Below are 56,620 nucleotides of genomic sequence, written 5' to 3' on the forward strand. Positions count from 1 at the left end.
CCCTGACCCGCCCCCCCCACCACCCCCCCACCCACCCCCCCCATACCCCATGCACCACCCTCCCCGACCCCCCACCCCCCCCCCCCACACCTCACCCCCCCCCCCTCCCCCCCCAGCGCGCTGCCCCCGGAGTTCACCACGATCGCCGAGGGCTTCGCACGCCAGGTGCGGCGCACTCCGGAAGCGCCGGCGCTCGCCCACACGACGACCATCCTCAGTTACGCCGAACTCGACGCGTACGCAGCCTCGTTGGCCGACGAGATCGAGCGTCACCACCCGCTGCCCACCGACCCCGCCGCCCCGGCCGCGGTGGCCCTCTACCTGGACCCGTCACCCGAGCACATCGTCGCCCTGCTCGCCTGCGCCCGCCTCAACCTGACGGTCGTCCCCCTGGACCCCGCCTACCCGCCCGCCCTGTTGAACCACGTTCTGCGGCAGGCCGAGCCGCTCTGCGTCCTGTACGCCCCGGGCGCCGCCGAGGCCCTCGACGCCGTCGCCCCGGAGACCCTGGCACGGCACCCGCTCGTCCTCGCGGACCTGCCTCCGACGGGAGCCGATCGAGGCCCGCACTCGGCACAGCGGCCGCTCTACACCCTGTTCACCTCCGGCTCCACCGGCGTCCCCAAGGGCGTCCAGGTCCCCGACCGCACCCTGTGCAATCTGATCGCCTGGCAGCAGCACGAGGCGGGACCGGCCGGACCCGCCGTCACCCAGCAGTTCTCCATGCTGTCCTTCGACGTCTCCTTCCAGGAGATCCTCACCACCCTGTGCACCGGAGGCCTGCTGCGTCTGGTGGATCCCGCCTGGCGCCACGACCTGGCCACCCTGCTGGAGCGGCTGGAGACCGACGGCGTGGAGCGCCTGTTCCTGCCGTACGTGGCCCTGCAACTGCTCGCCGAACACGGCGTCCGCAGCGGGCAGTACCCCGCGCGGCTGCGCGAAGTGATCACCGCGGGTGAGCAGTTGGTGTGCACGGACGCGATCCGCCACTGGTTCGCCGGACTGGACGGCGCCCGCCTCCACAACCACTACGGGCCGACCGAGACCCACGTGGTCAGCGGCCTGTGCCTGAGCGGCGACCCGGCCGCGTGGCCACTGCGCCCGGCCATCGGCCGCCCGGTCGCCCACGCCGAACTGCGTGTCGTCGACGAGGAGGGCCACCCCGCCCCGCCCGGCGTGACCGGCCGCCTCCTTGTCGGCGGTCCCATGGCCGCCCCGTGCTACCTCGGCGATCCCGGCCTCAACGGCAGCCGCTTCACCCCCGGCCCCCACGGCGGCAACCTGTACCGCACCGGTGACCTGGCCCGCTTCGACGCGCAGGGGCTGCTGCACTACGCCGGACGCGAGGACGCACAGATCAAGTTCAGCGGGCACCGCCTCGAACTCGGCCAGGTCGAGGCCGCGTTGCTTCAGTACCCCGGTGTCATCAACGCGGTCGTGGTCGCCGAGCACGACCGCCTCGTCGCCTGCCTGGAGTGCCGGGGCCCCGACCCCGACCCGGCCGCCCTGGACCGTCACCTCGGCGAACTGCTGCCCGCGTACGTCCGGTTGGCGCGTGTACGCAGACTGGCCGCGCTGCCCCGCACCCCGAGCGGAAAAATCGACCGGACGGCCGCCCTCACCGCCGAAGGCATCGCACTCGGCAGCGCGGGAACCTCCGGCGAGGCCCTGTCTCCGACGGAAGCGCGGCTCACCGCACTGTTCGCCGAGGCCACCGGCAAGAGGCCCGGCCCCGGGCAGCACTACTTCGACGCGGGCGCCAGCAGCCTCGACCTCATGCGATTCCACCTGCGGTGTGCCACGGTACCCGGGCTGTCCTTCCGCATGGCCGACCTGTTCGAGCACGTCACCCTGCGGTCGCTGGCGGCATCGCTCGCGGGACCGGCCTCCACCGTGGTCCCTCCAACGGCCACACCCCAGGCGGCCGGTGCGGGACCACGGCCGGGGACCTCCCCGAGGCCGGACGCGACCCCCCACCCGTCGGCGGCCCCCGGTCCGTCGGCGGAGCCCGTCGCTGTCGTCGGTATGGCCGTACGCCTGCCCGGCGCACCCGACCTCGCCGCCTTCTGGGACCTCGTCACCTCCGGCCGACGCGGTGTGGAGCACTTCCCGGCATCGGGCCGACGGGTGGGCGCGAGCAGCCAGTCGGCGCGACCGCTGGCCTTCGACCCGGCGCGGTTCACCATCAGCCCCCACGAGGCACGCCTGATGGATCCGCAGCAGCGGCTGATGCTGATGGTCTGCGCGGAAGCCCTCGTCCACGCGGGCATCGCCGAGCCGGCCGCGCGGCCGGTCGGGCTGATCGCGGCCTGCGGCGAGAACACGTACTTCCAGCGGCTGATCCGCGAGGCCGGCCCCGATGACCTTCCCGACGGTTTCAGGCTCGCCCTGCACCACGAGAAGGACTTCCTGGCGACCAAGGCCGCCTACCATCTCGGCCTGACCGGGCCCGCGTTCAGTGTCCAGTCCGCCTGTTCCAGTTCCCTGGTCGGCGTACACCTGGCAGCCCAGCTCCTCCGCCAGGGCGACGCCGAGGTCATGCTCGCCGGGGGAGTGCTGGTGGACACGGAACTCACCGACGGCTACACCTACCGCCCCCAGCACATCTTCTCCCCGGACGGTCACTGCCGCCCCTTCAGCTCCGACGCCGACGGCACCATCGGGGGCAGTGGAGCCGCGGTCGTCGTCCTCAAACCGCTGAGTCTGGCCCGCCGCGACCGCGACACGGTCTACGCCGTGGTCACCGGCTCCGCCGTCAACAACGACGGCACCCGCAAGCTGGGTTACAGCGCCCCCTCACTTCCCGGACAGCGGGCGGCCATCCGTGCCGCGCTGCGCCGCGCCGGACGCCGAGGTGCCGATGTCGGCTACGTGGAGGCCCACGGCACCGGCACCCGCCTCGGCGACCCCGTCGAGGCGGGCGCACTGCAGGACGCCTACGAACTGCCGCCGGGCCACCGTGTCGCCGTGTCGTCGGTGAAGAGCCAGATCGGACACCTAGGCGCAGCCGCCGGGGTGACCGGCCTGGTCCGGGCGGTCCTGTCGGTGCACCACGCGACGATTCCCCCGACCGCCGACTTCGACCGGCTGAACCCGGAGATCGATGCCGGCGCCTTCCGCGTCCCCGTGGTCGCGGAGCCCTGGCCGCGCACCGGGCCACGGCTGGCCGCGGTCAGCAGCTTCGGCATCGGCGGGACCAACGCGCACCTGCTGGTCGAGGAGGCGGCACCGGCCGAGGACACTGCGTCGGCGGAGGACGCCGACCGCGGGCAGCGGCCGTTCGAGCCGCTCCTGGCGCTGTCCGCGCACAGCGCGTCGGCGCTGCGTTCGGACGCCCGCCGCATCGCCGACCACCTGACCGCCCACCCCGGCGACTACGAGCACGTCGCACGCCATCTGCGCACCGGACGACCGGCGTTGACCCACCGGGCGGCATGCGTCCTGCCCGACGCGGCTGCCGCCGTGGCGTGGCTGCGCACCCTGGAACCAGCAGGTGTCACCGATGCCCCGCCCGAGCGGGCCGATGCCCTCACGCTGACATCGGAGGACGTGGCGCGAGCCTGGACCGCGGGCCACGACGTCGACTGGCGGGAGCGGCCGGTCCCGGCCCCCTGGAACTTCCCGCCGCCCTCGTTCGACCTCGCCGACTACGACCTCCGCCGGTCCAGCACCCCTTCGCCCGCCGACGCGGAACCCCGGTTCCCCCGGCGGCTCCCGTCCGACCGCTGGCTGCACCAGAAACACTGGGTCCGGTGGCGCCGGGCCCGTTCCGGGACCTCGCCCGCCCCCGGGCACACCGTGGTGGTCGTCGGCGCAGCCTCGTCCGAAGAGGCGTCCTGGGCGGCTCTGGCAAGGGGCGGCGCTCGCGTGGTGCGCGTACGGGAGGACATGGGCGGCTTTGCCCGCCTCGGCCCCGACGAATACCGTGCCGATCCGGCCGACACTCATCAACTCGGGCGCGTCCTGGCCGACCTGGACGATCCTCCGGGCACTCGGACCGACTGGCTCCACACCCTGCCCCTCGCGGTGCGCGGCGCTGTGGACGAGTCCACGGTCGATGCCGCGGTCCGGGCGTGCCTGGACACCGTCGCGGCCCTGTGCGCAGCGCTGGCGGACGTGCCCGCCGACTCGCGACCCCGGGCCTGGGTGCTGACCCACGCGGCCCAGCCCGTGACAGGCCCCGTCCAGCGGCCCGAACTCGCCCTGTCGGCAGCCGTCACCGAGGTGCCACGACAGGAACTGGGCCTGAACGTACGCTGGGTGGACCTACCGAACGCCGAACCGAGCGATTGGGCCGACCAGTTGTCGGCGATCCTGGACGAGGGCACACCTCCCGCCGCGCGGCTGGCCCTGCGTGACGGCCACTGGTGGTATCCCGTCCACCGGCCCGTGACCGAGGTGGCATCCGGCGGCCTGCCCGCGCCCGGCACCTCCTCCCGGCCGCAGGCCGGCACCCACCTGGTACTCGGCGGAACCGGAGGGATCGGCACCACCCTCGCCGCCCGCATCCTGCGCGAGGCGGACACCAGGCTCGTACTCCTGTCCCGCACGGCGGAGCTGCCGGCCACCCTCGCTCCCTGGGCCGGCCGGATCACCTGCGTGCGGGCCGACCTCGCCGAGGAGCCCCTGGACGACATCACCAGCCGTCTGAGCCCTCACCTGGAAGGACTCACGGGCATCATCCACGCGGCCGGTACGGCCCACGGCACGCTGCTGGCACGCCGGGACGCCCCGGCCACCCGCCCGGGCATCGCCGCGAAGCTGCGCGGCGCCCTGCTGGCCGAGCGCCTGATCGCCACGCACCGGCCCGGCACGGTCCTCTACTGCTCCTCCATGGCCGCCGAGCTGGGCGGGATCGGACAGTTCGACTACGTTGCCGCCAACGCCCTCCTCGACGGCTTCGCCCACCACACCGGCGACGACACCGCCACCGCAAGGTCCGCCCTCGCCTGGGACGCGTGGCGCGAGGTCGGCATGGCGCACAGCGCGCGCGTCCGGGACGCACGTCACCGAGCTCACCTCCAGGTCGCGCTCACCCCGCAGGAGGGCACCGACGTGTTCGACCGGGCGATGGAACTCCAGCTGCCACATCTCCTGGTCTGTACAACCGACTTGGCCGAAGCGGTGCGCTTCTACGAGGTCGAGCGGGAGGACACCGCCGCTTCGAACGCCGACGCGGTGGCGCGGACCGATGCCGGGAAGGGGGTCCCCTCCGGTCCCCCGATCGCCAACTTCCACGCCCACTCCGGTGACGGCGACGGCGACCGTGCCCCGGCCACCCGGCTGCTGGAGGCGACCCGATCCCTCCTCGGCCTGGAGACCCTGGACCCGGCGGCCCCGCTCTACGACCTCGGCGCCGACTCGCTGACCCTGCTGGAGCTTCTCGACGAGGTGAAACGGCTCTACGGCACGGACCTGGACCTGTCCCGGCTGAGCCACCGGGTCACCCTGGACGAGATCCTCGGCCACCTCACCGGTGGTGTCCTCGCGGCCGAGCGGACCCACACCGTCGCGGTCGACGTCTGGCAGCACGGCACCGGTGCCGACGTGCTCTGCCTCGTCCACCCCGTCGGCGGCGACATCCAGGCCTACCGGACCCTGGTCTCGGCCCTGCCGGCCCACCTGACGGTCTGCCTGATCGCCGACCCCGCTCTGAGCGCGCCGGACGGTTCCGACTGGTCCCTCACCGAACGCGCCGGCCACTACCTGACCGCCGTACGAGGGAAGTTCCCCGCCTCCGATCATCAACTGCGTCTGGGAGGCTGGTCGTTCGGCGCGTGGACCGCCCTCACCATGGCCGCCCTCGCGGAGGAAGGCGGCGAGCCGGCCGAAGCCCTCTATCTGCTCGACCCGCCGTCCCCCGACCCGGGAAGCCGTCCCGTGCCCGACGACGACCAGGTCGCGGCCGTGTTCGCGTACGAACTGCGCGGAAACCGGGCCGACGGTGCCCTCGCCGAGCGGGGGAGGGCCTACGCCGAACGCCTCGCCCGCCGCTGCAGGGCCAACCTCGCGGCCATGGCCGAACACCGGCTGCCCCGCGTGACGAGCACCCCCAGCACCCTGTGGCTCGCCCAACAGGCCGTCCAGGAACTCCCGGTGGCGATGGCCGCCCCGTCCACGGCGGGGGAGTGGAACACCCTTCTGCCGTCCTCGACCCGGATCCACCAAGTCCCCGCCAACCACTACGAACTCGTCGCCGACCCCCATGTGCGCGCGGTGACCACGGCCATTTCGGGCGACCTCACCACCCAGCCCCTGGCCCCCGCGACCACCACCGGCGACCGCCGCGCCCCCGCGGCCCGCTCCTGACCCGGCAGCCGAGGAGACCAACGCCGTGGCACACCCGTACACCCGACTGCCCGCCCGATCGTTCTGGCGCACCGCCGTGGCCGAACCCGACCCCCAGGACATCCACGACCTGTGGAGCCCCAAGTTCCCGATCGGACAGGACGATCCGGTCGTCACCGCGGGCTCCTGCTTCGCCCGCCACATCGGTCGCGCCCTCCTCGCCGAGGGCATGCACTGGTACGACGCCGAGCTGCCGCCGCCCGGACTGACCGCGGCGGAGCAAGACCAGTGCGGCTACCGCCGGTTCTCCTTCCGCACCGGCAACATCTACACGGCCGCCGCCCTGCGCCAATGGGTCGCCTGGGCGCTGGACGAGGAGAAACCGCCCGAGGAACTGTGGGACGCTCAGGGCGCGTTCCTCGACCCGTACCGGCCGACCATCGAACCGGGCGGGTTCACCTCCGTTGAACAGGCCCTCGCCGCCCGGACGGTGACCCTCCGCGCGATCCGTACGGCGCTGACCCGGGCGCACTGCCTCGTCTTCACCCTCGGCCTGACCGAGGCATGGTGGGACACGGCGCACGGCACCGTACTGCCGCTGTGCCCCGGCACGGCCGGCGGCACCTTCGACGCCGCCCGGCACGTCCTGCGCAACCACACGGTCGCGGAAGTGGCCGACGACCTGAGGGCCGTGCTGGACCTGGCTCGCGGCCTCAACTCCCGGCTGCGGATGGTCCTCACGGTCTCGCCGGTGCCCCTGACGGCGACCGCCACAGGCCGGCATGCCCTCGTCGCGACCACTCACTCCAAGTCCGTACTGCGGGCTGCGGCAGGGCAACTCGCAGACGAACTCGACCACGTCGACTACTTCCCCTCGTACGAGATCGTCACGGGTCTTCCCTACCGGGCGAGGTTCTACGAGCCCAACCTGCGCACCGTCACCCCCGAGGGGGTCGCCTTCGTGATGCGGCACTTCTTCGCCGCGACGACCGGCCGCCCGCTTCCCGCGGGACCCACGGCCCCGCAACTCCACCCCACCGTCGGCGCAGAGGAGCAATGGTGTGACGACGTCATACTCGACTACTACGGCCCCGGCCAGGTTCCTCCTGCTCGGTGACTCGCACGCCGGAGCCGTCGGCCGCGCGGCCAAGGAATCGGACCTCCCCTTCGTGGGCGGCCCGATCGGCTCCGGGCGGGACTTCCTCGGACCGTTCTTCGACCCGTCGGGCACGGACGACATCACCTTCCGTGACCCTGAAGCGCAGGTCCTGTACCGGGAGTTCCTCGACATGCTGGACACCCCCGCCCTCGGTCGGCTGACCATGCCGCTGGTGTGCACGTTCGGCCTGAGCGTGCACACCGTGGCCACCGCTGCCAACTGGGCCGTGCACCGGGACACCCACGGCGCCTACACAGCCGGCTTCCTGAACAGCGCCCACTTCAGGGACCTCGTACGCGCCACGGCCACCGGCGCACTGGCCTTCTATGACCGCGCAGGCGCCCTTGGACTGCGCATGCTCGCCCTGCTCCCGCCGCAGCGCGTCCCCGGCATGTCCGATCCCCGCGTGTTCTTCGCGGCCCAGGACGTACTCCACGGCGAACTGCGTGCCCGTGGCGTCGAGACCGTCGACCTTCGCACCCGCGTCACCGGGAGCGACGGCCTGCAACGTGCGCCGTTCTGCCAGGCGGACGACACCATCCACGGCAGCGTCGGCTTCGGCCGCCTGATCCTCTCCGAACTCCTCGACCGGGGCCTGTGACCTGGCCGGCCCCCGCACCCCTGCCGGCACCCGCCGCAAGGCCCCTGTGAGCCCGCGGCCCCGCCGCACATCCCGACCACACCAGCCACTCCACGTACAAGTGAGGACGCATCATGGAAGCGCACGCACTGGAAGCCGTCGAGCGGATCACCACCCGCCCCGCCGAGCCCTACGAGACGATCACCGTCGACCCCGTCACGCCGCTGATCGGCGCCGAGGTGTCGGGCGTCGACCTGAGCGAGGAGCTCACCCCGCAACAGGAGAAGGAGATCCGGCACGCGTTCCTGGCCCATCATGTGCTGGTCTTCCGTGACCAGGACCTCACCACCGAGCAGCACAAGCGCTTCGCCGGCCTCTTCGGAGAGCTTCACCCGGTCGCCCTGCCGGAGGAGGGCAGCGACCCGCACGTCCTGGAGATCCGGGCGACCAAGGAGTCCCGTGCCGTCGCAGGCAACGGCTGGCACGCCGACGGCACCGCCGACGCCGAACCCTCCCTCGGCTCCCTGCTGCACATCACGACCGTCCCCGAGGGCGGCAGCGGCGGCGACACCCTGTTCGCCAACATGCACCTCGCCTACGAGCTGCTCTCGCCGGCCATGCGGACCTTCCTCGACGGCCTGACCGCCGTGCACGACGGCGCGCTGCCCTGGATGGGACAGCCCATACCGCCCGAGTACGACATCCCGCGCAACGAGCACCCTGTCGTGGTGCGCCACCCCGAGACGGGCCGCAAGCTCCTCTTCGTCAACGGCCCCTACACCTCGCACATCACCCAGCTGTCACGCCCCGAGAGCACGGCCCTGCTGGACATGCTCTACGCGCACATCGCCCGCACCCCGCTGCTTCAGTGCCGGGTCCGCTGGCAGCCGCGCAGCCTGGTGTTCTGGGACAACCGCTGCGTGCAACACCACGCCGTCTGGGACTACTTCCCCCACAGCCGCTACGGCCGTCGCGTCGCGGTCAACGGCACCCGCCCCCAGGCCTGACACCGAACCGGGCCCGCCCACCGAACCCCCGACCGCCCTCCCCGCCTGCCCGGAAGCAAGGGACACCGCCCATGAACGCGCCCCCCGAAACCGAACCGCCTCTCCTCACGGAGGGAGAGCCGACCCGCGTCCGCACCGGGGAGGCGGCCGGCCCCGGGGGCCCGCCGCACTGGGCCGACCAACTGACCACGGTCCTGCGGGAGTTCCTCCCCACGGCCGAGGGCATCCCCGGCACGGACGACCTACGCCGCGCCGGCCTGCCGGCGATCCACCGGTGGCAGGCCAGGACGGTCCTGCCTCTGCTGACCCGCGCTGAGCCGGACGGCGGCCCAGGCGCCGAGCCTGGGGCCGAGTCCCCATCGCCTTCGCTACCGACGGGGTGCCTGATCGACCTGCACCTGCGTGCCGCCCGGGGCCACACCGTGGACGAGCCGGCCTGGGCCACCGCCCTGCACCCGGTGCTGCTCGACACCTACCGCAGGGCCTATCCGCACGCCGCCGCCTACGCCGAGGCACACGCCAACGCCCGCGACTACGCCCTGGCCAACGGCAGGTCGCCCGCCGAGGCCGACGACTACGGGCACACCTATGCCCGGCTCAGCACCGCCGCGAACGCCGAGTCCTTCGCGACCGCCCACGCCGACGCCCTCGCCCCCGTCCTGGCCCACGCCTACGCCACAGCCGACGCGGGCGCCTACACCGAAACCTTCCCCGGATCCCAGACCCGCGCGGCAGCCCACGCCTTTGCCCCCGCCGGCCAACCACCGGACCACACCGTCTTCCGCCACTTGACCGACGGCTTGGGGGCTGCCCTGAACGACACTTCGGTCTGAAGCTCTGACGTCACGCCCTCAGTGGCCGACGGCACACTGCCCCCATGGACATCATTTCGTCGCCCGGGCCGGTTCCGGCCGCTCGCCCGCTCGCCCGGGTGGAGTCGATGGGGGCCCGTTGATCGTCGTACCCACGCACTGAACGTCGAGTACGCCTACGGCGGCGAGCTCCCGGAACAGGCGGATGTCCGGCTCCCGCCCGGCCGTTGGACCGTCCGGGCCGTCCACTCCCGCGACGACGACCTGGCCTCCGTGGGCCTGGTCCAGCTTGTTCCCGCCCTTTCCCAGCGGCAGATGGCACGCACCCGGCTGTCCCGGAGACCGGCCGCCCGGCCGTCGCCTCAGTAGCCGAGGCTCGTCGTGTACGCGCACTCGGTGTAGACGTAGCCCGGCGACAGCTTGGCGGTGTCGGAGGCGGGGGACTTTCCGGTGCCGCTCCGGGACTTGTGCACGAAGTAGGTGGTGCCGACGGGCAACCGGATGGTCCGCTGCGGGTAGTGCTTGCCGCTGTCGCCGCACGGCTTGAAACCGAGCCCCAACGTGCTGCCGAAACCGTACGTGGCGCAGCTCCCGCACGCCTTGAGGTCGAAGCTACCGGTCACCGGTCCCGTGAACAGGACCGTGATCTCGTCGGGGCTGTCGTTCTTGACCGTGACGGCGATGCTGCCGCCCGACGCCGTGGTCGGCAGACGCTTGCCGGCCGCGGGCACCGTCTGCGCGACCTCCGCGGCGATGGCTATCTTCTGGGCGCGCGCCCGGTTCTTGTGGTGCGGGTTGTTCCTGGCGAAGTCGTTCATGGTGGTGACGGCGTCACCGAAGTTCCCGTCCTTGTACTGACGCACCCCGCAGGCGTACGCGCCCGAACGCGCGCTCCGCGAGGCCCGGTCGGCGTCCTTGCCGAGGGTGCCGGCCAGGCCGGCCTGCTCCCCGGGAAGTCCGCGGACCTGGGTGTCGAGACCGTTGAGCCGCTGGACGGCCGCACAGGGGTCGTCGCCGCCCACGGCCCCGACCGCCTTGTCGACCGCGGTCCTCACGGCGGGTTCCACCTTCCCGGCCTGTGCGGACTTGGGGAAGGTCGACAGGAGCTCGCCGAACTGCGCGGTCCAGTCCGCGCCGCCGCTACTCAGCGAGGCTGCCGCGCACTCGTAGAGCGACGTGGCCAGCCGGTCGTCGGGCCAGGTGGCCAGGTCCCCGAGTGCCTTCTCGCCCATCGTGCGCGGGACCGTACGGAGGTACTTCAAGGGCGATACGGCGGAGCAGTAGTTCCTCTGCGCGTACGGGGCGCCGACGGTGGCGTAGTAGGTCTTGAGACGGTCGGGAACACGCCGGGCCGCGCGTGAACCCGGGTGGTCGTCGCGCAGCGCGCCGTAGACGGCCAGCGCGCGGCGGTAGTCGGCCTCCGCCGTCTCGAACGTCTGCTTCCCGGACTGCCTGACCAGCTTGTCCGCCCGGTCGAGCCGGTCCAGCAGCATCTGCTCCGTGGCCTCGTGGCGCGCCCCGTCGTACAGGACGACCCCTCCGGCGGGTACGGCCAGCAGTACGACGCCGAGCGCGGCCGCGATCAAGGCGCTCGGCAGCAGCGCCAACCGGGTCCGCAGGCCCACGGAGGCGCCGTGCGCCGCCGCGAGCACCAGGAAGACCAGGTAGAGCACGACCGTCGCGCCGGGAACCCCGTCAGGGTGCGCGGGCAGGGCCACCAGAAGCAGGATCGCCGTCGCGACCCAGCACGCCGCCATCAGCCCCCAGCGGCGTACGACGGCGTAACCGAGCCCGAGCCCGCTGAGGTTCAGCAACGCCACCGCGAGGGCCCGCCACGGATCGGCGGGAGCGGGCGGCGGCGCGGTAGGCATCGGTGGAACGACGACGTCGTCACGAGCACCCTGAGGATCCCAGGACATGACGGTTCCCCCCGTCAATCACGCCTGAAGTTCTATGACTTGTCAGCGTACGGTCAGTAAGCGACCGGCGACAGGGCCCGCACGGAGCGTCCACGACCCGCCTGCCCCACCGAAGGGCAGACACCCCGCGTTGCACACCGAGTGACGCACGAAGCGCGCGCTTCACCGAACAGTCAGTCCGCCGCGGGCTTCGAGGTGTCCTTCGCTCTCGCCCCGCCGTACGCCACCGGTCAGTACCTCGGCGTGTTCGGCCTCGGTGCCGGACTGTCCGAGGCCGTCGGGCCGGGGCTTCTCATTGTGCTCTGCGTCACTTGGGGGCGCCCCGGTTGGTATGTGCTCGGGGCACTCTTCGCGCTCACGGGGACGGTGGCACCTGGTGCGGTCCGCTGGGCGGAGAGCCATCAGCGCGGCAGGCAACCGCACCTCGCCGTCCCGGAAACGAGGCAAGATCGTCTTCTTGGTCCTGTTTGATGCCACCTTGGCGGGCGGTTTGTGACGGTGCGACATGTGCGGCCCGCTCGTCGGCCCTGCTCGGTGACCGGGTCCGGTCGCGGAGACGAAGTCGCCAAGACACCCATGTGTCGGCGGTACCGGTGCACCTGACGGCCCTTGCTCTCTGGTGAGTGGCGCTCTCGCCGTGTAACGTCGCTGGCAGATGTCGTGGTTCGCAGTACCTGCCCGCGCCGTGGTGCGGGCGTTTTGCTGTGCAGTGCCCGAGGACCAGGACGACTACCTCCGGGTCCGCGCGGTGCGGATCCGTCATCGAGTGAGAGGCACTGGCATGGCCAGCGGAACTGTCAAGTGGTTCAACGCCGAAAAGGGCTTCGGTTTCATCGCGCAGGACGGCGGCGGCCCCGACGTCTTCGCGCACTACTCCAACATCAACGCCAGTGGCTTCCGTGAGCTCCAGGAAGGCCAGGCGGTGACCTTCGACATCACCCAGGGTCAGAAGGGCCCCCAGGCGGAGAACATCACCCCCGCCTGACCTTTGCGTCACGCCGGCACGGTGCCTCGAGTATCAACCATGTTCGAGGCACCGTGCATTGCGGCGGATCACGAAGGCGCCGCCGGTCTCCCCGACGGGCAGCCGGGCCATGTGACGACACGTCAGTAGCGTGACACCCGCCCGGGGGACGCGCACGCACCACCTTTCCCGCGCCATCGGCGCCGAGGCTCGGGCGGCCCAAGTGCCGCCGTGCTGCTTCGCCCGCTTCCTGCCTCGCATCGATTTCCATGGCCCGCGGCCGTGTTGATGATGATGATGCGTTTCATCCCTGACGTCGCGGAAGCGCCTGTCGCCGGTTCTGCCGGCCCTTCAGCGGCGGTTCGAGCGCGGCGCGTACGGCGTCGTAGGCCGTGGCCGACCAGGCGCGCGAGGATCACCCGTCCGGCCCGTGTGGCCTCCCGGCTGGATGGGCCCACTGCGGCACTCTGACCGAGAAGGTCTCCTTTCCTCCCCTGCGTGCGGTTCCGCAATGCCACCGGGTGACGGCCTGTCAGGAACGCCTGTCAGGAACGTGGGCGCGAAGGCGCTGCCATCGGGTCGGGGTCGATCACGGTGACGAGATCTGCCCGGTGACGAGCCCCGCCGGCCGTGTCACGCGGTCGGATCGGACCGGAGTGGTGTTACTCACTTTCGGGTGACGGGTGGGCGAGGTGCGCCGATGTGCCGGATGCCCGTTTATCGCCTGGATGCTGTAGGAGTACGGGAGTTGGCGACGACAGGCGATGACTCTTCGGCTTTCAGCAGTTAAAGGGCCGATACAGGTGCCTGTAACCGACATGTTCGTAATTGGTAACAGGGGTCGTGTGTTGCCCGTACCGGGCGGCGATGTGGAGCAACTTATGAGTCCTCGGCCACCGGGCCGGGACTCGCACAGGGTCGCACCGCGCAGTTCCCCGCAGTGGGGTGCTCGCACGGGGTGTACCGGCTCTCGAACCTTGAGGAGCATTCATGTCCGTTTCCACGTCTGTCACGGCTCGTCGTCTGGTGGCCGCCGCCCTCGCGGCCGGCGCAATGGTCGGCTCGGCCTCCGTGTCGGCCTCGGCCGCGGAGCCGCGCTTCGAGCGCACGCACGTCGCCATCAGCAGGGTCCAGAGCGACGCGCCGGGCTTTGACGACCGCTCCAGCCGTTCCCTGAACGCGGAGTGGGTGGAAATCACCAACTCCGACCGTCACGGAGTGAACCTGGACGGCTGGACGCTGTCGGACAAGGACGGCAACCGCTACACCTTCAACCACTACCGTCTGGCCGGCCGTGCCACCGTCCGGATCCACACGGGCTTCGGCCGTGACACCAGCCGTGACCTCTACCAGGACCGCCGCAACGAGGTGTGGGACAACCACTCGGACGTCGCCACGCTGCGGACCGACCGCGGTCGCTTCGTCGACAGCGTCTCCTGGGGCCGCCACCACGACCGTGACCACGGTCGTGACGACAACCGTGGGCACGGCGACAACCACGGCGGCGGCCACCACGGGCACTGAACGGCCCTTGACGGCACGCCCGTTCAGAGGCCGGGAGATGGAGATGGCCGGCTGAGAGCCGGGCACAGTCAGACCCCGTGATCACTCGGCTCGTCGGACGGACTCGCTGAGGAAGACCCGCACCGGACGGTGCGGGTCTTCCGCGTCCGGGCGCGAGAGGCTATCCACGCGGCCGGACGGAGCTCATGGCGCGCCCGTCCCGATCCCGATGCCGCTGAGGAGCAGGGTCACATCCACCGTTGCCACGACGACCGCCGTCGCGAACGCCAGCCGCTCCCAGCGGCGGCCCAGCACCGTCCCCGTCACCGCCACCAGGAAGACCACCGCCAGCGCCACCACCTCACGTCCGCCGGGCGGTCCCGCGGGTCCCAGCGCCAGCAGCGCGGACGCGATCACCAGGGGTACCGGAAGCAGCAGCCGCGCACGATCGGGCCCCAGCCGCTGCGGCCACCCTCGTACGCCCGTCGCCAGATCCCCACGGATGTCCGGCAGGACATCGCCCAGATGCGCTCCGACCCCCAGGAGCGCCCCGGCCCCGACGACCCACCAGGCCGGCCACGGACGGCCCGGCAGCCCGAGTGACACGAACGCCGGGAGCGCGGCGAACGCCAGCGCGTAAGGCGCCCAGGACCAACGGGTCGCCTTGAGCCGCACGTTGTACGCCCAGCCCGCCCCGACCGCGGCCAGGTGAACGACGCCGGCCCAGAGGCCGCAGAAGAGCGAGAGCGGCACACACAGGGCCAGCGCCGCGTACGCGGCGGCCCAGAGCTGTGTCGCACCGATCACGCCGTCCACGACCGGCTTGCCACGCCGCCCCGCCGCCAGGTCCCGCCGCGCGTCGAACGCGTCGTTGCACCAGCCGACCGACAACTGCCCCGTCAGGACGGCGGCGCCGACCAGGACACAACCCCCGGTTCCGCGGCCGGCGATCACGGCCAGCGCAGCCGCCAGCGTCGTGACGGCCACGCTCGGCCCGGGGTGGCACGCTCGGCCCAGACCACCCACCCGGCCGGTCCCGTTTCCCGCGGTATCACTGGACGTCGAGTGCTCGGGAGTACCCACCCGGCGATGGTAGGAGCCTTCGCCCGTCCAGCCTGGGCGCGCCACGGGGCGAACCGCCGGACGGGCGATCCCTGGTGGCGAAGTGCCGGTCCGGGGAAGGCATGCGAAGCAGCCCACCCCAGTCGGTTTTCGGACGGGAGCCCTATGACGCGGATCGCCGCCGTGCACGGTGCCCTCGCGCCGCACCGCCACACCCAGTCCGAGATCACGGACATGGTGGCCCGCACGTGTCTGCCCGAGGGCACCGACCGCCGTGTCCTGGACCGGCTGCACCGAGGCGCGCGGGTCCGTACCCGCCATATGACGCTGCCACTCGAACAGTACGAGGCCCTGGATGGATTCGGCGCCGCGAACGACGTGTTCATCGCGGCCGCCACGGACATGGGAGCCAAGGCCGTCCGGGAAGCCCTGCGCCTGGCCGGTCTGTCCGCGGCCGACGTGGACCTGCTGATCTTCACCTCCGTCACGGGCATCGCGGCGCCCTCCGTCGACGCCCGGGTCGCGGGCCGCCTCGGACTGCGTCCGGACGTTCGGAGGCTGCCGATGTTCGGCCTGGGCTGTGCCGGCGGAGCCGCGGGCCTGTCCCGTATGCACGACTATCTGCTGGGCCGGCCCGACCAGGTGGCGGTGCTGCTGTCGGTCGAGCTGTGCTCGCTCACGTTCCAGCGCGGCGACCCTTCCCTGGCCAACATGGTCGCCACCGGTCTGTTCGGCGACGGCGCCGCCGCGGTGGTGGCCTGTGGATCGCGTCGTACGGGCGAAGCCGTCGGCCCCGCGATCGTGGACACGCGCAGCCGGCTGTACCCCGAGAACAGCGGCGTCATGGGCTGGGCCATCAAGAACTCGGGTTTCCAGGTCGTCCTGGACCCGGAGATCCCCGACGTGGTGCGCCGTCACCTCGCCGATGACGTCGAGGGGTTCCTCGGCGACCACGGTCTGAAGCCGAAGGACGTGAGCGCCTGGGTGTGCCACCCCGGAGGACCCAAGGTCCTCGAGGCCGTCACCGAAGCGCTCGATCTGCCCGACGGGGCCCTCGACGTGACCTGGCGTCATCTGGCCGAGGTCGGCAACCTCTCCTCGTCGTCCGTGCTTCATGTGCTGCGCGACACGCTGGCCGCCCGCCGCCCGCCCGCCGGTACGCCGGGTCTGCTTCTGGCGATGGGGCCGGGATTCGCCTGCGAGCTGGTGCTGCTGCGCTGGTAGGCCGCCCGGCGCACGACATGGAACGGTGGGACACGGACACATGATCTGGTACGTACTGCTGGTGGCCGCCGTAGCCGCCGAACGGGTCGGCGAACTCGTCGTCGCCCGCCGCAACGAACGGTGGAGCCACGCTCGCGGCGCGGTCGAGGCGGGCCAGGGCCACTACCCGGCGATGGTCGCCCTGCACACCGCCCTGCTGCTCGGCTGCCCGGTCGAAGTATGGCTGGCCGACCGGTCCTTCCTCCCCGCGCTCGGCTGGCCGATGGTGGCCGCGCTGGCGGGTGCCCAGGCGTTGCGCTGGTGGTGCATCGCCACACTGGGGTCCCGCTGGAACACCCGGGTGATCGTCGTGCCCGGCCTTCCCCTGGTGGCCCGCGGCCCCTACCGGTTCCTGCGGCACCCGAACTACGTGGCCGTCGTCGCGGAGGGCGTGGCGTTGCCGCTCGTGCACACCGCCTGGGTCACCGCGGCCGTCTTCACCCTGGCCAACGCGGCCCTCCTGACCGTGCGCATCCGGTGCGAGAACCGGGCACTGGCGGCCGTGACCACCTCGATCACCTCCGTTCCGGCGTGATCGACGTCCTGGTCGCCGGTGGCGGACCGGCCGGTCTCGCCGCCGCCATTCACAGCGCGCTGGCCGGTCTGGAGGCCGTGGTCGTCGAGCCGCGGACCGCGCCGGTGGACAAGGCCTGCGGAGAAGGTGTCATGCCCAGCGGCGTCGCCGCGTTGCGGGCACTCGGCGTCGAGGTCGCCGGCAAGGAACTGCGCGGCATCCGGTACGTGGACGGCGCGGCCCGCGCCGAAGCGCTCTTCCGCGGCCACCGAGGGCTCGGAATCCGCCGTACGGAGCTGCATCACGCACTCCACCAGCACGCTCTGCGCCTCGGTGTGCGGATCGTGCCGGGCAAGGTGGGTGAGGTGCGCCAGACAGCGGACACCGTCACCGCCGCGGGTCTCACGGCACGTTGGCTGATCGCCGCCGACGGCCTGCACTCCGCCGTCCGCCGCGGCCTGGGACTGGAACTGCCCGGCGCCGCGCACCGGCGCTACGGACAGCGCCGGCACTACCGTGTCGTGCCCTGGACGGACTTCGTCGAGGTCCACTGGTCGGGGCACGGCGAGGCCTACGTGACACCGGTCGCCGACGACCTGGTCGGCGTCGCGGTCCTCAGCCGCCTGCGTCGCGGCTACGACGAGCACCTGGGCGAGTTCCCGGCTCTGACCGCGTCACTGCGCGGGGCCCCTGCCACGGAGGTGCGGGGCGCCGGGCCGCTGCTGCAACGGGTGCGGCGCCGAGTCGCCGGACGCGTCCTGCTCGTCGGTGACGCGGCGGGCTACGTGGACGCTCTCACCGGAGAGGGCATCGCCCTCGGGCTCGCGACGGCCGGAGCCGCCGTCCACTGCCTCGCGGCGGGACGCGCGGCGGACTACGAGCGGGCGTACTCACTACTGACACGCCGTCACCGGCTGCTGACCGGAGCCCTGTTGACCGCGAGCCGCCGTCCCGGCACCGCCCGGCTGATCGTCCCCATGGCGTCCCGGATGCCCCCGGTGTTCACCGCCGCGGTCCACGCCCTGCAGTAGCGCGTACGACAGAGCGGTCTCGCGGCCTGTCCAGGTGAACCGAGTTCGGCTTCCTGTCGCTCGACGGCGTGGCGCATCCCGAATCGGTCTCTCGGGCGTCCGGCGCCGGTGGGTGACGTCGGCCATGAATCAGTGGGTGTCGCGAGATGTCCGCGGTGGGCACAGCGGCCGGGCGGCCGTCACCACCGCGGACATGTGCGGTTGCGGGACGCGTGCGGGCGTCGTGGAATCAGCGGTTGCGGATGGCGCTGGTGGTGAAGAATCCGGTTGCCGCGGCGGCGACGAGAGCACAGACAGACAACAACATGGTTCGACGCACGGGACGTCCTCTCTGAATGATCGTGGGCAGGTACGTTGCACAACGCCGGTCATGCCTTCGGGGGCTCGCCGCTGTCCCATACGCCACCCGCATGGACGCGATGCGGGGCGCCGGGGCGCGGAGGGAGGGATGGGAAGCGAGCGCTCCCCGAGAGTGGTAACGGCTGTTACCATGCCGGTATGGCGAGGACACAGATAGGCGCGCGGATCGACGAAGACGTCCTGGAGCTTGCGAAGTCCAGGGCCAAGGACCGCGGGCAGAGCGTCGGCGAATACCTGTCCCAGCTGGTCCTGGAGGACGCCGACGGCCTGCGCGCCCGAGGCCTGGACGCCGCCCGGCGCTTCCTCGACGAGCACCAGGACGTCTTCGACGAGGTCGAGGCCGAAGACGTCCGGCAGGCCGCCCGGGAGACGCACGCAGCGTAATGGATCTGCACATCGACGTCCCCTGGATCCTGCAGGTCGCCGAGATCGCCGGGGCGGGTGATCCGGCCCCCGACGACTACGGGGTGCCGGTGGCCGCGGTCGCCTGCCACAAGGCCCAGCTCCTCGAGCAGCCGGTGTACGACGGCGCCTATGCGCGCGCCGCCGCACTGGTGCACGTCCTCGGCCGGTGCCGGTGGCTCGAGCGCTCCAACATGGCCGTCGCGGCGGCCACGGGCGTGATGTACCTGGAGGCCTCGGGCATCCCCGTGAAACCCACCCGGGACGACGCCGTCGCCCTGCGTGACCTGCTCCGCGACCCCGCGTGCAGTGCCGCGAAGATCGCCGTGCTCCTGCGCTCCTGGCCCGCGGTCACCTGATCCGCGCGTGTGGGCTCCTGGTCGGCTCGGGCCGGCTCAGAGGACGCGGGCCACTCCCGCGTAGATGCCGCTGTTCTCCGGCCTCGGCCTGCGGGCCGACTTGAACCACTCCGTCGCCGTCGCCAGGCCCGGCTCGACCAGTTCGAGACCGTCGAAGAAGCTCTGCACCCCGGCCCGGTTACGGAAGCCGAGCTGGATGCCGCCCTTGGCGTACTCGGCGGTGACCTGATCGGAGAGTTCCGGGAACAGGTCGGAGGACGCGTGCGACAACACCAGGTAGCTGCCCGAGGGCAGCGTGGCGATCAGGTTGCGGACGATGTCGTGGGCGTCCTGCTCGTCGGGGATGAAATGCATCAGCGCGATCAGCGACAGCGCGATCGGGCGGGTGAAGTCCAGGATGTGCCGGGCGTGTTGGACGATCTCCTCGGGCCGCCGCACATCGGCCTGGATGTAGTCGGTGACACCCTCGGGCCGGCTGACCAGCAGTGCCTCGGCGTGACGCAGCACGATCGGGTCGTTGTCGGTGTAGACGACCTTCGCCGTCGGCGTGATGTCCTGGACGATCTGGTGGAGGTTGGGCTTGGTCGGAATCCCGGTGCCGATGTCCAGGAACTGGTCGATGCCCTGCTCCGCGAGCCACGCGGACGCCCGGTGCATGAACTCGCGATTCTGCCGGGCCGCGTCCCGCGCCTCCGGCGGCAGCTTCTCTCCCACGGCCTCGTCGACCGGGTAGTTGTCCTTGCCGCCCAGTAGCCAGTCGTAGACCCGCGCGGGATGCGCCTTGCTGGTGTCGAGCGTCGGAAACGACTGTCGGTCGATCGTCATGGAAGCTCCCATCGCACCACGAAAACGCGGCAGGCCGAGTGTTCGATCATCCTACTCGGAAGCGCCATGTGGTAAGTGCCGTAAGGGAGTTGGACCGAGGTCCGGGAACGGGACCGAGGGCCGACCGTGCGGGCTTGTGCGTGCACCGCCGGCGCGTCACGGAGAGTCGTCCGCCCCGGCCCAGGGCGTCCTCTCCACACCGCCGTTTTCGCGGTGATCGGCGTGGGTATCGGGCTCGCCCGGGCACTCACCGACGCGGAGACCCGGTCGTCCGTGTCCGCCGGGCGGTTGGCGGCGGCGTCCGGGCCGGTGCTCAACTCGCTGGTGCTGTGGGGGCGGTGGCCGTGACAGCGGCCGCGACCGTCCTGGATACGATCAGCGGCTCCGCGAGTGGGGCGGCGTCCGCTCCAACGACCGGACGCCCACAGGGGAGTTCATGGCGGCGAAGGAGATCGATGCGGCTCCTGGAACTCGCCCCTGGGCCAGGACCTCCTCAGGAAAAGGCTTGGGCGGGACGCCGCTCGGGCTGGTAGCTTGCACGGGCCGTGACGTCGTGCGAGGAGGTGAGACCCATGAACGCTGTACGCATGTGGGTGCTCCCCCTGTTGATCACGGTTCGGCCCTGCACATAAGCGGGTGTCGCCGGGAGCGCCTCGACAACCAGGCGAACCCGAAGGGCAACAACCCATGCATTCTGTGCATTTCACTGCGGAGACGTCGTCGAACGGCGTCGTAGAACGCGACTTCACTGTGGGTGAGGTCACCGGCGTGCTCTGGTCCGCCGCATCCGGCTCCGAACGGGCGCCTCTCGTGCTGATGGGGCACGGCGGCGGCACGCACAAGAGGGCGCCCGGCATGGCAGGTCGTGCGCTGCGCCTCGTGACCGACGGCGGTTTCAACGTGGCCACGATCGACGCGCCCGGTCACGGCGGCCGGCCGCGCACGGCGCACGACGAGCGGGAGATCGCCGAGCTGTACCGGGCGAGGGCGGCGGGCGAACCGGAAGGCCCGGTCGTCGTCCGCTACAACGCCCACCTCGCGGAGCGCGCCGTGCCGGAGTGGCAGGCGACCCTGGACGCGCTCCAGGAACTGCCGGAGATCGGCGCGGAGGGCCCGGTCGGCTACCTCGGCATCAACATGGGGACCGCGATCGGAGTGCCGCTCGTGGCGATCGAACCCAGGATCAGGGCCGCGGTCTTCGGCCAGCACTGGCCCGACGCCCTGGCCGAGAAGGCGCAGCGGATCACCGTTCCGATCGAGTTCGACATGCAGTGGGACGACGAGCACATCCCGCGCGAGTCCGGTCTCGCGCTGTTCGACGCCTTCGCCTCGAAGGAGAAGACGCTGCACGCCAACGCGGGAGGGCACAAGGAGCTGCCCAGGTTCGAGGCCGACAGCGCTGTCCGGTTCTTCGTACGGCATCTCGGCCGGGTCGGCGTCAACTCGCCGGCGTGATCTGACCTGACGGGTGTCGGCGTCCGGCCACCGGCCGGGCGCCGTCACCGCCGGCGCCGTCCCGGCAGAGCGTCAAGCCGCGGTGACCCTGGGTCTCTTCCCGGTCCGCGTGGTCGGGTCCGATGTCGTACGAGGGCGGCGGCACGGGCCTCGCGGGGTCCGTCGATCCGCGCCGCGGGGGACCTCTCGCGTCGGGTTTTGAACCGTGCTTTACACATGGACTGCAACCGCGGGGGAACGCCAGTAGTCCAACAGAACAGTGAGGCAGGCACGAATTGTGAGCCGGGGTAGATGTGAAGCGACGTAGCGGTATATCGATGGCACTCGTCATGGTTGCGGTGCTGGCTGGCACCAGCGCCTGTGGCGGGGGGACACCGAAGGCGAGTTCCGACGACGGAAAGGGCGGGACAGGCAAGGCGACGGCCAGCGTGAAGCCGTCTCCATCGAAGCCCGCGGGGCCACCGATGCTGCTGGAGACGATCACGCCGCAGACCGGCGCCACGGTCGGCGTCGCGATGCCGATCTCGGTGATCTTCACGAATCCCGTGGGCGAGAAGGCCCGTGCCGATGTCGAGAAGCACATGAAGGTGACCAGCTCCCAGCCGATGACGGGCGCGTGGCACTGGTTCGGGGACCGGCGGGTCGACTGGCGGCCCAAGTCGTACTGGGCGACCGGTACGAAGGTGAAGATCACCGCCGACATGAAGGGAGTGGCCAACGGCAACGGCCGCTACGGCACGCGTTCCTACGTGCACGACTTCACCGTCGGCGATGACGTCCGCGCGGATGTCTCCGTCACCGGACACACGATGAAGGTGACGAAGAACGGCGCGCCCGTACGCACCCTGTCGATCAACGCGGGGAGCGCCGAGTACCCGACGTGGAACGGCGTCATGGCGGTGATCGACAAGCAGGAGAAGGTCCACATGACCTCGTGCAGCGTCGGCATCAGCTGCACCAAGGGCGCCCCCAACTACTACGACCTGACGCTGCCCTGGGATGTCCACCTCACCCAGTCCGGCACCTACGTCCACTACTCGACGGGCGACCCGAACCCCGGCAGCGGCAGTGCCCGGGGCTCGCACGGCTGTGTCCACCTGTCGATGTCCGACGCCAAGTGGTTCTACGGCCAGGTCAAGCAGGGCGACCCGGTCTCCGTCACGGGCTCCCCGCGGGCGAAGGCCTCGGCCGACAACGGCTACGCCGCCTTCAACCTGAGCTGGGACCAGTGGCTGGCGGGCAGCGCGAGCGGAGAAGCCACCGCCGGGTGACGTGCGCGTCCGCGACGGACCCGTCGCGGACAAGCCGGTGCACCGGGCCAAGGCCGGTCAGAAGAGCATGGCCAGATCGCCCGGCCGCACCCGGGCCGTGACGGGGAGGGCGGCCTCGACCTCCCCGTCGGCCCCGTAGGGCACCGGCCGGTCCGCCTCGATACGGATCTCCCGGCCCCGCAGGATCACCACCTCAGGCCGCTCGGTGTGGGCGCCGGTCTTCAGCTCGTTCATCAGGGTGAAGAACAGGCGGCGCGGGGCCTCCCGGATCATGACGACGTCCAGCAGGCCGTCGTCCGTCCGCGCGGCCGGGGCGATGATGCGCCCGGAGCCGTAGTAGGCGGAGTTGGCGGCCACGACGGTGTAGCCCCGGTGGAGGTGCTGCTCACCGTCGACGGTGACGCGGTACGACGCCGGACGCCAGCCGGTGACCGCGCGCAGACCGCCGGCGTAGTACGAGGCGGCCCCACGCAGCAGGCGCGCGTGATTGGCGTGTCGATTGGCGAGCGCGTCGACGCCCGCGTACACACTGCCCAGGACAACGGTTCGGGAGTGCACCGCCGATTCCACCTCGATGGTGTCGACGCGTCGCGGCTCGTGACGCAGCAGGACGCGCGCCAGGTCCTCCGCGGCGGTGGGCAGCCGGAGCGCTCGGGCGAAGTCGTTGCCGCGGCCGGCCGGCACCAGGCCCAGTACGGTGTCCGTCTCGCTGAGCGCGCCGCCGATGCCCCCGGCCATCCCGTCACCGCCGACGGCGAGGACCACCCGGCCATGTTCCCCGGCGCGGAGCGCGATTTCCTGGGCGTGGGCCAGGCTGCGGCTGTACTCGGTCTCCAGTCCGGCTCCGGCCTCCCGCAGCAGGCGGGCGACCGGGAGCAGCGCAGCCGCCCCGGTGGAGCCGCCCGCGGTCGGGTTGACGACGGCGGTGAACTGTCGCATCGGTGTGCCTCCGGGCGGTGTCGGGTGGGACGAAGCGGAGCGGGCGGATCCTGAACACGGCGACAAGCGGTAGCCGTAGCCGGATCCCGGGCGCGGCAACGGCGTCGGAGCCGGAGCCTGATGACGCACCGGCGGCCCCGAGGCCGCCGGGAGGCGTTCACGGTGGTGGTCAGTCGATGGGCAGCAGGATCCCGGGGTTGAGGAGGCCGTCGGGGTCAAGGCGTCGCTTGACGGCGCGCAGGGCCTCGATGCCCAGTGGCCCCGCCTCCCGGAGGTACCAGTCGCGGTGGTCCGTTCCCACTCCGTGGTGGTGGCTGATGGTTCCGCCCGCGCTCAGGACGGCCTCGTTGGCGGCCCGCTTGGCCGGTGCCCAGTGGGCCACGGCGTCCTCGCCCTGGGCGGAGACGACGGTGAAGTAGAGGGAGGCGCCGTTCTCGTAGACGTGCGAGATGTGGCACATGACCAGGGGCGGGGTTCCCGCCGCGGTGAGCGTCTCGGTCAGCGCGGTGCGCACGGCTGCGTAGAGCTCGGGAACGCGTGACCAGAAGGCCGCGGTCTCCAGGGTCTCGGCGAAGGCCCCGGCGTCGAGCAGCGAGTCGCGCAGGTAGGGTGCAGAGTAGCGGCCGTGCGCCCAGCGTTCACCGGGCTCGGCGCCCAGATAGGTGCCTCCGGCCGCGCGCAGGACTTCGGCGGCCCGCTCGCGACGGTACGCCGTGTCCTCCTCGGTCCCCTCGTACCCGGCGACAGCCGTGCAACCGGCGTCCGGCGGTGCCCCGGCCGACCCGATGGCGTCGGGCTGGGCGAGACCGACGAAGGTCTCGGTCTCGTCGGACAGCCGCAGCACCGTGGGGCGCGGTCCGTCCTGGGCGAGCCGGCGCAGGGCGGTGGCGCCCTCCTCGAAGGACGCGAACCGCCACCCTTCGTAGATACGGGTCTGCGGCAGCGGCCTGATCCGGACGGTGACGGAGGTGATGACCCCGAAGGCGCCCTCGGAGCCGAGGATCAGCTGCCGCAGGTCGGGGCCGGCCGCCGAGCGGGGGGCGCGGCCCACGTCCAGGGTGCCTTCCGGGGTCGCGACGGTGAGACCGAGGACCATCTCGTCGAAGCGGCCGTATCCGGCGGAGGCCTGTCCGCTGGAACGGGCGGCGGCGAATCCGCCGATGGTGGCCCACTCGTAGGACTGGGGGAAGTGCCCGAGGGTGAACCCGTACTCGGCGAGGAGCGCCTCCGCGTCGGGGGCGCGCAGGCCCGGCTGGAACGTGGCGGTGCGGGAGACGGGGTCGATGGCGAGCAGGCCGTTCATCCGGCGCAGGTCGAGGGCGACGAAGGCGCTCCGCTCGGGGGCGAGGCCGCCGACGACGGAGGTTCCGCCGCCGAACGGGACGACGGCGAGGCCGTGTTCGGCGCAGGCGCGCAGCACGGCGAGCACCTCGTCATGGGTGGCGGGCAGGACGACGGCCGCGGGGGCGTCCCCGGCATCGCCCGCGCGGATCTTCAGCAGATCGGGCGTGGACTTCCCGCGGGTGTGCCTGATGCGGCTCTCCGCGTCGGTGAGCACCTGGTCCGCACCGCCGACGGCGTCCGCCAGCGCACTCAGGGCGGGGGCCGACGGGGGCTCGGAGACGGAGATCTCCTCAAGAGCGCGTACGGCGGTGTCCCGCGGCTTGACGCCGAGCAGATCCCGCAGCAGGCCGGTCACCGAGTCGGGCAGCGGCGCCGCCTTGGCGGGGTCGCCCCAGCCACTCCACAGCATGTCCATGAACGTAGTCCTCATCGGTCGGTTCGCGACGCGCCGTCTCCCGCACGGCCGCACAGGGCGTTACACTGTTACACATGGCGCCTATTCGTCACAACCAGTCGGACAGTGATCCCGTCCTCGACGCCGTACGCGACTGCGTCCTGGCGGTCGGAGTCCGGCGCACCACCCTGACGGACGTGGCGCGCCGCGCCGGCGTCTCGCGCATGACGCTCTACCGGCGCTGGCCCGATGTGCGGTCGCTGGTCGGCGATCTGATGACCCGTGAGTGGGTCGACGCGGCGACCGGCGCCATGCCGGAGCGGCGGCCGGGCCAGGAGACGCGCTCTCTGATCGTGGACGGGCTGGTGGCCGGAGTGGAGGCCTTCCGAGCCCACCCGCTCTTCCGCAAGATCATCGACGTCGACCCCGAACTGCTGCTGCCCTACGTACTGGACCGCCGCGGAGCCAGCCAGGAAGCACTCCTGGGCCTCCTCGCCGACGCCCTGACGGAGGGGCACGCCGACGGGTCGGTGCGGCTCGCCCCCACGAGACGGCAGGCGCGTGCCGTGCTGCTCGTGGTCCAGTCCTTCACCCTGTCGCTGCGGACCATGACCGACGAGGACGACCCCGAACTGACCAGCACCGCCTTTCTCGACGAGCTGCGCACCCTTCTGGAGAGGACCCTCACGCCATGAGCCCCACAAGCAGTCCGTCCGGCCCGGCGGCCCCGGCCCCCGGATCGTCGCTCTCCGCCGCCCGCCGCCGCCGTGAACTGACCGAGGCCGTGGGCGGCGACACCGTGGACGTCCTGGTCGTCGGACTCGGCGCCACCGGCGCCGGAGTGGCCCTGGACGCCGCCGCGCGCGGTCTCAGTGTCGTCGCCGTCGACGCCCACGACCTCGCCTTCGGCACCTCGCGCTGGAGTTCCAAGCTGATCCACGGCGGACTGCGCTACCTGGCCTCCGGGCAGCTCGACGTCGCCCACGAGAGCGCGGTCGAACGCGGTGTCCTCATGGAGCGCACCGCGCCCCACCTGGTGCGCGCCCAGCCCTTCGTCCTGCCCCTGACGCCGTTGGTGTCGCGCGGTCAGGCCTCTCTGGCCTGGGCCGGCTTCCGCGCCGGGGACACCCTGCGGCTGGCGGCCCGCACCGCCCGTGCCACCCTGCCCGCGCCGCGCCGCCTCTCCGCGGTGGAGGCCCGCCACCTGGCACCGTCCGTACGCCCCGGCGGTCTGCGCGGCGGGCTGCTGTCCTGGGACGGCAAGGTGACCGACGACGCCCGCCTCGTCACCGCGCTCGCCCGCAGCGCCGCCGCCCGCGGCGCGAAGATCCTCACCAGGGTCAGGGCCCTGGAGGTCGGCGGGACCGGTGCCCGCGTCCGTGACGAACTCACCGGAGAGCAGGGCGAGATCAGGGCCCGCGCGGTTATCAACGCGTCCGGTGTGTGGGCGGGCGACCTGGTCGGCGGCATCCGTATCCGCCCTTCGCGCGGAACCCATCTGGTGCTGCGCGCCGACCTGTTCGGGCCGCTGCCCGCAGGCCTGCACATCCCGATCCCGGGCGAGACCAATCGCTTCGTCCTCGTTCTGCCGCAGGACGACGGCCGCGTGTACGTCGGCCTGACCGACGAACCCGTCGACGGGGACGTACCCGACGTGCCCGAGGTGCCCGAGTCGGACATCGGCTTCCTGCTCGACGTCCTCGGCTCCGCCCTGGACACCCCGGTCAGGCGCCATGACGTCGTCGGCGCCTTCGCGGGGCTGCGCCCGCTGCTGGACACCGCACCGACCCGCTCGGGAGCAACCGCCCGCACCTCCGACATCTCTCGCCGGCACGCCGTCCTCACCTCCGGCGAAGGAGTGATCACCGTGGTCGGCGGCAAGCTCACCACCTACCGGCGCATGGCGCAGGACGCCGTCGACGCGGCGGTCGAGGCCCGGAGCCTCCGCGCCGGTCCTTCGACCACGTCCTCCCTGCCGCTGGTCGGAGCCGCGGCCCCGCACCGGCTCGGCTCGCTGGCCGCACCCGGCCACCTGATCCGTCGCTACGGAGCCGAGGCCCCCGCCGTCCACGCGCTCGGCGCCACCGACCCCGAGCTGAACGAGCCCGTGGTGCCCGGACACCCCGTCACACGGGCCGCGCTGCTGTGGGCCGTGCTCCACGAGGGCGCCCTCGACGAGGCCGACCTCCTGGACCGGCGCACCCGCATCGGCCTGGTGCCGAAGGACCGGGCAGCCGCTGTGGCCGCCGCCCGGGAAGCCCTCGACGCGGCCGCCGCCCGGCCTGCCTGACACCGCGCCACGGACGGCCCCGGGCTCTCCCCGGGCGGTGCCGCGCCACCCCCGCCCGAAGCGCAGGGCGGCCCCGGTCGGACACGGCGGCACGCCGACGGCGGGTCTCGGCGCACCGTCCATTGGCGGCACACGCGGTACGTGTCGGCCCGGCCACCACGGCTGTGGAGTCCGCGTTCCCGAGACTGACCGCATGAGCGAAGAAGCCGGACCAACGGAGTCCGCCGCACGGCGCGAACGTCAGCAGACCGTCGTCATGGCCACCCTCACCGTCCTGGCGGGCGCGGTCGACGCGGTCAGCTTCCTGACCATGGGGCACGTCTTCACCGCGCTCGCCACCGGCAATCTGCTCTTCCTGTCCTTCGCCGTCGCCGGTGAAGGACAGGTGCCGGTGGCCCGTCCCGCCGTCGCCCTGATCGCCTTCGTCCTGGGGGCCGCGGCCGGGGCCCTCGCCACCCGTGGTCTCGTCGCACGACACCGGCACTGGTTCGCGGCCGCCCTGGCGGTCGAGGGGGTGCTCCTCGCGCTCGCGGGTGCGACGGCCCTGTGGCGGCATGGATCGGGCTCACTCCTCGACCACCCGGACAACCTGGTCATCGCCATGGTCGGCTTCGCCATGGGCCTGCGCGCGGACACCGCCCTGCGCGCGGCGGTTCCCGGCATGCCGACCCTGCTGGTCCAGGTGTCGCTGGTCCGCCTCATCCACGGCCTCACCGGCGCCACTCCCGCGACCCCGCAACGGCGTACGATCCGGCTCCGGCTCGTCGCGACCGTCGTCGGCATCTTCGCGGGCGGCGCCCTGGGCACCCTCATCACCCCGTGGGGGACCGGCCATGCGCTGCTCGCCATCGCGGCCGCGGTCCTGCTCATCGCCGCACTCAACGTGCTCCTGGCCCGGTACCGCCTGCTCTCGCCGGAACTCATCGGCTGAACTCCCTTCCCCAGCAGTCCCTCCCGGTTGTGGAGACGGCGGCGGGGCGACATCATCTGTGCAGGTCACAGCCGTGCATCGGTTCAGGAGGCGGCATTTCTGCCAAGATCGGCAGCGGCCGTTCTCCGGGTACGTCCCCGACCGCTGCGCGGCGTCTGCTGCGTGACGATCCGCGCACGGCCGAGGTGGCCGAGCGCGAGGTCGTCGGGTTTCCCTCCGCAAGGCGCAGGCGCTGCTTCGTACCCTTCGGTCCGGGGAGAGGGCGCTGGCGCTCCGCCACCAGGGGCTGGGGTACGCGGCGCTCACCGAGGACGCGCTCATTCCCCTGAGCGGGGAGACGCCTTCGCGGCTCGCGAGGCCCCTGGTGATTCCGCGCCCCGCGTACGGCGCCGCGTCACGTGTGGACGTGTCCGCGGACGGACGACGGATCACCGTGTGGGGATCGCGGATCGACGGGCCCGGCGAACTCCTCGCAGCGGTGGGAGGACTCCCGCCCACCGACTGCTCCTACCTCACCGCGGTCCTGCCACGCCGCCACCGTGCCAGGGCGAGCGGGCGGCGGGTGGAGGTGCGGGTGGTCGAGGCGTGGCTCGCCGTCGTCCTGGCCGACGGCACCAGGCACACGGAGCTGTGGCGGCCGCCGACCAATCTGCTGGATGCCGACAGCCACCCCGCAGACGACCTGCCGCGGCTCCACCGCCGGCGCCGGCAGGCGGAGACCTGCTATGCGCGGTCGGCCGTGGTGGCCTGCTGATTCAAGCGTGCGCGCCGTGGTGCTCGGGTCGCCAGGGTGGAGTGGCGGCGCGGCTACCGTGGGTGCACGGCGTAGGTCAGGTGCGTCACCCGCGACGACGGCTCCGAACGGACCGGCTCCAGCGCGATCCTGGACGCGTCCACGCCGTCGAACAGGCGGGTGCCGGCGCCGAAAAGCACCGGTGACAGCGTGATCGAGAACTCGTCGACCAGGCCGGCGTTCAGGTGCTCCAGGATCGTCGCGCCGCCGCCGGCGATGCGGACGTCCCGGTCGCCGGCGGCGGCGCGGGCCTGGTCGAGGGCGTGCTCGATGCCGTCGTTGACGAAGTGGAACGTGGTGCCGCCGGGCCGCTCCCACGGGTCACGCTTGGTGTGCGTCACGACGAAGACCGGGGTGTGGAACGGCGCCTCATCCGGCCATGTCTGCTCGCCGAGGTCGAACATGCGCTTGCCCATGACGCTCGCGCCGGTGCGCTCGAACGTCTCCCGCGCGACGTCGTTGTCGCGGCCCTCCTCGCCGCCCTCGCCCAGCTTCAGGTTCTCCCGGAAGAACCGCAGCGGGAAGACCCACTGCTGCAGTTCCGTCCACTGCGCCATCCAGCGCCGAACGTCCGGGTCGCTCTGCTTGCCGGGCGCGAAGAGCTCGTCCTCGACGGGCACGGGCTCGGGCGCGATGAAGCCGTCCAGTGACATCGACACGCTGAAGAACACCTTCCCGGCCATCAGCCCTCCGCCCCCTTCCGAATGATCTCGGTGACGTAGGCCGCCAGGTTGCCCAGGGTCTGCCGGCCGCCCTCGATCGCGTGGTACTTCTCGACCGCCTCGTCGCGCAGTTCCTTGGTGGGGAACACCGTGTGCATCACGATCCGGGTCGCCGCCCCGTCCGACGCGAAGGTCAGGACCGACTCGAAGGCGTTCGGGTCGTCGCGGGACTCACCGTGCAGCAGCGTGATCCGCTCCGGCGGGGCGATCCGCAGCCAGCGGATCCACTCGGAGTAGTCGGTCCCGTCCGGCCCGTGCAGCACGAAGTCCCACTCCCCGCCCTCGCGGAACTCGAAGGACCGCGTGGTGGTGGTGAACCCCTCCGGACCCCACCACCGCGACAGGTGCCGGACCTCGGTGAACGCCTCGAACACCAGCTCCCGCGGCGCGTCGATGACCCGGGAGATCACGATCTCCCGGTCGGCCGTCGCCGACTCCGCCCGCGTTTCCTGCCTTGCCCCTGCCATCGGTCATTCCTCCTGCCGCGTCTGCTTGAGGTCCTGCACGTAGGTGTCCAGCCGGTCGAAACTCTCGTTCCAGAACCGCTCGAATCCGCCGGCCCACTCGTGGACCGGCCGCAGCCCGCGGGCGTCCAGGCCGTAGAGGCGCTGCTTGCCCGCCCCGCGGACCCGCACCAGCCCCACCTCCCGGAGCACCCGCAGGTGCTTGGACGCCCCCGGCTGGCTCATCCCCAGCTCCCGGGCCAGGTCGGTCACCGGCCGCTCACCCGCCCGCAGCAGCGCCAGGATGTCCCGGCGCTGCGGCTCGGCTATCGCGTTGAACGCGTCCGACGTCGTCGCTGCTCGTGCCATGGCAGCCATCGTATTCCCATATCGGAATACGTCAAGCGGGTTGGAAATCGCCCGGAGTCAACGCTCTTTACGTCGCGCCCGCCGCTCCTTCGAAGCCTGTGCCGCGGTGGAGATCTCCTCGTCCGCCAGTCGCCCCAGCAACGCGCCGGCGAAGACGACGACGCCCACTCCGACCAGCCAGGACTGGACGACCAGGACGGTGCCGAAAGGGCCGTAGGTGACAGCGCTGGAGGCGATCAGCGGTGAGAAGACCAGCCGTGAGAAGACCCGGAGACCGAGCAGGCCGAGCGCCGTGAAGGCCGCACCGGGCAGCAGGGCCCTCAGCGCGATCCGGCCGCCGAGCAGCATCCACTGCGACCACCAGAAGAACAGGACGGCGGTCAGGGTCGCGCTCAGCGTGCCGACAGCCGAGTGGCGCCACAGGGTGGTGGTCGCGGACACGTACAGGGATCCGATGAGCACGGCGAGCCACAGCACTTGGCGCCATCGCGCGTACCAGCGGGCCGGGGGCAGGTCCCAGACCTTCTCGTAGCCGGTCTGTACAGCCGCCCCGAAGCTCAGACCGAACACGGCGAGGGCGGCCAGGCCGAACGCGGTCGTGGTCTGCAGTACCTGCGCGGGCCCCGCGAAAAGCCGCGCGACCTGGTGCCGGGCGGCTCTCGACACCCCGAGCCCGTCGCCCAGCCACTGCGCGAACCCCCGGCCGTGCGCCGGATCGGCGGCCGAGACGACGATCAGGAGGGGTACCAGTGTGAGGAATCCGAGCGCCGCGAAGCTCAGTGACCTCTGCCCGAGTTCGATCTCGGTGCTCCGCCGCCATCCCCGCCCGGCCGGGGAATCACGCAGCACCCGGCACAGCCTTACCCGCAGGGGTGGTTGGCGGTGGTGGTCGTCGACGGGGGGAGCCTTCTTCGGCATGCAGGTCGATTACCACAGTCGGCGACCTTTCCAACAGCTTTGGGAGAGCGCCGTGTTGGTGCAGCCCCTGCCGGATCCCTGCGACACGCGGTTGCCGGTGGGCGGCCGTGCCGCGTGTCATGGGCGAGCCCGGCCGGACGTCGAGCGGTCCGGCCGGGCCGAGGGGCGGCGAGGTGGGGTCAGCCCAGTGCGAACTTCTGGGCGGCCGCTCCGTTGCAGTCCCAGATCTGGAGGCGGGTGCCGTTGGCGGTGGCGCCGTTGGGGGAGTCCAGGCAGCGGCCCGACTGCGGGTTGAGCAGGGAGCCGTCGGCCTGTTGCTGCCAGATCTGGCCACCGGCCGTGCCGCAGTCCCACAGTTCGACCTGGGTGCCGTTGGCGGTGCCGTTGCCGATGATGTCGAGGCAGCGGCCCAGCGTGTGCAGCCGTCCGTCCGAGCTGTGGAACCAGTGCTGGTCGACCGCGTACGACTGGCAGCCCCACAGCTGTACGGCCGTGGCGTTGGACCCGTTGTCGTCCCCGGCCACGTCGGCGCAGGTGCCGCCCGGTCCGATGACGGGCGCGCCCGCGTTGACGGCGAAATTCTGGGCGGCGGAGCCGTTGCAGTCCCAGATCCGCAGGCGGGTGCCGTTGGCGGTGGCGCCGTTGGGGGAGTCCAGGCAGCGGCCCGACTGCGGGTTGAACAGCGAACCGTCGGCGCGCTGCACCCACTTCTGGCCGCCGACCCCGTTGCAGTCCCACAGCTCGACCTGGGTGCCGTTGGCGGTGCCGTTGCCGATGATGTCCAGGCACCGGCCGATGGTGGCGAGGGAACCGTTCGCGTTGTGCGTCCAGTACTGGTCCTCGGCGTAGGACTGGCAGTTCCACAGCTGTACGCCGGTGCCGTTCACCCCCGTGTCGTCCGCGGCGACGTCGACGCACTGGTTTCCGGGGCCGGTGATGGTGGCCTGCGGGCCGTTCGGGATGTTGGTCTGGCCCGAGTAGCCGACGGAGACGATGTTCGCCTGTACGGAGTTCTCGGCCGCGTCGGTCGGATAGCCCGACACCATGACGCCCTCGAAGAACGTCCCCATGTTCCAGTTGCTGTTGTCGCCGCCGGTGCCCAGGATGATGCCGCCCTCCTGCTGCATCGGCCGGTAGCCGCCCCGTGTGGGCAGCGCTCCGTCCCACCAGGTCGACAGGCCGCCCGCTTGCGCGTTGCCACCCTTCAACGCGTAGGTGGTCTGCCCGTTGTTCTTCAGGACAGCCGTCACGTACGTGCTGTTGTTGCCCTTGTTCGCGGTGTTGGAGCCGTTGTCGCCCTGGAACATGCCGTTCTCCATGTCGGCTTCGATCCAGGGTCCGGAGCCGCTGCACGGCGCGAAGTAGCAGGTGGTGGCGATGGACACGGCGTCCATGTGGCCGTTGCCGGTGTCGGCCGGGGTGGACTCCGCGTTGCCGTAGTCGAAGCAGCAGGCGGAGCCGACGTGGGTGCCGCTGGCGACCATGTAGGCGCCTTCCGGCTGGCCGTTCACGGCGACGCCCGAAGCGGCGCCGTGCGAGCGGTATCCGACGCCGGGGGAGATCCAGATCCCGTAGACCTTGTGGCCGCCCGCCGTGACGGCCAGTTCACTCGCGTCCGCACCCCGGTCGGCACCCATTCCGGCCGTGCCCGCGGGGCCGGGGAACAGGTCGTTGTGGCGGGACGTCTGGTCGTACACCTTGGAGATGCTGCACGTCGTGTTCGCGCAGAAGCTGTCCTGCTGGGCGGCGTTCGCGTAGCCGCCGGCCGACAGCAGCCCGATGTCGGCGGTCGCGCCGTCGGAGGCGCGGGTGACTTGATAGAGCGGACCGTTGTACGCGGAGAACAGGGCGCGGGTCGTGCTGTGGGCGGCGACGCACGGGGTGCCCGCGCCCGCGTAGATGTCGCACGGCTGCGATCCCGCCGCCTGGGCGACACCGGGCATCGCGACCAGGACGGTCACCAGGAGGCCGAGGGTGGCGGCGACGGACAGCACGGCGCGACGCAGTCGAGCCAGTCGGGGTAACGGCCCGGCCGCCGGAGACGGGAAGAGACGCGAGGAGGCAGATCTTCTTCTGCGCATGTGTGCTCCCAATGTGGAGGGTGGAGCTACAACTCGCCCTCGGAACAGCCGAGTTCAGGCTGCCTGACGACTGAGTCGGAAGTTACGCGCGTTGGTCGATTGCGTCAATATTTGTTGCTTTCCTTTCTCGTCGACCCTTACCTGTGTCCGAACGTGTGGTTTTGTGGCGACCGGTGGCCAGTGCGGTGAGCTGTCCGGCCGCAAGCTCCTCGCTCCACCGGAGTGCCCTGCCGCCCGGACGTATGCGGTGGTGCCGCCGGGTACCGCCCGCGGCGACCCGGTCCGCCCTCGGATCCGGGAAGACCCGCTTCGGCCGGATCGTCCCGTTCCCCTTCGCGTCCGCGGCGCTCGTTCTCAACAGCGGCGTACGGAGGGGAATTTGAAAAGCCTACGACGACCGAAAAGCGCCTACGGAGGCCCGCCGGAGTTTTTTGACCGGCTTCGCTGTGCAACATTCGGGCAAGGTCGAGTAACACCCTTGGAGGGGAAACGCGTTGTCGCCCACCACGGGATCCGAACACCGGTCCCTGCACGTTCTCACGCCGTCCAGTGACGCATCCCTTACCACCGAATGGGCCGGTGGAAAAGGGAAGAACCTGTACACCCTGACCGCGTCCGGATTTCAAGTACCGCGCTGGTCGATCATCGGTCTGGACGTATTCGCGGAATTCTGCCGCGGCGGCGGACTCGACGAGCGCCTGGCACGGCTGCTCGCCGACGGCTGGGAGTCGGACCCCGGCCGGATCGCGGCGGAGATCGGCCGCCTGATCGAGGCCGCGCCGCTCGACGACCGTGTCACCGACGCCATCGGACTGGCCTACGGGCTGGCCGGCGGCGGCGCGGTGGCCGTCCGCTCGTCCGGCGCGCGGGAGGACGGCGCACGCCACTCCTTCGCCGGCCAGTTCGACAGCTTCCTCAATGTCCGCGGCCTCGGCGAGGTCGTCGCCCACGTCCGCCGCTGCTGGGCCTCCGCGTTCTCCGAACGCTCCCTGCGCTACCGCGCGCGGCACCGGCTGCCGCCCGACGCCGGTGGCGTCGCCGTCGTCGTGCAGCGCATGGTGGCCGCCGAGCGCAGCGGCGTGCTGTTCACGGCCGACCCCACGACCGGACGCACCGACCGGCATGTCGTCAGCGCCGTACACGGGCTGGGGGAGGGGCTGGTCTCGGGCGCGGTCGACGCCGACACGATCGTCCTCGACGCCACCACCGGCGAGCCGCTGACCACGGTGATCGGCGACAAACAGGAGCGCTACGACGCCGGATCCGGAGCCGGCTGCCGGGTGTCACCCGTCGCCGACGCGGACCGTGCCGCACCGGCCCTGACCGGCGCCGACCTCGCCCGGCTGCACGAGACCGGGGTCCGCGTCACCGCACACTACGGCGCCCCCCAGGACATCGAATGGGCCATCGCCGAGGGCACCCTGTGGATCCTGCAGAGCCGACCGGTCACCACCCTCGGACCGGCCGCCGGCCTCACGCCGGAACCCGGGGGAGACCTGCGGATCTGGGACAACTCCAACATCATCGAAAGCTTCAGCGGTGTCGTGTCCCCGCTCACCTACAGCTTCGCCGCCGACACCTACGCGAAGGTATACGACAGTTACGCCCGCGCCCTGGGCGTCCGCGGCGAGCAACTGCGCGAGGTGCGGGAGTGGACCCCGCACCTGCTCGGCTATGTCCACGGACGGGTCTACTACAACCTGTTCCACTGGTACCGCATGGTGCGCCTCGCCCCGCTGTACCCGCTCAACCGGCGCGTCCTGGAGAAATCCCTGGGTGTCGCCGAGAGCATTTCCGACGAAGTCGCCGACACGCTCCATCCGTTCACGCCCCGGCCCGGACCGCGCGGCCGGATCGCACGCCTGACACGTACGACGATCTTCGCCGCGAGATTCCTCACCATCCGGAAATCCGTGGAGACGTTTCACCGAGATTTCTATCGGGCGTACACGGTATTCAACGATGTCGACTACGACGCACTGCCAGGAGACGAGACCTACCGCCGATTCCGGCGCCTGCAACGGGAACTCATCGAGAAATGGGGCCCGATGCAGACCCTGGACGCGACCATCCTGCTCTCCGTGGGGCTGCTCGCCCTGCTCACCCGCAGATGGCTACCGGCGGCGCCCGAGTGGTTCACCTGGGCCGCGGCAGCCCCCGGCGAAGCCGTGGAGTCCGCCGAACCGGTGTGGGCGCTGCGTGAGCTGGCCGTTCAAGCGCGCGCCGACGCCGGGATCCTGCACCTGCTGGAACACGCCCCCGACTCCGACCTCCGCAGGGCCCTGCGCGACGGCGGCCACACCCGGTTCCTGACCGCCGTCGACGCCTACATCGCCGACTACGGCTACCGCAGTCCCGACGAACTCAAGCTGGAGGTCCCCGATCTGCACGAGAACCCGGCAGGGGTCTTCGCCCTGCTGCGCGACGCGCTGACGGAGACCGGCGACAGTCGCGCGCCGGACCGCGGCGGCGAGGCGGACGCCTACCTCGACGAGCAACTGAGCCGCCCGCGCCGCCTGTTGTACGAACGGGTGCGGGGCAAGGCCCGCGCGGCGCTCGCCGACCGGGAACGGCTGAGGTTCTGCCGTACCCGCGCCTTCGGAGCGGCCAAGCGCATGCTGCGCGCGCTGGGCCGCGATCTCGCCCGCGCCGGTGCCATCGACGCCTGGGACGACGTGTTCCTGCTGCGCCTTGAGGAGATCCGGGGCGCCTACGAGGGCATGATCGCCCACACCGAACTGCGGGACCTGGTGGCGCTGCGCCGCAGGCAACTCGCCGCCGACACCAAGCTGCACGCCCCGTCCCGCTTCACCACCCGCGGCGCCCCCTACTGGTCGGGCAACCTGGAACGGGCCGGCTGGACCGGCGGCCCGGCCGCCCGCAGCGGTGCCCGCGAGCTGACCGGCGTCCCCTGCTGCCCCGGCGTCGCCGAAGGACTTGCGGTCGTCACCGACACCCCGCGCGACATCGGCGGCGGCATCCTGCTCACCTACCGCACCGACCCGGGATGGGCGACCGCGCTGTCCTCGGCCGCCGCCCTCGTCATCGAACGCGGCAGCCCGCTCACTCATGTCGCCGTCGTCGCCAGGGAGTTGGGCATTCCCACCGTGGTCCAGGTCAAGGGCGCCACCACCGAGATCCGCACCGGCGCCCGGCTGCGGGTCGACGGGGCCGCCGGGACGGTCACCGTCCTGGCCGACCCGCCCGGCGACAGCACGACCGCCGCCCCGGACAGCCCCCGAACGGAGACCCGTCAGTGATCCTCAGCGAGGACCGGCTGCAGGACCTGCTCGACAAGTCCCTCGCCGAACTGCCCCCCGGCGACTGGGCCGTGACCCTGGAGGGATCCATCGCCGAGGGATTCGGCAACCCCTCCTCCGACATCGACTTCCTGCTCATCGGCCGCTCCGACGACGACCTGCCGACCATGCCGTCCCTGCTGTTCGTGGACGGCCGACGGGTGGAGATCCGCACCCGGTCGGTGCGCCAACTCGCCGACCAGTTGAGGGCCGTGGAGCAGGGAGCCGAGCGGCCCGGCCGGCTCTCCGAGGATCTCCTCAACCGCTGCCAGCGAGTGCTGCACAGCCACCCGCTGCGCGGCCACGCCCTGGTCGAGGAGGTGAAGGCGATGCTGCCGGCGGAGCGGTTCCGCCGGATCACCGCCGACTGGTGGGCGCACCGTGCCCGTCAGTCCCTGCGGCACGCGATGGCGCTGCTGTGCCTCGGCGAGAGCGACGAGGCCGTCGACTGGACCCGCGCCGCACTCGTCCAGAGCGTCAAGTCATGGGCCGCCGGACTGGGCGAGACCTATCTCGAACCCAAGTGGCTGTCCATGCAGCTGGACCGGGCCGGCCGGGCGGACATACGCGACCGCTACTGGGAGCTGGAAGCGGCCGCGCTCCACCCTGGCGACACCGACACCGACACCGACACCGACACCGACACCGCCCAAGCCCACCTGGCCGCCTGCCTCGACTTCGCCGAGGATCTCGGACTCACCGCCGTCCCCCGGCAGCCCGAGCGGCTGACCGTCCGACGCGTGGCCGGGGTGACCACCTGGCAGACCGGCGAGCGGGTCCACGTCATCCGCGGCCGACGCGATGTGTTCGCCCTCGGCGACGACGCCGGAACCGTCTGGCGCTCCCTCGTCCTGGGCAGGCCGCTGCCCCGCGTGCTGGCCCAGGCCGCCGGCACCGGCGTGAGCGACCCCGGCCCCCTGCTCGCCGTCTTCCTGCGCTACGGACTCATCCGCCTCGCCTGGAAGGGCGGCGGCACCGTCACCCCCTCGCTGCCGCTCGCCGCCCCGCCCGGCCCCGTAACCCCGCCACCCTCCACGGCGCAGCCGCTGCTGTCGGTGAGCGGCGCGGCCGTCCACCGACCTCGCGCCGTCGACCTGATGCCCGTGCCGGCCGACCGGTTCGCCGCCGCGGCCATGGCCCTGGTGTGGTCCAACGTGGTCGTTGAGAACGCCGTCGAGGATCTGACCGGGGCCCTGCAACGCGGTCAGTGGCGGGTCGCCGAACTCACCGCGCGGCGAGCCGTGCACGCCGCGCTGCGCGGACTGGCCAGCGCCCACGGCGTCAACCCGCTGCCCGCCGACTCCGACCTCGTTCGCCGTATGGACCTGCTGCCGCCCGCCACTCGGCCGATCGGGGTGCGCGCCGGGGAACTGCTGCGGCTCGGTGTGGACTCGGCGAAGGACGGCGACGCTCTCCTCGGGGAGCTGCGATTCTTCATCGCCCTGGTACGCGGGGCCGTGGGCGCCGACTCCTTCCCGCTCTCCTTCGACTCCGCGGACACCTGGCGGGCGACGCTGCGACTGGGGCACGACTGGCTGCGCATCGGCGCCCATCTGGGCGCGGAGCTGCCCATCGAAGAGGCCCGCGACCTGCTGGCAGGCGACGGGGCCCAGCCCCACCAGGCCCCGTGACGGCACCTGGCTCCCGGACACCACCCCACCCCACGCTCCGCGCGGAGGACTCCCCGATGCCCGATCCGATGATCCCCGATCCGATCACGTCCGATCCGATGACGGTGCTGGTGACCGGCGCCAGCGGCCTCGTGGGCGCCGAGGTGACCGCCCGGCTCACCGCCGCGGGCCACACCGTGCTGACGCTGCTGCACCGCAACGGCGACCTCGTCCGCAACAACGGCAGAAGAGTCACCGCCGGTCCGGGCACCCTCACCCGGATCACCGGCGACATCACCCGCCCCGGCCTCGGGCTGAGTGACGACGACCGGCGGCTCGCCGCCACCGCCGACCGGATCGTGCACTGCGCCGCCGTCACCGACTTCGGCCTGCCGGGAGACCGGTACGAACGCGTCAACATCGAGGGCACCCGGCACATCCTGGACCTCGCCCTGACGGGCCGTACGCCACTGGTGCACGTCAGCACCGCCTACGTGTGCGGGGACCGCGACGGGATCGCCCACGAGGACGAACTCGACCTCGGGCAACGTCCCGGCAACGACTACGAGAAGAGCAAACTGGCCGCCGAGACGCTGGTCCGCAAGGCCGCGGCGGACGGCCTGCCCGTGACCGTGGTCCGCCCGAGCATCGTCACCGGCGCCACCCGCACCGGCCGCGTCCGCGACCTCAAGACCGTCTACCCCGTGCTCCGGGTCCTCACCAGGGGCCTGGTGAGGACCGTGCCAGGCCACCACGACGCCGTCCTCGACCTGGTCCCCGTCGACCGTGTCGCCGACCTGGTGACCGCGGCCGCCACCCGATTCCAGCACGCCGAGGGCCGCACCCTGCACGCCGTCGGCCACGAACTGACCCTGCGGGACATGTCCGACGTCCTCGCCGAGTACCCGGCCTTCCACGTGCCGCGGTTCGTCCCCCCGTCCGCGTTCTCCGCCACGGCACTGCCCGACCGCGAACGCCCCTACTACGACCGGGTCGTCGCCCTGTACGCCCCCTACTTCCGGCGCCGCGTCCGCTTCGACGCCACGCACGCCGAGGCCTTCGGCCACCGTCCGGCGCCGTCCGGCGCACGGCCCTACCTTCGCCGCCTCCTCGACCACTGCCTCGCGACCGGCTACCTCGGCCCGCCCCCGCGCAAGGAGCCGGCCGCCACCCGACCCGACGGGAGCACCCACCGATGACCCCCGCCCACCCCACCGAGCCCCCGCACGGCATACCCGTGTCCCCCCTGCTGACCTGCCACCCCGACAAGCAACGGCTGTACGGCGCCGACACCTACTACCAGGAGGGGTACGAACAACTCGCCGCCCTCACCGACGACATCACCGGCTTCGCGCACCGGCACGCCGCGCTGCTGCTCAAGCCGGACGCCGTCGTCACCCGCAGGCTGGAAGCGGCCGTGGACTGGCTGACCGGGCAGGGCTTCAGGATCGTCGGCGCGGAGGTCACCCGGCTGACCCGCACCATGATCCGCTCCCTGTGGTACTTCCAGTGGAACCTCGCCACCCCCTACCGCAGGCGGCTGGCCGCGCTCTTCCTGGAGGACGCCGACGCCCTCGTCCTGCTCGTCCGACCCGACCACGACCTGGACGTGCCCGCCTCGGTCGAACTCACCCGGCTCAAGGGGCCCACCGACCCTGACGCCCGCCGGCCCGGGCAGCTCCGCCATCTCCTCGGCCGCTACAGCTACTTGCTGAACCTGGCGCACACCCCCGACGAACCCGCCGACGTCCTGCGCGAGTTGGCCGTCCACTTCGACGACGCCGCGCGCGACCGCCTCTTCCGCTCCGCCCTCGCCGACGAGGACCGCACCGCGGACGCCCTGGAGCTGACCGGCCGGCTGTACGCCGCCACCAAGCCCCGCGACCTCGACTTCGACCCCGCCGTGACACGGCTGCGCGACGCGGTGTCCCGGCACGGCGGTGCCGACCCGGCCGCCGCCCCGCGCGGGCTGCTGGAGACCGCGTGGGAACGCGGGATCGGCCTCGACCCGTGGGACACCGTCGTCGTCGGCTCAAAGGTGCTCCCCATGCGGCAGCCCGGCCGCGCGCCCGTGCTGGGCGGAGCCGACGCGGACACCTGGCGCCGGCACCTGGACACCGTCCGCGCCACCGCGAACTGAGGAGCGTGCCCATGCAGTTCACCCGGCCACTGCCCAAGGAACTGGTGCACCGCTCCGCCGTCGCGGAGGTCTTCCTGACCGACGCCGAGCGCCACGGCGAGGACGAGACGCTGCTGGCGGCCCGCTTCCCCCGCCGCCACGCCTTCTACGACGACACCCTCGGCCCCGGCAACCGCGTCGATCCCTTCCTGCTCCTTGAGGCGTGCAGACAGGGCATCTTCGTGGTGGCCCACCACTGCCTCGGCGTCCCGGCGGAGCACAAGTTCCTGCTGCGAGCGGTCGAGTTCGAGGTGCCGGACCCGGTGGTCCTGACCCGCGGCGACCGCCCCACCGAAGCGGTCATCGCCACCCGGGTCGAGCGGCGGTCGCGCACCCGTGCCGGAGTGAGGGGCCTGCGGCTGCGCTTCACCGTGACCATCGGCGCACGCGAGATCCTGCTGGCCCGCATCGACTACTCCTGGATGCCGCCCGAGGACTGGACGAGCCTGCGCGCCGGACAGCGCGGCGCGCTCGGCCTGCCCGCCGTGCCCGTCGCCCTGCGCGGACCACACGTCGACCCCGCCCTCGTCGGCCGGCGGGCCCCGGCCAACACGGTCATCTCCCCGCCGCGCGCCGCGAACGACGGCACTCACACGGCGCGCCTGTTCGCCGAGACCACGCACCCGACCCTGTACGACCACTGGGTGGACCACGTGCCCGGCATGCTGGAGCTGGAGGCCTTCCGCCAACTCGCCCTGCGCGCGGCCATGGCCGCCGGCACCGTCCGTACGGCCGACGCGTTGCCGGTGTCCCTGGCCGCGCGGTTCCGCCGCTTCGCCGAGATGGACCTGCCGCTGGAGTGCCGGACCGCTCCGGTCCTGCCCGGCGCCGACATCGAGTGCACCCTGCGCCAGCCCGGCGCGCTGGCCGCCGAGGCCCGGATCAGGCTCGCCGACCCGGACACCACCGGACCGGCGCGTGCCCTCGCGGCCCCGACGGCCCACGCGGCCGCATGAACCCGGCCGCACCCACCCGACACGCACTCGCCACCCACCCGATACGCACTCGACGCGCACCCACCCACTCGACACGCATCCGAACGGAAGGTCCCCGCAGTGACCACCGTCGCCGTCCCACAAGTGCCCGCCAGGCTGGGCCGGTTCGTGCTGCGCATGTTCCGGCCGCAGATCTACGTCACCTACGGACTGCTGTGGGTCCTCGCGCTGGAGGGCTCGGCGGTGGCCGCGACCGGCACTGCCTGGCGTCCGTCCGGCGCCACCTGGGTGCGGGTCGTCAGCGTCGTACTGGCGCTGCTGTTCCTGCGGATGCTGGACGAGCAGAAGGATCTCGCCCACGACCGTGTCCACCACCCGGACCGGCCGCTCGTCACCGGAGCCATCACCGCGACCGAACTGCGCGTCGCGATGGTGGCGATCACCGTGGTGGTGACGGGCCTGAACGCGGCCCGGTCGGCCACTGACGCCCTGCTGATCCTCGCGGCCTTCGGATACGGGCTGTTCCTCGCCGTACTGGAAAGCCTGTCGCCCGCGGTACGCGACCGGCAGCTGCTCAACCTCGCGGTCACCTATCCGGTGCAACTGCTGCTCGGCGGCTATGTCTACGGCTCGCTCGTCGCCGCGGGGACCGTCACCGCGGACTGGCGCGGTGCCGCACTGCTCGCCCTGTGCGCCTGCGTCTTCCTGCACTTCGAGTTCGCCCGCAAGACGGCCTGGGAGGCACCACCCGGTGCCCGCCTGTACTCGGCCGGCCTCGGTCCGCGCCGCGCCGCCGTGGTCACCGCGGGTTTCGCGGCCGGGGCGGTCGGCTGCCAGGTACTGCTGTTCGCGCCGCATGGCCCGCTCGGGCTGCTGCCCTGCCTGGCGGCCGTACTGCCGGCCCTGGCCACCCGTCGGTTCCTGGCCGCCGGACGCGGCGGGTGGCCGATGACCGCAGCGACGGGCTTCGTCGTGGCCACCTACCTCGCACTGGTCGTCCGGGCGGTGCTGCTGCCATGACCGACGAACTTCCCTTGTCCTGCGAGGAGTTGCTGACCACCACGCGATGCGTGCGGCTCGGTCTTGACCTGGACCGGGCGGTTGACCCGGACCTGGTCGAGGACTGTCTGCGCATCGCCCTGCAGGCGCCCAACGGCAACAACCGGCAGAACTGGCGCTGGATCCTGCTCACCGACCCGCGGATCCGCGCGGCCGTCGCCGAGGTGTACCGAGCCGCGTTCTACGACCGCAACTCCGCCGCATTGGAACGGCTGGCCGAGCAGCCCGACGCTCCGCGCTCCGTGCTCACCGCCGCCCGTGTGCTGGCCGACCGGCTGCACCGGGTGCCGGTCCTGGTCATCCCCTGTCTCGAAGTGGCCGACGGCCGGCTGCCGACGGGCAACCAGGCCGGTCTGTGGGCGTCGTTGCTGCCCGCCGCCTGGAGCTTTGCGCTGGCCGCCCGCAGCCGTGGACTGGTCACCGCGTGGACGGCGGTCCATCTGGACCGTGAGCGGGAGGTGGCCGACCTGCTGGGTCTGCCGCCCACCGTCCGGCAGGGCGCGCTGCTGCCGACGGCCCACCCGTTGCGCGGCGCGTTCCGTCCGGGACCGCGGCTGCCCCTGGAACAGGTCCTGCACCACGACGGCTGGCAGGGCGCCCGACCTGCGTGAAGGCGAAGAGCGGAGCGAGGATCATCCGGTTGCCCTGGCGGCGCTCCGCCCGGCGTGCCGCGTGCCGGGCGCACACCGCACGCGCCGGCCGATCAGCCGACCGCCGGGCTGGGGGTCGGGGAGTCGGTGTGCACGTTCAGGTCGGGCCGCGGGGTGAGGACGACGAGCGGGGCACCCGGCTGCGGCGGGGGCGGCGTGAGCTGGTCCTTGGGGAGCGTCGGCGGGGCGCTCTGCTGGGCGAGGACCTGGTCGAAGTTGATGGTGCCGGTCTTCTCCATCATGGTGATGTGGTCGAGGACCGTGTCGTTGGCGAGGTTCGCGAGCTGGCGCACGAGGGTGTTCTGCGTGGTGGCGCGAACCTTGGCGATGACCAGGAAGATGCTGCCGTGGGTGACGCGCAGGATGTTGGCGGCCGTCGTGTCGAACTGCTTGCCGTTCTGGGCGACGGAGGTCGCCACGAACTGCTGCTGCTGCGGAGACGCCTGGTTCGGCAGAGTGATGTTCAGTTGCAGGGCGACCTTGCGGTCCAGGTCGTCGAGGCGGGCGTGTCCCACGATCAGGTGTTTGCCCGCCTCCCGCATCGCCGGTGTCGAGCCCTTCTTCAGCGCGATCTCGCCCAAGGGGTACTCCCACAGCCCGGCCGCGCGGACCTTGACGACGAAGTCGCGGTCCGCCTCGGTGAGCGGGCCCCACTGAGTGTTCGCGATGACGCGGGTCTGGGCGCTGGACGTGGTCTGGAAGCCGAGCATGGTGGGGTAGGCGAGCGCCGTGAGGGTCAGGGCCACCGCGCCGCCCACGAAGACCGTTCCTGCCAAGTTGCGTGAGACGGGCATGATGCCTCCTGCCGTAAAGATGAGATTTCGCAGGTGGTACGGCTGCCGTCGCTCCATTGATCATCGCGCTGGGTAAAAAACTCCACCCTGCCCTGTGTTGTGCGTCACAGGAGGGGCGGGGCAGGGGGCGGTGCTTTCCTTGGTGCCGCCCGTGAGGCGACTGTGCGGTGGCGGGCGCGGGCGCCCAAGGGGCGGTGGCCGGGGCGGTGCCTCGGTTCCGTCGAGGGGAGGCGAGGACCTGGCGAGGTCGGCGGGACCGCGGGACATTCGGGTGCGGTCGGCGGGGCCGCGGGGCGTCGGGTGTGGTCGGGCGAGGTCGGCGAAATTCTCTCCATCAATCGATTGATCGACGTCCTCGGGCGCCGTATCGTCCCCGCCATGTCCGACTCGCCACCCGCCTCACCGGCCCCCGCCCCACCGCCCGCCGATGCCAGTCGTGAACGCATCATCGCGGCGGCCACCTCCCTCTTCGCCGAACACGGCTACGACGGCACCAGCACCCGTCGGATCGCCGCCGAGGCCGGGCTGAACATGGCCACGGTCGCCTACCACGTCGGCGGGAAGCCGGACCTCTACCGGGAGGTCATGCTCCGTGCCCACCTCGCCGAGCAGCGGGTGCTGACGGACGCCCTGGTCGCGTTCCGGGCGCTCGCGCCCGCCGATCCGGTCGCCGCCGTCACCGGCCTGGTCGACCGGTACCTCGACTTCTGTCTCGACCAGCCGCACATCCCGGCCCTGTGGATGCGCCGCTGGCTCTCGGACGCCGCCGAGTTCGCGGATCTGGAGGCCGCCTACGCGCGCCCGCTGATCGAATCCGTCCGTGACACGGTGCGTGAGGTCGTCCCGGCCGCGCTGCCGGCCGGGTCCGCCGCGCCCGCCGACATCGAGATGACCGTCTGGACGGTGCTGTGGAGCACCCACGGCTTCTGCCGCTCGGGCATCCGCGCCGAGGTCCCGCGCTTCCGCGCCCACCTGCGCGCCCTCGTCCTGCGCGATCTGGGGCTGGGCGCCCAGGAACCGGGTGCCCAGGAACCGCGCGCCCAGGAGCGCGGATGACGACCGCCCTGGTGCGCCCGGCCACCACCGACGAACTCACCCGACGCCGCCTCCTCGTCTACGGCCTCGGCTCGGTCGGCACCGGCATCTTCTCCACCGTCCCCGGCCTGCTCCTGCTCTACTTCATGACCGACGCGCTCGGCGTCCCCGTCGGCATCGCCGGACTCGTGGTCGCCCTGCCCAAGGCCTGGGACGCCGTGTTCAACCCCCTGGTCGGTGCGGCGAGCGACCGTGAGGCCGTCCGCACCGGTCACCGGACCCGGTTGCTCCTCGCCGGTGGGCTCGCGCTTCCCGCGGCCTTCGCGGCGATGTTCCTGTCCCCGATGACCGGCACGGGTGCGGCGGTCTGGGTGACCGTCACGTTCGTTCTGGCCGCGAGCGCCTTCTCGCTGTTCCAGGTGCCGTACGTCGCCCTGCCCGCCGAGATGTCGAACGTTCCGGCCGTCCGCACCCGGATCATGGTCTGGCGGATCGTCTTCCTGACCCTGGGCATCCTCGTCGCGGGCGGCGCGGCCCCCCTCGTGGTCGGCGTCGCGGGTGGCGGCCGTACCGGCTACGGAGCGATGGGCCTGACCGTGGGCCTGGTCATCGCGGCCGTCCTGCTGGTGCCCGCCCTCGGTACCCGCTGGGTGGGCTCACGGCCAGGACCCGAACCCCTCGGCCTGGTCGCGGCCTTCCGCACCGCACGCGGCAACCGCGCGTTCTTCGCGCTGCTCGCCTCCTTCGTGCTCCAGGCCGCCGCCGTCGCGATCATGCTCGCCGCCGCACCGTACGTCGCCACCTACCGCCTCGGCGGCTACGGCCTGACCTCGGTGCTGTTCGTCTGCCTGGTCGCACCCAGCGCCGTCGCCGTCCCGCTCTGGGCCAAGGCCGCCGGACGCTGGGGGCGGCTGCGCTGCCTCACGGTCGCGACCTGCGGATACGCCGTCGGCGCGGTGGCCCTGTTCCCGGCCGCCGGCAGTGGCGGCGGCACCGCGGCGGTCGTCGCGACGCTCGCGCTCTGCGGGCTGCTCGGCGTCTGCTACGCCGCCCTGCAGGTCCTCCCGCTCGCCCTGCTGCCCGACACGGTGCACGCCGACAAGGCCAGGACCGGCCAGGTCCAGTCCGGCGCGTTCACCGGACTGTGGACAGCCGGTGAGACCGTCGGCCTCGCTGCCGGACCCGGCGCGTACTCGATCGCCCTGGCCGCCACCGGCTTCGTCTCCTCGACCCTGGACCATCCGGTCGCCCAGACCGCCACCGCGCGAACCGGCATCCTTCTCGGCTTCAGTCTCGTCCCCGCCCTGCTCATGCTGCTCTCGCTGCCTGCCCTGCGCGCCTACGGCCGCCGCCGCGCCGCGCAAGAAACGGAAACCACCTGATGACGACTCCCCAGCAGGCCACCGCCCCCGCCCCGGCTGCCCACCGCGGCCTGCCCGAGACCGGCCGCACCGGCGCCGACCTTCTCGCCGAACTCGCCGTCCTCACCGCCGCCGACCTGCCCACCAGAGGCGGGCACACCACCGCGTACGTCTACGACAGCGGCCGACCCGAGGTACGCGAAGCCGCCGAACGGGCCTACCTGACGATGATGGAGGTCAACGGTCTGGACCCGACCGCGTTCCCCAGCATCGTCGCCCTCGAACGCCAGGTCGTCGGCGCGACCGCCGCCCGCCTCGGCGGGGACGACGCCACCCCGGGCATCTTCACCAGCGGCGGAACCGAGTCGATCATTCTCGCGGTGAAGGCCGCCCGGGACGCCCGCCCGGACGTCCTCGCTCCGGAGATCGTCGTCCCGGTCACCGCCCACGCCGCCTTCCACAAGGCCGGCAGCTACCTCCGGGTCACCGTACGCAGCGCACCCGTCGACCCGGAGACCTACCGGGCGGACCCGGCCGCGATGGCCGCGCTCTGCAACGAGAACACGGTCCTCGTCGTCGCCTCCGCCCCGTCCTACGCCCACGGCGTCATCGACCCCGTCGCGGAGATAGCCGCCGACGCCGCCGCCCGGGGCATCCCCTGCCACGTCGACGCCTGCGTCGGAGGATGGCTGCTGCCGTGGCTCGCCGAGGCCGGTGCGCCCGTCCCCGCCTTCGACCTCTCCGTCCCCGGCGTCACGTCGCTCTCCTGCGACCTGCACAAGTTCGGCTACGCCCCCAAGGGCGCCTCCGTGCTGCTGTTCCGCGACGAGGCCCTGCGCCTCAACGCCTACTACGCCTGCGCCGCCTGGCCCGGATACAGCGTCGTCAACTCCACGATCCAGAGCAGCAAGGGAGCCGGACCCCTTGCCGGGGCGTGGGCCACGCTCCAGGCCCTCGGCGCCGACGGCTACCGCGAACTCGGCCGTGCCGCCCTGGCCGCGACCCGCAGACTGATCGGCGGCGTGAAGGAGATCGACGGCCTCACCGTGCTCGGCACCCCCGAGGCCACCCTCGTCGCCATCGGCAGCGACCCGACGGCCGAGACCCCGCTCGACCTCTTCGCCCTCGCCGACGAGACCCGAGCCCGCGGCTTCTTCCTCCAGCCCCAGCTCAGCCTCGACGGCCTCCCGGCCAACCTGCACCTGACCCTCACCGGGGTCAGCGAGCACGGCGTCGGGGAACTGCTCACCGTCCTGCGCGAATGTGTCGACGTCGTCCGTCCGCTCGGGCCCCCGACGCCCCCCGCCGACATCGTCGACCTGCTCCAGCAGGTGGACCTGACCGAACTCGACAACGCGTCCTTCGCGGCCCTGCTCCCCGCCGCGGGCGTCGACCTGACCGGCGACGACGCGGCCCGGATGGCCCCGGTCAACCGCCTCCTGGACGCCCTCCCCGCGGTGACCCGCGAGGTCATCGTCACCCGCTTCCTGTCCGCGCTCTACAGCCCGTACCTGGGGGGCTGAGGACAGCTCCGGTCGTGAGCGGTGACGGTTTCGGCCGAGGAGCCGCCAGGGCCACCACGACGGCTGTGGCCGGGTACGACGATCACGTACCCGGCCATGATCGCTTCCGCCCCGGTACGTCCGGGCGGGTGGGACCGGATCGGGTGGGTCCGGGTGCGGGCGTCCGGGCGCACCGTGGCGCTCGGGCTCACCGGGCCATGCGGTGCTTTCGTCCGCCGCGGCGGAAGCGCATGCCCGCGTAGGCGAGATCGACCAGCAGGACGAGGCAGCCGATGATCAGCAGGTAGAACAGTCCGTGGGCGGCGAATCCGATGATGCCCAGGACGAGGGCTGCAAGGAGCAGGAACAGGAACAGGGTCATCGGTTCTCCCGGCGGCTTTCGGTGGATCAGCGACGGGCGAGACGGCGCTCGCCCTTGACGCCCGGTGTGTATTCGAGTTCGTAGTGTGCGAAGACTCCCGGCTCGTCCGTGGCCGGCAGCACGCCGTCCGTGTCGATGGCGGGGGCCTTCTTCACCAGGTTCTTGTCGTGAACGACCTTCAGGTAGCCGGGCCCGACGGTCGCGCCGTCAAGGGGTACGAACACCAGGCGACGGCGTGTGGGCAGGCCCACGGTCACCGTGGCGAAGGAAGGACTGTCGGTCGCCGTGTCGACGTAGACGGATTCCAGAGTGCCGATCTTGTGGCCACCGGGATCGACCACGTCGTGACCACGCCATTCGCGGATGTCACCTGCCTCGAACATCATGAACCTCCACAGGGCAGGTACCCCGGATCGCCGGCCTGACGCCCTGGTCGCCCCGTCGGGAAATCGGCGGCCGATGTGCGGATCATGCTGCGTCCGGTAGCGGGTCCGGCCGGCCCTGCGGAACATGATCAGGCCTCTTGCGTTGTGGCCTGCTCAGGCCTCGACTACACCGACGGGCCCCTGGCTCACTCACCGCGACGGAGGCGACCGAACATTCCGCTCATCCGCACGAAGCGAGCTCTTGAGTCTCCGACGTGCGTGGACGTCGGAGAGTGCGCGTTCCGTGAGTTCCGATAGCCGGTTCGCACGGGGGCGACGTCGTCAACGATTCGCTTCCTCCAGCGCGAGCAGTTCGGCGAGGCCGAGTCGGGGTGGTTGCCAGTCCGAGGCGGCGGCGTGTGCGAGGAAGCGGTCGTCGAGTGCCAAGTGGTAGGTCTCCACCGGGGTTCCGGGCAGGGTGCCCGGTCCTTTGGGCCGGGGTGAATGCCCGCTCCCGCGTAGCGGGGCAGAGGCAGCCGTTACGCCCCCTGGACGGAACGGCGTTCACCATCCGCGACGGCGCGGCGTACGAGCGATACAAGCCATGAGTTCAGGGAGCGGTCGTCGGCCTCGGCGGCGGTCTTGGCCTGCTCATGCAGATCGTCGGGGAGTCTCAGGTTCACATGTTTCATGGGACCATAATGAAGCTAGAATGGTCCCATGTCACGTTTCCGCATGTACCCGACGCCGCGGCAGGAGCAGCAGATGTTGCTGCACTGCGCGCACGCCCGGTACGTGTGGAACCTGGCCGTCGAGCAGCATGCGCATTGGCAGCCGGGCCGCAAGGCCGCGCCGGGCTTCGCCGGGCAGTGCCGGCAGCTCACCGAGGCGCGGCGCGAGAGCGAGTGGCTCGGCAGTGGGAACGTGGATGTTCAGCAGCAGGCGTTGAAGGATTTCGCCAAGGCGAAGAGCGCCCGCTTTACTTCCGGGTTCGGTGAGCCGACCTGGCGTAAGAAGTTCGTGCATGAGGGCTTTCGGGTCATCGGTACCGACCGGGTGCCGGAGGTGACCGGGGACGGCAGCGCCAAGCTGAACGCGAAGACCGGCAGGCAGGTCATGGGCCGGTCCGTGGTGGTGCACCGGCTGAACCGCCGGTGGGCTCGGGTCAAGGTGCCCGGCTGCGGCTGGGTCCGCTTCCGCCTCACCCGGCCCGAACTGCCCCAGGCGAAGACTTTCCGCGTCACCTTGTGCAACGGCCGGTGGCACATAGCGTTCGCGGTCATCCCCGTACCGGTCGCCGCGCCCGGTACGGGCGAGGTCATCGGTATCGACCGGGGCGTGACCATCACGGCCGCCCTCTCCGACGGGCGGAAGCTGAACTGCCCGCAGCTCACCGTGAAGGAACGCGCGCAGGTCCGTAAACACCAGCGGCGTGCCGCACGCGCCCCCAAGGCAAGCGAGCAGAAGACCACCGCATACGCCAAGGTGGCCAGGCTCACAGCGCGGGAAGCCGACCGGCGCAAGGACTGGTGCGAGAAGACCTCGACGATGCTCGCCCGCTCCTACCGTCTGGTGCGGTTCGAGAAGCTGAACATCAAGAACATGACCCGCTCGGCCAAGGGAACCACCGAGCAGCCCGGCAGGCAGGTCAGGCAGAAGGCCGGACTGAACCGGGCCATCCTCGCGCAGGGCTGGGGCCTGCTCCGCCAACGCACCGAACACAAGGCCCCCGGCCGGGTCGAAGACGTCCCCGCCCCCTACACCTCCCTGCGTTGCTCCGCCTGCGGATGGATCGACAAGAACTCGCGCAAGAGCCAAGCCGAGTTCGTCTGCTCCTCCTGCGGCTTCACCTGCAACGCGGACACCAACGCAGCCATCAACGTCGCGGCAGGACAGGGCGGGATCCCCCGCCCCCGGCGATCAGCCGGTGCCGGAGGGATAACAGCGGCCACCAGCCGCTCGAGTATCCGTGAACCTCAACCCAACTGGGTTGGAATCCCCCTCTTTTAAGAGGGGGAGGATGTCGAGTAGTAGGCCAGGCTGGACGACCAGAACCAGGTTCCGTCGGTCCGCAGGGAGACTGCGTACATCGCGGTTCCGTCGCCGCGCAGCACGTCGTAGTCCGCCGAGCCGGACACGGCCAGAACGGAGCCGGCCCGGAGGTACGCGACCAACTCCGCTTCCTGGGCGCGGGGTTCTGAGGTGATGGCCTCATGGATGCTCGGCGCATCGACGCAGTCGGCGGCCAGCTCGCGGAACCCGCCCACGAATCTCGTTGCGCACCGATGAGCGGTCTGCCGACGGCGACGAGTGGCGATGCCCGGCAACGCGGGCGCCGGGAAGAGCGCTGTCATAGGCGAGTTGGGGCCGGTGACGGACTGGACGCCGAACGCCACAGGCTCCTGGGGACGGGGGAGTGCTTCGACGGCCGTCGCGAGGAGGTCGGCCGGCGGGCTCAGGCCGGCCATCAACGCGTCCGCGTAGGCCGTCGCGTCGCGGATGCTGAGGGACGGGACCCGTCGGCGCAGCAGGCGCAGGGCGTGGGCTCTGCCCCGCGTATCGGCGATCGAGCGCACCTCTTCGTGCAGGGCGTCGACGGGGCCCGGCAGGTGCTGTCCCTTCACACGTGTGAGGTAGTCGTTCTCCCAGGCCCCGGTGATCGCGTCCACCACCGGGATCCGGTGCAGACTGCCGTCCTCCTTGTCCACCAGGTAGGGGGCGTTGCCGACCAAGGCGTGCCGTGAGTCCTGCGTGCGCACGTAGTCCTCGGACTGCCAGGCGACGATCCAGCCCAGCGAGTGTTCCCTGACATGGGAGACAGCCACGCGGACGGAACTGCCGTACACCGTCAGCTCCGCGCGGTAGTCGCGCTCCAGCTGTGCTTCGACCAGCAGGACGGCGAACTCGCGGGCGATCATCCCGACAGCATCAGCGGTGGTGTCCGGTCCCACCAGCGATTTTCGAGGGGGTCGATCGACGCGCGGGTCCTGGAGACTGCTGTTACTCCGATCCGCGTGCTCCGCTGAGGTCACGTCCGGTCACCATCTCCGATTCGATCCGCACGAACGCCGCGTTCCGCGACGGCATCCAGGATGTCGGGCCGACCTGCGACAGCCGCTCGTGCTCGGCGGTATCGGTCACGGCGGTGGCGCGTCCGGTGACGACCACGCTCCAGCCGGACCGGGCGTCCGCATCGAACTCGTCCGCCTCGAAGGCGACCACGGCACCGTCGATCGCGCGGACGAGATCCGCGTCCGAGGAGGTGCGCAGTACGACGGAGCTGTCCGTGTCCAGGCGGAAATCGACCGGAAGGACCGCGGGCAGTGCTTGTCGGGTGTACACGACGCGGCCGACCGGGACCTTGGTCAGCAGGCGCATGCACTCCTGCCGGTCGAGTTCGTGAAAGGCGTCATCCTGGGACATCGAACCATCGTCCCTCGGTACGCCGGGACCGTGTAGGGCCGGTCGGCCCTACTCCGGGGCAGGCGAAAGTCAGGGACTTTGTGACGGACCGGCCAGATCCTGGCCGGGGGCCTGCCTCGCTCGCCCCTCTGCCGGGCAGCCGATTCGGGGTTCGTCAGCCGGGCGCGCGCACCATGAAGACGTCCACCGGATCCTCCGTCTCGACGGCGAACCCGTGCCGCTCGTACAACCGTCGAGCCGGGCTGCCCCGCAGTACGTTCAGTCGGACAGGCGCACCGATGCGATCACACGACTCCAGCAGCTCCCTCAGCACGCCCGAGCCGATACCGCACCCCTGGAGGTGGGGGGCCAGGTAGAAGTGCTCGAGCCGACGGGCGTCCTCGTCCGGCCGCAGGGCAACGGAGCCGGCGAACGCGTCGCCGACCTCGATCACCCAGGTGTGGGCCGGGTCGAAGCCGTCCCGCAGCCGCTGCCGCACACGTTGCGCGTCGTACCGCCCGAGCCGTTCCAGATCCGCCCGCAACACCACGGCACGCAACTCGGCGACCGCCTCGACGTCCCGAAGCGACGCCGGCCGAAGATCCCAGTCCCCCATGATCATCAGGCTATCGCGCGAGGCCGTTCCTGATTTCGCCGGTCCACCCTCTCACCGGAACCGGAACCATGAGGATGTGCCCCGGTGTCGATGCCGAGGTCTGATGCCCGGCCCCGTCGCCCGCCGACGCGGGCCAGGCATCCATACCCGAGATCCTTCCCGGCGCCCGACGGGACGCTGCCGTCCCCGTCCTCAGACCGGTGTGGACGACGGGGCTTCCTCCCCGGACGTGGCATCAAGGGTGTTCAGAAGCTCGCGTTCGCCTGGTGTCAGCGGGGGCTCCGACAGAGGGGGCAGCGAGGGTCCGCTGAGGGCGGCCAGAATGGTCGCGGGGCGCAGCAGACGGGTGGGGCCCGCTTTGAGACCGGTCACATCCCACAGGGCCGACGCGGCGACGTAAGAACCCGTTGCCGCCCTGGTGAGGCGGCGTGTGTACCGGCCGGCGACGCGGTCGGCGGCGGTCCGCCTCCCGCCGCGGACTTCGGGGTACATCGAGTCCTGGCTGACCGCGATGCTCCATGCCGTCTCGACGATCGCGGCGGCGGCGCGCTGGATCTTGCGGGTCAGGCCGGGCGTGGCCAGGTCGGCGTGCGTCAGTTGCCGGCTGAGGGACTGGGCGCCGAGTGCGGCCACCGACATGCCCTGGCCGTAGGCCGGGTTGAGCGTGGCGAGCGCGTCGCCGAGGACGACGAGGCCGTCCGGCCAGTCGCGCGCCTTCTCCAGGTAGCGGCGGGAGTTGCTGGTGCTGTGGCTGACGAAGACGTCGGTGAGCGGTTCGGCTCCGGAGATGAGTCGGCCCACGATGGGGTGCGGAAGGCCGAGGGTGTAGCGCAGGAAGCCGTCGGGATCGGCCGGGGGTTCGCCGCCCCTGGTGCCCCCGAGGCTCACCATCCAGCGGTTGCCCTCGATCGGGACGATCAGCGCGCTGCGGCCGGGCTGGGACAGGTAGGGGTTTGCCTGCACCATGGTGAGGGGGAAGTCCTCCGCGCCCGGCGGGGTGCGGAAGATACGGGTGGCGTTGACGAGGCCGGTGTCGACGCGTATCTCGTCTATCCCGGTGATACCGAGGTTGGTCAGCCAGGCGAGGATGCGTGAGCCGCGTCCGCCGGCGTCGATGACGATGTCGGCTTCGAGTTCCTCCGGGTCCGTGGGGGTGCCGACGCGGACGCCGAGGACGCGCTGGGCGCTGCCGACGAGATCGACCACCTGCGCGGTACGGATCTCGACGTTGCCGGTGTTCTCCACCACGGCCGTGCGCACGGCCCAGTCCAGCAGTGCCCGGCTGGCGGTGATCATGTGGTGGCTGCTGTGGCGCCAGCGGTGGAACCAGCCCTCCGGACTCAAGGCCACCATGCCTGAGCTGAGTGAGATTTCGCGGGCGCCCGCGGCGAGCAGGTGTTCCCTGACGCTGATCTTCGGCACCAGCGTCTCCATGGCGGCCAGCCCGCCCGGCATCAGCAGGTGCGCGTGACGTCCTTGAGGGAGTCCCTTGCGGTGTTCCGGCCCGTCGGGCAACTCGTCGCGGTCGAGCACGATCACCTCGTCGACGACAGGGGACAACGCCGCCGCAGCCATGACACCGCCCAGTCCGGCTCCGATGACGACAGCTCTACTCATGGTGCTCCTTGAAGTCAGTCATGGGACGTGGTCACCGATCCCCGACGGGCCGCGGCGACGACGGGCGATTGCCCCAGCGCCCGGGCGAGTTCGACCAGTCCCGTTGTGCCGACGGCGTCAGTGGCGTGCAGGCGGTAGGTGCTGGGTTCTTTGAGCTGGTGGTCGGCGGGGGCGGCCACCTGGCGCGCGGCGTCGGCGAGCATGGCTGCCTCCGCTATCACGCGTGCCTGGCTCGGGGTGTTGCCTTCGTCGAGTGCCGTCGCCAGTGAGATCCGGCGCACCCGGTCGTCGAAGAGGGGAGCCAGGGCGAGGAGCGCGTCGTGGATGGACACTTCCAGCCATTGGAGCCGCGCGTACGGGAGTTCCCACCAGGAGGGTGAGGGTTTCGGCGCGGTCGCTGCCCACTGCACTTCCATCCACAGCGGTGTCAGCCTGCGGTAGTCGCTCAGGCTGCGCCAATGGGTGATGGCCGGCGGCAGGAGCCGGGGGAGTGTGAACCCGGCGGAGCAGAACAGCGCGCCGAGGGAGACGACGGGCGGCGCGACGGTGGTGGAGAGAAAGTCCAGGTCGTGGCCCAGCCAGCGGGCCACGACAGCGGTGGTCTTGGCGATCTCGAAGCCGACGACGTCCAGCAGCAGGCCGAGGAGAATAAGGCGGAGTCCCGTCCGGAGGGGACCCGTTACCTCGCGCAGCCATCTGAGGCACACGGCACTCATCACCACGACGCAGGCACCGTGGCCGACCAGATACAGCACGATCATCTCGCGCATGTACGGCGTGTTCGCGTAGTAGGTGTCGAGATCGTTGAGTCTCTCGGTGCGCGCGTCGGCCAATGTGAACAGGACGATGATGGCGGCGATCAGCAAGCCGAAGACGATGATGCTGTGCCGAGTGCTGTGTCTGACCCGCTCGGGCGGACCGCCTCTCCACTGGATCAGCAGAATCGTCAGGGAGCAGCTGTACGCGGAGATCATGCTGTACGTCAGCGGGGCGCCGAAGTTGGGTATGCCCGTCAGGCGGTTGACCGCAGCCAGCGTGACGGGGGCGGAACACGTGAAGCACACCGCTCCGATCGCGACCGCGGCGCACGTGGAAGCCGTCAGCGGATTGCGCAGCGCCGCGCGCGGTCGGCGGAACAGCAGGACGGCCGATAAGGCTAAAAGGCCGGCGGCCAGGTACACAACAAGGCTCATGAGTGGGAACTCCGTTCAGCGCCCCGCGCGGTGGAGGATGGCGCCGGTGCTGTCGGCGAGTGGTTCATACGGCACCCCTGGCGGCCGAACCGCGGCGTGCCCGGGTGTTCGCGAAGGTGCCGGACGCGGCCAGGGCCTCGGCGATGCGCACGAGAGCGGCGGCATCCGGCGCCGGGAGCCTGCGGCCGGCCCCGTGCGACGAATCCGGGACCCGCTGCCCACCGCGCTCCTCCCGCACGGCCGCGGCGATGATCGCGGCCCAGCCGACGGCCTGGGCCCGCTCGCGGTCACCCGCCGCGCGCAGGGAGGCGGCATAAGTCCGCTCGTACAGATCGCGGTCGAACAGCGCGTCGAGGTAGCTCAACGCGTTGTGGATGCTGGGCTGGCGCCACATGAGAAGGGTGGCGGGGGAGGACGGCCGTGGGCGTGGCAGCCGTAGATTGCGGTGCGCGAGTACGTCATCCAGCTCGTGTTCGAGCGGCGCCAGGCGCAGGTAAGCGCGCCAGGACAGGAGCCAGACCGCGATGCTGGGCCCGGCCCAGGGGATGAGGATCCCCACGACCGTCAGCAGAGCGCCGAGGCCGGCCAGTCCGGGTGAGACCTCCGTGCCGAGTGCCGACCAG

General features: G+C 71.6%; 50 protein-coding genes (1 of these 50 running past the window's edge). 30 read left to right on the plus strand and 20 right to left on the minus strand.

What is annotated here, in order from left to right:
- Window positions 1-165: 165 nt before the first annotated feature.
- The 5 genes from ACZ6KY_RS04160 (at window position 166) to ACZ6KY_RS04180 (ending at window position 9,867) form a co-directional block, all read left to right on the plus strand.
- Window positions 166-6,309 carry an SDR family NAD(P)-dependent oxidoreductase gene (locus ACZ6KY_RS04160; RefSeq protein ID WP_469308750.1) on the plus strand — a complete coding sequence of 2,048 codons (6,144 nt, stop codon included), beginning with the start codon at window positions 166-168 and terminating at the stop codon, window positions 6,307-6,309.
- Window positions 6,310-6,334: 25 nt separating this feature from the next.
- Window positions 6,335-7,405 (plus strand): GSCFA domain-containing protein, encoded by a 1,071-nt coding sequence (locus ACZ6KY_RS04165; RefSeq protein WP_469308751.1) that lies wholly within the window; start codon window positions 6,335-6,337, stop codon window positions 7,403-7,405.
- Window positions 7,350-8,048, plus strand: a complete 699-nt coding sequence (locus ACZ6KY_RS04170; protein ID WP_469308752.1) for a hypothetical protein — start codon at window positions 7,350-7,352, stop codon at window positions 8,046-8,048. The genes ACZ6KY_RS04165 and ACZ6KY_RS04170 overlap by 56 nt, the downstream gene beginning before the upstream one ends.
- Before the next feature lie 113 nt (window positions 8,049-8,161).
- A complete protein-coding gene (locus ACZ6KY_RS04175) occupies window positions 8,162-9,034 on the plus strand; it encodes a TauD/TfdA dioxygenase family protein (protein WP_469308753.1) in 873 nt (290 codons plus the stop codon).
- A gap of 71 nt (window positions 9,035-9,105) precedes the next feature.
- A complete protein-coding gene (locus ACZ6KY_RS04180) occupies window positions 9,106-9,867 on the plus strand; it encodes a hypothetical protein (protein ID WP_469308754.1) in 762 nt (253 codons plus the stop codon).
- Between the two features lie 341 nt (window positions 9,868-10,208).
- On the opposite strand, the gene ACZ6KY_RS04185 is transcribed toward ACZ6KY_RS04180, so the two are convergent.
- Window positions 10,209-11,717, minus strand: a complete 1,509-nt coding sequence (locus tag ACZ6KY_RS04185; RefSeq protein ID WP_469308755.1) for a hypothetical protein — start codon at window positions 11,715-11,717, stop codon at window positions 10,209-10,211.
- 829 nt (window positions 11,718-12,546) lie between these two features.
- Here ACZ6KY_RS04185 and ACZ6KY_RS04190 point away from each other — a divergent pair.
- Both ACZ6KY_RS04190 and ACZ6KY_RS04195 read left to right on the plus strand, forming a co-directional pair.
- The gene (locus ACZ6KY_RS04190) at window positions 12,547-12,750 is read left to right on the plus strand and encodes a cold-shock protein (protein WP_037751662.1); all 204 of its coding nucleotides are present in this window, start codon (window positions 12,547-12,549) and stop codon (window positions 12,748-12,750) included.
- Between the two features lie 969 nt (window positions 12,751-13,719).
- On the plus strand, window positions 13,720-14,253 hold the full coding sequence (locus ACZ6KY_RS04195) for a lamin tail domain-containing protein (RefSeq protein WP_469308756.1): 534 nt from the start codon (window positions 13,720-13,722) through the stop codon (window positions 14,251-14,253).
- A 183-nt stretch (window positions 14,254-14,436) separates the two neighbouring features.
- Here ACZ6KY_RS04195 and ACZ6KY_RS04200 read toward each other — a convergent pair whose 3' ends face one another.
- Window positions 14,437-15,315 (minus strand): UbiA family prenyltransferase, encoded by an 879-nt coding sequence (locus ACZ6KY_RS04200; protein WP_469308757.1) that lies wholly within the window; start codon window positions 15,313-15,315, stop codon window positions 14,437-14,439.
- A gap of 144 nt (window positions 15,316-15,459) precedes the next feature.
- On the opposite strand from ACZ6KY_RS04200, the gene ACZ6KY_RS04205 reads away from it, so the two are divergent.
- The 5 genes from ACZ6KY_RS04205 to ACZ6KY_RS04225 all read left to right on the plus strand — a co-directional run bounded on the left by ACZ6KY_RS04205 (window position 15,460) and on the right by ACZ6KY_RS04225 (window position 19,223).
- Entirely contained in the window at window positions 15,460-16,518 is a 1,059-nt protein-coding gene (locus ACZ6KY_RS04205; protein ID WP_469308758.1) for a type III polyketide synthase, read from the plus strand.
- Between the two features lie 40 nt (window positions 16,519-16,558).
- A complete protein-coding gene (locus tag ACZ6KY_RS04210; protein ID WP_469308759.1) occupies window positions 16,559-17,092 on the plus strand; it encodes an isoprenylcysteine carboxyl methyltransferase family protein in 534 nt (177 codons plus the stop codon).
- Entirely contained in the window at window positions 17,089-18,102 is a 1,014-nt protein-coding gene (locus tag ACZ6KY_RS04215; protein ID WP_469308760.1) for an NAD(P)/FAD-dependent oxidoreductase, read from the plus strand. Before ACZ6KY_RS04210 ends, ACZ6KY_RS04215 begins: the two co-directional genes overlap by 4 nt.
- A gap of 498 nt (window positions 18,103-18,600) precedes the next feature.
- On the plus strand, window positions 18,601-18,846 hold the full coding sequence (locus ACZ6KY_RS04220) for a hypothetical protein (RefSeq protein ID WP_469308761.1): 246 nt from the start codon (window positions 18,601-18,603) through the stop codon (window positions 18,844-18,846).
- Window positions 18,846-19,223 carry a fic family toxin-antitoxin system, toxin component gene (locus ACZ6KY_RS04225; protein WP_469308762.1) on the plus strand — a complete coding sequence of 126 codons (378 nt, stop codon included), beginning with the start codon at window positions 18,846-18,848 and terminating at the stop codon, window positions 19,221-19,223. The genes ACZ6KY_RS04220 and ACZ6KY_RS04225 overlap by 1 nt, the downstream gene beginning before the upstream one ends.
- A gap of 36 nt (window positions 19,224-19,259) precedes the next feature.
- On the opposite strand, the gene ACZ6KY_RS04230 is transcribed toward ACZ6KY_RS04225, so the two are convergent.
- The gene (locus ACZ6KY_RS04230; protein WP_469308763.1) at window positions 19,260-20,048 is read right to left on the minus strand and encodes an SAM-dependent methyltransferase; all 789 of its coding nucleotides are present in this window, start codon (window positions 20,046-20,048) and stop codon (window positions 19,260-19,262) included.
- Between the two features lie 222 nt (window positions 20,049-20,270).
- Between ACZ6KY_RS04230 and ACZ6KY_RS04235 the strand changes: the two genes are divergently transcribed.
- From ACZ6KY_RS04235 to ACZ6KY_RS04245, 3 genes are all read left to right on the plus strand, one after another.
- Window positions 20,271-20,396: a hypothetical protein gene (locus tag ACZ6KY_RS04235; RefSeq protein ID WP_469308764.1), complete on the plus strand. Its 126-nt coding sequence runs from the start codon at window positions 20,271-20,273 to the stop codon at window positions 20,394-20,396.
- A gap of 339 nt (window positions 20,397-20,735) precedes the next feature.
- Complete coding sequence (locus tag ACZ6KY_RS04240) at window positions 20,736-21,503, plus strand: alpha/beta hydrolase family protein (RefSeq protein ID WP_469308765.1); 768 nt, start codon at window positions 20,736-20,738, stop codon at window positions 21,501-21,503.
- A gap of 317 nt (window positions 21,504-21,820) precedes the next feature.
- Window positions 21,821-22,774: a L,D-transpeptidase gene (locus ACZ6KY_RS04245; RefSeq protein ID WP_469308766.1), complete on the plus strand. Its 954-nt coding sequence runs from the start codon at window positions 21,821-21,823 to the stop codon at window positions 22,772-22,774.
- A 57-nt stretch (window positions 22,775-22,831) separates the two neighbouring features.
- On the opposite strand, the gene ACZ6KY_RS04250 is transcribed toward ACZ6KY_RS04245, so the two are convergent.
- The gene (locus tag ACZ6KY_RS04250) at window positions 22,832-23,713 is read right to left on the minus strand and encodes a diacylglycerol kinase family protein (protein WP_469308767.1); all 882 of its coding nucleotides are present in this window, start codon (window positions 23,711-23,713) and stop codon (window positions 22,832-22,834) included.
- 169 nt (window positions 23,714-23,882) lie between these two features.
- Window positions 23,883-25,472 (minus strand): FAD-binding oxidoreductase, encoded by a 1,590-nt coding sequence (locus tag ACZ6KY_RS04255; protein ID WP_469308768.1) that lies wholly within the window; start codon window positions 25,470-25,472, stop codon window positions 23,883-23,885.
- Window positions 25,473-25,546: 74 nt separating this feature from the next.
- Between ACZ6KY_RS04255 and ACZ6KY_RS04260 the strand changes: the two genes are divergently transcribed.
- The 4 genes from ACZ6KY_RS04260 (at window position 25,547) to ACZ6KY_RS04275 (ending at window position 29,426) form a co-directional block, all read left to right on the plus strand.
- On the plus strand, window positions 25,547-26,146 hold the full coding sequence (locus ACZ6KY_RS04260; RefSeq protein ID WP_469308769.1) for a TetR/AcrR family transcriptional regulator: 600 nt from the start codon (window positions 25,547-25,549) through the stop codon (window positions 26,144-26,146).
- The gene (locus tag ACZ6KY_RS04265) at window positions 26,143-27,741 is read left to right on the plus strand and encodes a glycerol-3-phosphate dehydrogenase/oxidase (protein ID WP_469308770.1); all 1,599 of its coding nucleotides are present in this window, start codon (window positions 26,143-26,145) and stop codon (window positions 27,739-27,741) included. The genes ACZ6KY_RS04260 and ACZ6KY_RS04265 overlap by 4 nt, the downstream gene beginning before the upstream one ends.
- Window positions 27,742-27,934: 193 nt before the next feature.
- Entirely contained in the window at window positions 27,935-28,672 is a 738-nt protein-coding gene (locus tag ACZ6KY_RS04270) for a YoaK family protein (protein WP_469308771.1), read from the plus strand.
- A 406-nt stretch (window positions 28,673-29,078) separates the two neighbouring features.
- Complete coding sequence (locus tag ACZ6KY_RS04275) at window positions 29,079-29,426, plus strand: hypothetical protein (protein WP_469308772.1); 348 nt, start codon at window positions 29,079-29,081, stop codon at window positions 29,424-29,426.
- A gap of 53 nt (window positions 29,427-29,479) precedes the next feature.
- Here the strand turns inward: ACZ6KY_RS04275 and ACZ6KY_RS04280 are convergent, their stop codons facing one another.
- From ACZ6KY_RS04280 to ACZ6KY_RS04300, 5 genes are all read right to left on the minus strand, one after another.
- Window positions 29,480-30,148: a dihydrofolate reductase family protein gene (locus ACZ6KY_RS04280; RefSeq protein ID WP_469308773.1), complete on the minus strand. Its 669-nt coding sequence runs from the start codon at window positions 30,146-30,148 to the stop codon at window positions 29,480-29,482.
- Window positions 30,148-30,654, minus strand: a complete 507-nt coding sequence (locus tag ACZ6KY_RS04285; protein WP_469308774.1) for an SRPBCC family protein — start codon at window positions 30,652-30,654, stop codon at window positions 30,148-30,150. Before ACZ6KY_RS04285 ends, ACZ6KY_RS04280 begins: the two co-directional genes overlap by 1 nt.
- 3 nt (window positions 30,655-30,657) lie before the next feature.
- Window positions 30,658-30,999, minus strand: a complete 342-nt coding sequence (locus ACZ6KY_RS04290) for an ArsR/SmtB family transcription factor (RefSeq protein ID WP_469308775.1) — start codon at window positions 30,997-30,999, stop codon at window positions 30,658-30,660.
- A 57-nt stretch (window positions 31,000-31,056) separates the two neighbouring features.
- Window positions 31,057-31,917, minus strand: a complete 861-nt coding sequence (locus ACZ6KY_RS04295; protein WP_469308776.1) for a ribonuclease BN — start codon at window positions 31,915-31,917, stop codon at window positions 31,057-31,059.
- Window positions 31,918-32,096: 179 nt separating this feature from the next.
- A complete protein-coding gene (locus tag ACZ6KY_RS04300) occupies window positions 32,097-33,911 on the minus strand; it encodes an arabinofuranosidase catalytic domain-containing protein (RefSeq protein ID WP_469308777.1) in 1,815 nt (604 codons plus the stop codon).
- Between the two features lie 581 nt (window positions 33,912-34,492).
- On the opposite strand from ACZ6KY_RS04300, the gene ACZ6KY_RS04305 reads away from it, so the two are divergent.
- From ACZ6KY_RS04305 to ACZ6KY_RS04335, 7 genes are all read left to right on the plus strand, one after another.
- Entirely contained in the window at window positions 34,493-37,258 is a 2,766-nt protein-coding gene (locus ACZ6KY_RS04305) for a phosphoenolpyruvate synthase (protein WP_469308778.1), read from the plus strand.
- Window positions 37,255-38,928, plus strand: coding sequence for a nucleotidyltransferase domain-containing protein (locus ACZ6KY_RS04310; RefSeq protein ID WP_469308779.1), 1,674 nt, complete (start codon window positions 37,255-37,257; stop codon window positions 38,926-38,928). Before ACZ6KY_RS04305 ends, ACZ6KY_RS04310 begins: the two co-directional genes overlap by 4 nt.
- Window positions 38,929-38,984: 56 nt before the next feature.
- Entirely contained in the window at window positions 38,985-40,106 is a 1,122-nt protein-coding gene (locus tag ACZ6KY_RS04315) for an SDR family oxidoreductase (protein WP_469308780.1), read from the plus strand.
- Entirely contained in the window at window positions 40,103-41,047 is a 945-nt protein-coding gene (locus ACZ6KY_RS04320; protein ID WP_469308781.1) for a nucleoside-diphosphate kinase, read from the plus strand. The genes ACZ6KY_RS04315 and ACZ6KY_RS04320 overlap by 4 nt, the downstream gene beginning before the upstream one ends.
- A gap of 11 nt (window positions 41,048-41,058) precedes the next feature.
- Window positions 41,059-42,042, plus strand: coding sequence for a ScbA/BarX family gamma-butyrolactone biosynthesis protein (locus ACZ6KY_RS04325; protein ID WP_469308782.1), 984 nt, complete (start codon window positions 41,059-41,061; stop codon window positions 42,040-42,042).
- 99 nt (window positions 42,043-42,141) lie between these two features.
- A complete protein-coding gene (locus tag ACZ6KY_RS04330; protein WP_469308783.1) occupies window positions 42,142-43,041 on the plus strand; it encodes a UbiA prenyltransferase family protein in 900 nt (299 codons plus the stop codon).
- On the plus strand, window positions 43,038-43,691 hold the full coding sequence (locus ACZ6KY_RS04335) for a nitroreductase family protein (RefSeq protein WP_469308784.1): 654 nt from the start codon (window positions 43,038-43,040) through the stop codon (window positions 43,689-43,691). Before ACZ6KY_RS04330 ends, ACZ6KY_RS04335 begins: the two co-directional genes overlap by 4 nt.
- A 92-nt stretch (window positions 43,692-43,783) precedes the next feature.
- On the opposite strand, the gene ACZ6KY_RS04340 is transcribed toward ACZ6KY_RS04335, so the two are convergent.
- Entirely contained in the window at window positions 43,784-44,524 is a 741-nt protein-coding gene (locus tag ACZ6KY_RS04340) for a DUF4142 domain-containing protein (RefSeq protein ID WP_469308785.1), read from the minus strand.
- 378 nt (window positions 44,525-44,902) lie between these two features.
- Between ACZ6KY_RS04340 and ACZ6KY_RS04345 the strand changes: the two genes are divergently transcribed.
- The 3 genes from ACZ6KY_RS04345 to ACZ6KY_RS04355 are packed head-to-tail and all read left to right on the plus strand — an operon-like array spanning window position 44,903 to window position 48,443.
- Window positions 44,903-45,580 carry a TetR/AcrR family transcriptional regulator gene (locus ACZ6KY_RS04345; protein WP_469308786.1) on the plus strand — a complete coding sequence of 226 codons (678 nt, stop codon included), beginning with the start codon at window positions 44,903-44,905 and terminating at the stop codon, window positions 45,578-45,580.
- A complete protein-coding gene (locus ACZ6KY_RS04350; protein ID WP_469308787.1) occupies window positions 45,577-46,941 on the plus strand; it encodes an MFS transporter in 1,365 nt (454 codons plus the stop codon). Before ACZ6KY_RS04345 ends, ACZ6KY_RS04350 begins: the two co-directional genes overlap by 4 nt.
- Window positions 46,941-48,443 (plus strand): pyridoxal phosphate-dependent decarboxylase family protein, encoded by a 1,503-nt coding sequence (locus ACZ6KY_RS04355; protein ID WP_469308788.1) that lies wholly within the window; start codon window positions 46,941-46,943, stop codon window positions 48,441-48,443. Before ACZ6KY_RS04350 ends, ACZ6KY_RS04355 begins: the two co-directional genes overlap by 1 nt.
- Before the next feature lie 187 nt (window positions 48,444-48,630).
- On the opposite strand, the gene ACZ6KY_RS04360 is transcribed toward ACZ6KY_RS04355, so the two are convergent.
- The 3 genes from ACZ6KY_RS04360 to ACZ6KY_RS04370 all read right to left on the minus strand — a co-directional run bounded on the left by ACZ6KY_RS04360 (window position 48,631) and on the right by ACZ6KY_RS04370 (window position 49,861).
- Window positions 48,631-48,804, minus strand: a complete 174-nt coding sequence (locus ACZ6KY_RS04360; RefSeq protein ID WP_469308789.1) for a hypothetical protein — start codon at window positions 48,802-48,804, stop codon at window positions 48,631-48,633.
- Window positions 48,805-48,830: 26 nt separating this feature from the next.
- Complete coding sequence (locus ACZ6KY_RS04365) at window positions 48,831-49,187, minus strand: PRC-barrel domain-containing protein (protein ID WP_469308976.1); 357 nt, start codon at window positions 49,185-49,187, stop codon at window positions 48,831-48,833.
- A 521-nt stretch (window positions 49,188-49,708) separates the two neighbouring features.
- The gene (locus ACZ6KY_RS04370) at window positions 49,709-49,861 is read right to left on the minus strand and encodes a YlcI/YnfO family protein (RefSeq protein WP_469308790.1); all 153 of its coding nucleotides are present in this window, start codon (window positions 49,859-49,861) and stop codon (window positions 49,709-49,711) included.
- Between the two features lie 28 nt (window positions 49,862-49,889).
- Between ACZ6KY_RS04370 and ACZ6KY_RS04375 the strand changes: the two genes are divergently transcribed.
- Entirely contained in the window at window positions 49,890-51,179 is a 1,290-nt protein-coding gene (locus ACZ6KY_RS04375) for an RNA-guided endonuclease InsQ/TnpB family protein (protein ID WP_469308791.1), read from the plus strand.
- On the opposite strand, the gene ACZ6KY_RS04380 is transcribed toward ACZ6KY_RS04375, so the two are convergent.
- The 6 genes from ACZ6KY_RS04380 to ACZ6KY_RS04405 form a co-directional block, all read right to left on the minus strand.
- On the minus strand, window positions 51,176-52,087 hold the full coding sequence (locus ACZ6KY_RS04380) for a YrhB domain-containing protein (RefSeq protein WP_469308792.1): 912 nt from the start codon (window positions 52,085-52,087) through the stop codon (window positions 51,176-51,178). The two genes, ACZ6KY_RS04375 and ACZ6KY_RS04380, sit on opposite strands and share 4 nt — an antisense overlap.
- Before the next feature lie 82 nt (window positions 52,088-52,169).
- Window positions 52,170-52,592, minus strand: a complete 423-nt coding sequence (locus ACZ6KY_RS04385; RefSeq protein ID WP_469308793.1) for a pyridoxamine 5'-phosphate oxidase family protein — start codon at window positions 52,590-52,592, stop codon at window positions 52,170-52,172.
- Between the two features lie 154 nt (window positions 52,593-52,746).
- Entirely contained in the window at window positions 52,747-53,187 is a 441-nt protein-coding gene (locus ACZ6KY_RS04390; protein WP_469308794.1) for a GNAT family N-acetyltransferase, read from the minus strand.
- A 192-nt stretch (window positions 53,188-53,379) separates the two neighbouring features.
- Complete coding sequence (locus ACZ6KY_RS04395; protein ID WP_469308795.1) at window positions 53,380-54,804, minus strand: FAD-dependent oxidoreductase; 1,425 nt, start codon at window positions 54,802-54,804, stop codon at window positions 53,380-53,382.
- 14 nt (window positions 54,805-54,818) lie between these two features.
- Window positions 54,819-55,997, minus strand: a complete 1,179-nt coding sequence (locus ACZ6KY_RS04400) for an MAB_1171c family putative transporter (protein WP_469308796.1) — start codon at window positions 55,995-55,997, stop codon at window positions 54,819-54,821.
- Between the two features lie 64 nt (window positions 55,998-56,061).
- Window positions 56,062-56,620, minus strand: partial view of an MAB_1171c family putative transporter gene (locus ACZ6KY_RS04405; RefSeq protein WP_469308797.1) — the final stretch only. 620 nt of this gene lie beyond the right edge of the window; 559 of the gene's 1,179 nt are visible here — the last part of the coding sequence; its start codon lies off the right edge, out of view — the gene reads right to left on this strand; the stop codon is at window positions 56,062-56,064.

It is taken from the genome of Streptomyces sp. NPDC042002, from assembly GCF_055588305.1.

Excerpts from the sequence above, each read along its gene's own strand:
- ACZ6KY_RS04175 (WP_469308753.1), top strand. The coding sequence starts at position 8,162 with ATGGAAGCGCACGCACTGGAAGCCGTCGAGCGGATCACCACCCGCCCC.
- ACZ6KY_RS04180 (WP_469308754.1), top strand. The coding sequence starts at position 9,106 with ATGAACGCGCCCCCCGAAACCGAACCGCCTCTCCTCACGGAGGGAGAG.
- ACZ6KY_RS04185 (WP_469308755.1), bottom strand. The coding sequence starts at position 11,717 with ATGCCTACCGCGCCGCCGCCCGCTCCCGCCGATCCGTGGCGGGCCCTC.
- ACZ6KY_RS04190 (WP_037751662.1), top strand. The coding sequence starts at position 12,547 with ATGGCCAGCGGAACTGTCAAGTGGTTCAACGCCGAAAAGGGCTTCGGT.
- ACZ6KY_RS04195 (WP_469308756.1), top strand. The coding sequence starts at position 13,720 with ATGTCCGTTTCCACGTCTGTCACGGCTCGTCGTCTGGTGGCCGCCGCC.
- ACZ6KY_RS04205 (WP_469308758.1), top strand. The coding sequence starts at position 15,460 with ATGACGCGGATCGCCGCCGTGCACGGTGCCCTCGCGCCGCACCGCCAC.
- ACZ6KY_RS04210 (WP_469308759.1), top strand. The coding sequence starts at position 16,559 with ATGATCTGGTACGTACTGCTGGTGGCCGCCGTAGCCGCCGAACGGGTC.
- ACZ6KY_RS04220 (WP_469308761.1), top strand. The coding sequence starts at position 18,601 with ATGGCGAGGACACAGATAGGCGCGCGGATCGACGAAGACGTCCTGGAG.
- ACZ6KY_RS04225 (WP_469308762.1), top strand. The coding sequence starts at position 18,846 with ATGGATCTGCACATCGACGTCCCCTGGATCCTGCAGGTCGCCGAGATC.
- ACZ6KY_RS04230 (WP_469308763.1), bottom strand. The coding sequence starts at position 20,048 with ATGACGATCGACCGACAGTCGTTTCCGACGCTCGACACCAGCAAGGCG.
- ACZ6KY_RS04240 (WP_469308765.1), top strand. The coding sequence starts at position 20,736 with ATGCATTCTGTGCATTTCACTGCGGAGACGTCGTCGAACGGCGTCGTA.
- ACZ6KY_RS04245 (WP_469308766.1), top strand. The coding sequence starts at position 21,821 with ATGGCACTCGTCATGGTTGCGGTGCTGGCTGGCACCAGCGCCTGTGGC.
- ACZ6KY_RS04250 (WP_469308767.1), bottom strand. The coding sequence starts at position 23,713 with ATGCGACAGTTCACCGCCGTCGTCAACCCGACCGCGGGCGGCTCCACC.
- ACZ6KY_RS04255 (WP_469308768.1), bottom strand. The coding sequence starts at position 25,472 with ATGGACATGCTGTGGAGTGGCTGGGGCGACCCCGCCAAGGCGGCGCCG.
- ACZ6KY_RS04260 (WP_469308769.1), top strand. The coding sequence starts at position 25,547 with ATGGCGCCTATTCGTCACAACCAGTCGGACAGTGATCCCGTCCTCGAC.
- ACZ6KY_RS04265 (WP_469308770.1), top strand. The coding sequence starts at position 26,143 with ATGAGCCCCACAAGCAGTCCGTCCGGCCCGGCGGCCCCGGCCCCCGGA.
- ACZ6KY_RS04270 (WP_469308771.1), top strand. The coding sequence starts at position 27,935 with ATGAGCGAAGAAGCCGGACCAACGGAGTCCGCCGCACGGCGCGAACGT.
- ACZ6KY_RS04280 (WP_469308773.1), bottom strand. The coding sequence starts at position 30,148 with ATGGCCGGGAAGGTGTTCTTCAGCGTGTCGATGTCACTGGACGGCTTC.
- ACZ6KY_RS04285 (WP_469308774.1), bottom strand. The coding sequence starts at position 30,654 with ATGGCAGGGGCAAGGCAGGAAACGCGGGCGGAGTCGGCGACGGCCGAC.
- ACZ6KY_RS04290 (WP_469308775.1), bottom strand. The coding sequence starts at position 30,999 with ATGGCACGAGCAGCGACGACGTCGGACGCGTTCAACGCGATAGCCGAG.
- ACZ6KY_RS04295 (WP_469308776.1), bottom strand. The coding sequence starts at position 31,917 with ATGCCGAAGAAGGCTCCCCCCGTCGACGACCACCACCGCCAACCACCC.
- ACZ6KY_RS04315 (WP_469308780.1), top strand. The coding sequence starts at position 38,985 with ATGCCCGATCCGATGATCCCCGATCCGATCACGTCCGATCCGATGACG.
- ACZ6KY_RS04320 (WP_469308781.1), top strand. The coding sequence starts at position 40,103 with ATGACCCCCGCCCACCCCACCGAGCCCCCGCACGGCATACCCGTGTCC.
- ACZ6KY_RS04325 (WP_469308782.1), top strand. The coding sequence starts at position 41,059 with ATGCAGTTCACCCGGCCACTGCCCAAGGAACTGGTGCACCGCTCCGCC.
- ACZ6KY_RS04335 (WP_469308784.1), top strand. The coding sequence starts at position 43,038 with ATGACCGACGAACTTCCCTTGTCCTGCGAGGAGTTGCTGACCACCACG.
- ACZ6KY_RS04340 (WP_469308785.1), bottom strand. The coding sequence starts at position 44,524 with ATGCCCGTCTCACGCAACTTGGCAGGAACGGTCTTCGTGGGCGGCGCG.
- ACZ6KY_RS04345 (WP_469308786.1), top strand. The coding sequence starts at position 44,903 with ATGTCCGACTCGCCACCCGCCTCACCGGCCCCCGCCCCACCGCCCGCC.
- ACZ6KY_RS04350 (WP_469308787.1), top strand. The coding sequence starts at position 45,577 with ATGACGACCGCCCTGGTGCGCCCGGCCACCACCGACGAACTCACCCGA.
- ACZ6KY_RS04355 (WP_469308788.1), top strand. The coding sequence starts at position 46,941 with ATGACGACTCCCCAGCAGGCCACCGCCCCCGCCCCGGCTGCCCACCGC.
- ACZ6KY_RS04360 (WP_469308789.1), bottom strand. The coding sequence starts at position 48,804 with ATGACCCTGTTCCTGTTCCTGCTCCTTGCAGCCCTCGTCCTGGGCATC.
- ACZ6KY_RS04365 (WP_469308976.1), bottom strand. The coding sequence starts at position 49,187 with ATGTTCGAGGCAGGTGACATCCGCGAATGGCGTGGTCACGACGTGGTC.
- ACZ6KY_RS04370 (WP_469308790.1), bottom strand. The coding sequence starts at position 49,861 with ATGAAACATGTGAACCTGAGACTCCCCGACGATCTGCATGAGCAGGCC.
- ACZ6KY_RS04375 (WP_469308791.1), top strand. The coding sequence starts at position 49,890 with ATGTCACGTTTCCGCATGTACCCGACGCCGCGGCAGGAGCAGCAGATG.
- ACZ6KY_RS04380 (WP_469308792.1), bottom strand. The coding sequence starts at position 52,087 with ATGATCGCCCGCGAGTTCGCCGTCCTGCTGGTCGAAGCACAGCTGGAG.
- ACZ6KY_RS04385 (WP_469308793.1), bottom strand. The coding sequence starts at position 52,592 with ATGTCCCAGGATGACGCCTTTCACGAACTCGACCGGCAGGAGTGCATG.
- ACZ6KY_RS04390 (WP_469308794.1), bottom strand. The coding sequence starts at position 53,187 with ATGGGGGACTGGGATCTTCGGCCGGCGTCGCTTCGGGACGTCGAGGCG.
- ACZ6KY_RS04395 (WP_469308795.1), bottom strand. The coding sequence starts at position 54,804 with ATGAGTAGAGCTGTCGTCATCGGAGCCGGACTGGGCGGTGTCATGGCT.
- ACZ6KY_RS04400 (WP_469308796.1), bottom strand. The coding sequence starts at position 55,997 with ATGAGCCTTGTTGTGTACCTGGCCGCCGGCCTTTTAGCCTTATCGGCC.